We start from the raw sequence: 57671 nt of genomic DNA, 5'->3' as shown, positions 1-57671 counted from the left end.
TTTTCAAGGAAAATTCAACCTTTTAAGGCTTATTTAAGTGTGTTTTCACGCTGGGAATTAGCATAACAGTTTGGAATGACGAAAGAGAGAGCACTAGTACTAGTGCTCTCTCTTTTTTTGTTGATTAACTGGAGGTGAAATATAATGCAAACTATAGCAGAACCTAATACTGCAGCAATCAAAATAGATCCGATTAAAGTTCAAGAACTAATTCTAAATGGTGGATTAAAACGCTACAAAGTTAAGAATAGTAAATACAATTCATTGAACTTTCAGGAAGATAAAAATAAAAAGGGTGCTATTTTTGGTTTCAGAACAAAGGAAAACATGCAAGCAGCAAGAGGCATTGTATTGACTTCACTTGAAGCACTAGAAGAAAATAGAGATCAATTTACCCATTGGACTCCAAATATATTTAGTTACGGTGGATATACGGATGAGACTAGGCTCTATGTAAAAGGACATAAAGAATACAATCTAAGCCAAATCAACTGTTTTGTTGTCGATATTGATTTCAAATCAGCTTATGAGAGAGCATCAGTTAACGAAATCATTGAAAATACTTTTAAAGCAGGCTTTTACTATGTACCTACACTAGTTTTGAAAACAACAAAAGGGTATCACTTTTACTATTCACTAAAAGAACCGAGTTTTGTATCGAGTGCCAATAATTATAAATCTTTAAGAACAGCAAGAGCGATTTCTCGTAGCATTAAGTTAGCATTTGCTGAGAAAATGAACTGTGTGGACGTTGGTTGTAACAATTTCGGTATTTTTAGAACGCCGAATTCTGATAATATTGTTAGTTTTAATCCGGAGTTTCAATATTATTTTGATGACTTACAAGAATGGTCCATGTTTTATGCCAAAAATTGTGTTGAAGAGAATAATATTGCTGCAGTTGCTGATGGCAAAAATAATGTACGTATAAAAAAATACGGAAAACAAATTAATGCTGCTTGGTTTAAAGCATTGATCAATGCAAATGAAATTGATTGTGGTGCTGGCCAAGATTTGGGAAGAAACAATGCAGTATTAACAATGTCATTGGCATGTTACAGTTCGGGGTTAACATTTCAGGAGGCATTAAACATGATGGAAGAATTTAATATTAATTTAACAAGCCCCCTTGAGTACATGGAACTTGAAAGAACGGTAATAAATGCCTATAGCGGAGAATACAAAGGTGCACACAAGGATCACATTAATGCTTTAATCCATAAATGGGTCAAATCAGATCACATGAAAGAATTAAAAACTAAAACAAATGGAAAAGTGCATAGAAGTTTATGGCATAAGCATAAAAAAGCACGGACAGAGAGACAACGAGTTCATAAATACGAATGGCAGAAGGACCTTTTTGAGTGGATTAACAAACAAGTTACTCCGGATAAAATGGTTATCGAAACCACCTATGCTGCGATTCAAGAAGGAATTGGAATTCCGAAATCAACACTGAAGGAATTACTAAAGGACCTGGAACAACGTGGGGAACTATTTACAGAAACCACACGTGGGCGAGCAAGTCGAACATACTTGACTACCAGGGCTATGCTGATTCAATCAATCTACCACAATAAAAAAGAAAGAGCAGAAAAATTAGTTTTAGCGCTTTGTGAGTTAATTCCAAAATGCCGTAGCGTTGTGGCTAATTTCCTAAAAGATGCGTCAGAACAGCCTGTGAGAACGATGCAGATGGAATTATCAGAACTAGATACAAGTTAAATTAAAAGAGCCAGTCTGCCAATTACTTAATATATCTTATATACGCACTTCTCTCTAACCAAGCATTAGGGATCTATTTAGAGATATACTTTAAGAGTATGAGTTTATTTTATTGTTTGCGTTGTTTATGATTTATGTTAGAGTTTAAATAGAGCTTGCGATAATTATATCGCAAAGTGTTTGTAATTCTAAGATAGAGAGGTAGGCAAGGGAATGGGAAAAGATTTTATTTTGGGTAAACATCCGGTGTTAATTTTTTTAAAAGAAGAGTTGAAAATGAATTTATCAGAGTTTTGTTTAGCAACAGGAATCCCGCAATCAACGATTTCCACTTGGTTTAAGCGTGAGTGGGGGATAGAGAAGTATCCAATTTATTTTTTTGTAGGGATTGCTGCATTAGGTGATTTTACAATTGACGAGGTTTATAATAAGCTGATTCGTTTAGAATCAGAATACCTGGTTAATCAAGTTGGAAATAAGACGTTTCTAGCTGAAGAGGGGATACAATTGACTGAGAAGGTTGCTAGGGAAGCTGAGAGTGTTAAAGCTGACGTTGCAGGTAGCGAGATAGAGATTCGTTTTTTAGATTTTGTACGTCGATTAAAAAAAGCTAGTGAAAAAAGTAAAAAAGATGAGTTTTTGAAGGTTATGATTGAGTTGTATGTAACGATGGGGAGAACATTACCTGGATGGGTAACAGGGATTTTAAGTGATGAAGATACGTTTGTGGAGGTTTCTGTAGTTTTTGTAGAAGTTTTATCTCGAAAATAAACGAAAGCAGCAACCAATATAAATGAAATTTATTGGTTGCTAGCTGTAATGTATTATTTGATTTTTCTTGGTGGAAGGCTATTTAAATACAATTTAACTTCACTGTCCTGTTGAGTAGGTTTATCGAATATGAGACTCGGATCACCTGGAGAAATAATGTCTTTATTTTCTTTAACTTGTTCTAGGTCATGATACATGATCTTACTTTGCTTTGTATCACCGAGAGATTCGACAAGTTCAGCAAAGTTATAAGCCTTAAGGTACGCTTCTATTTCTTTTTTGTGGTTGTCGTGTGCTTTGTATAATTGGCAATACAGAAGTTGTTCAAGGAATAGGAACTGTATTTTTGACGAATATTCAATTTCTCTATTCTCAAATTTAAGTGCTTGCTTTAAATATTTAAAACCCTGAGTGTAATTTTTAACATATACAGCTTGGCAAATCATATTATTATAAGCTAAAAAGACAGTGGAGATAAATTCCTGACTTCTTATTTCTTTCTGATTGACTGGAAATAGTTTTTTTTCTAAAAATTTAATTTGTTGAAGACCGTATATATTTATACATGTCAAGCGAAAGGTAAAATGTCCTAAACCTTAAGCTCACATTAATGCAAGCTTTTCCTTCGTAAAAACTTGCATTAATGTGACCGTATTTGGTAAAATGAGTGTTAAGCTGCTCGTTCAGCTTCGTATTCTTCGAGTGTTTTTCCGATGCTGCGAAGATATCTTTTGAAAGACTCTAGTTTCCACGGGTGAGATTGTGGGGGAATATACTGGCGTCTTTCTTTTTTTTGCTCTGGAATCGGGTCAAACTCTGTTGAATAGTCGTCATGTTCTTTCAGTCTCCTTGTTGTGTATATTTTTTCAGCGATATTTACATAGATTTCGCCGTTAAAGGATTCGATAACGAGGGCTTTTGATCCGCGTGTAAAGTACTGATCTTCGCTACCCTCCGTCGGTAAATAGTAGTTATTTTGATACCGAATGTGATGCCCACTATCGATTTTTCTATTTGCGACTCGTGCTAATAATAAATTCATCTCTGATTTCGTAGGTGCCTTCTCATAGATTGATTCCTTCGTCTTATTACCAAACTTCCTGTTAAATGATTGAATCCATTTTGTTAAAAAATGATTGGCTTCCACAATAGATTGGATCCCTGCTAATTCTAAATCTACAGGAAGTCGTGATTGAACCGTGCCGTTTAATCGTTCTACACGGCCTTTCGCTTGTGGAATAGAGGAGGTACGAATGTCAATACCGAGTTGATGGCAGGCAAAACCAAATTGCGTGAAGGTATCTTCCTCAACGACTTTCTTGGTTTTGGATTGATAGTCAAAAACGGTTCGTTTATCGGTTAAAAAAGCTAAAGGAATCCCTCGGTTACGGAGGATCTGATGGAGCACATGATAATAGCCATTGAGCGTTTCTTGCGTGTCGAAATACCCACCAACGATATCCCCAGAAGCGTCATCAATCGCTAAGTGAAGATGGGTGACGTCGTTCCCGAACCAATTGTATGAACTGGCATCCATTTGAATCAGCTCTCCTTGGTATTTTTTCCTAGAGCGGCTAGGATGGATTTTTTCGGGTGAAGCCAGTTGATCTTCGGCTCTTGGAAGCAGTGGATTATCAAGCTTTGTCTTTGCTTTCATTGATTGTGCTTTGATTCGAGCTTTTATTTTTTTTCGTGTCTTTCTTTGTGTTTTAGGTGAGATAATATTCGCTAGGTATAAAATATTTCGAATCGTTGTATCGGTGTAACAGATCGCATAATCCTCCTTTAATATTTCAGTAAAGTGCTTCACATTCGGTTTTATATTAAACTGTTGATAAAGCCCAATGATTTGTTTTTTTACATCCTCCGGTACGGCATGCATCTGTTTTTTTCCTCTATTGCCGTGTGAAAAAACAGCCTTTCCTCCTTCTTGATATTTTTGGATTAATCGATTGACTTGTCTGATCGAGAGATCTAGTTCAACACAAGCTCTCTTCTTATCTTTTCTTTTTTCTGTGACAGCTTTTATTACGTTATATTTCTTATCTTCATTCATTGTTAGTATTATCCTTTTCATGGTTTGATTTTATCACGAAGGGACATTTTGTGCTTCGATTACATTAAGACATTATCATGTTCGAACGATAGGTGTTCCATACCCCATAATATAAGGGCTATTTTTTTCATAACTTAGTTTAGCAATCTTATCTCCTGAATTTCCTTCAATTGTATAAACAACTTCATTTTCTACTTTCTCCACGATTCCTACATGGTCGCTAACAGAATCACCATCCCAATCAAAAAAGATGATATTGCCATTTTTAGGCAAATTTCCTTTCCCCTGCCATTGGTTTTTAGCTTTAAAATTTTCAATACCTGTTGGGCAATAAGCAAACCGTTCCATTTTAACGCCAGCTTTTTCAGCATTATAAGAAACAAAAATGGCACACCATTCAACACGTCCGTTGAAGTAGTACCATTGCCAATACTTCATCCCTCCCTCATGTGTTCCTTCATCTAATTCTTTAAGTGCTGATTTTACAATAGCTGAATTTTCTTGGCTATTATTGCTGGAAGTAGAAGTGATGTACTGTTTAACAATTTGAGCGTAAAACATATTGCCATACGTATAACGATAATCATAGCCTAAGTTGACAGCTATAGGATTAGTATAAGTGACTGTTTTTCCACCTGCTTGATTTTTTGAAAATTGAATCGCACGATCCAGAGAGTAGCTCTTACCTGAACGACTTAGAAAGCCACCTCCAAAATTATATGCTTGTACAATATTTAAAACATCGTATTCTCGGTGTCCTTTCCACATATCAGCAAAATATTTTATGCCAACTTCAATGGATTCATTTGGATCTTGAATTGAATTTGGTGGCTTTCCTTGGCTTTCAGAACATTGCATAACATCAGGATATTTTTCTGAATTTCCCCCTGATTCTGCCATAATGATTCCTAATAAATAAGGAACTGCTTCGGGAATTTCATTTTTAGTAGCTTCTTTTGTGACTTTGTCTTTCCAACGAAGCACTGCTTCTGGAAGGTTTTGTCCTTCTTCTGAACCAGAATGTGTAGTTGAAGAGTCACTTCCAGCAATAAGCATGAAAAATATAAAAAAGGAACCTGCTAGTAATAAAAGAGATAAATTACGTGCTTTCATAGAGCTGTTCCTCTTCTAATTCTGGAGTGCTATAGGTTTCCTGTCTTAAATGACTAATTTCTTTTTCAAGTTGTTTTGCTTCATGTTGTGTTACTGGAGTAGGTGATGAAGGAGTTTCTTCGAGAGAAACATGTTCTATAGTCTTCGTTATCTCTGTATTTTCAATAATTTGTTCCACAGGAGCTTTAATTTCTTCCTCTAAAGGGCTTGGAGCAACTAACGTATCATCAACTTCTTCCGTTGGTAATACAGTTTCTGTTATAAACGGTTCTGTACTTGTTTCAAAGACTGATACATTTTCAACAGGGTAGTTGGGTGATTCTTCTGAATCTTTTGCATGAAAAGTATCTATAGGGAGCGTTTCTTCATTGGATTCCATTGGGTGTTCATCAAAAGGTGTTACTGTTTCATCAAGAGAAGTTTTTTCCTCACCAGCTTGCACTAATAAATTATCCTGTAGTTCATTTTGACGATAAGCGTGATCCAATTCTACTCCTGAACGAAGGTAATCATTTTCTGCGGCTTGTGTTTTATAGGTTTGTTCAGCATAGCGATTTTGCTGATCTTCTTTTTGTGCTCGTTGCTGTTGTCTTTCTTGAAGGGCTTGTTTTGGATTGAAAGAAAAGTCTCTTAACTCTGCTTTTCCTTTGGTAAGTGAGCGAACGATTTGTCCTTTATTTTTCCAAATGAATAGACCTAACAAAACTTTTACAAACAGTCCAACAATCATTGTGACAATGTTTGTTACAACAAAAAAGGAATCTAGCAAATTTAGAATAGAGAACAGGAGACCAAAGCCGAATCCAATCCCTATTTTTGAAGCAAACAGTGTTCCTAATAACATGAAGCCATTTTTTAATAGATGGTGCATGTTTGGAATCAAAGCTAAAAATAGTAGTGAGGGAAAGAGAAACAGAATGCCGTAAATTAATAGCTGGATTAAAATGTTTGCAACCCCAATGATTAGTACAGCTGTTCCAATCACAATCAGCATAATAAATGTATTTAATAAAACAGAAACTTTTTCTGTCATACGATCTGAGGTAAGATAAGAATTTTTTTCGGAGTCTTTTTTTATTTTATCTGCAATTTCGTCTGTCTTTTTTTGATCAAATGTCTCGCTGCTTTTAACAAGATAGGATTCAAATTGATCTTTTGATAAGTCAGTTTTCCCAAAATTAAGTAACGCATAAGGCTTAATGACAAATTCATCAAAAATGAGATTTCGGATATTGCTGGTTCCATCTAATTGTTGATTTGATCCAAGTAAATTTTCTGAGATATTGCCATTTCCTTTTATTAGACTACCACTTGTTAAATCAACTAACTGTCCTTGAACATTTTGAGATAGTGTATTCACTTCTTGGATTTTGTTGGCACCATCCGAAAAGAAGGTCATACTTCCAACATAAATTAAAGTAAAAATACCAAACCGAATGAACGCTTTGCTAATTCCTTTTTCAAAAAAGTCTTTCACTGAAATAACAATCACAAACGTAAAAAGGAGAATTCCTACAACACTGAATAATTTATTGTAGATAGCACCAGTAGTGGAGAATAAATCAGGTAACACCCCTTCTAATAAATTTAAACTAAAGAGTTTATCTATCACATAATCTAACGCCAGAACAAGGTATTTGATTAATCCAAAGGCAATATTGAGCATTGCATTTAGAACACTTTGTAAATTTTCATTGATGCTAAACCAACCGCCTTTTTCAAAAAAAGATTGGAAGCTATCAATATCAAACAAATCTTTTAGTAACATAGCAGCTCCTTTCTAAGCGCTAAAGGTCGTTTCCACATCTGCACTTGTATTTTTTTTGACCGTTTGCAGCATTTGATGAATTTCTTCATAAGGGCAGTAGACAAGCATTTTCCCAACACGACCACGTAAATCTAAATAAAGACAATGGTATTTGGGTAAGTTTTTTAACCAGTCTATATTTTCACTGGTTATTTCTAATCCTAAATGGCGAAGAATTTCTTCACGTTCATCTTTGTCATCATAAGCAAAGATTCGTCCAAAGTTTCCTGTGTCATCTTCTTCTGCTGTATCTTTAACAGATTGAGTAACGATGATAAGAGTATTATTGAAACTTCGACCAACTCTGCGCATGGATTTGATAATCGCACGTCCATTTTTAGAAGAATTAAAAATCCAACTTTCATCGAATAGAACAACAGTGCTTTCTTCTCGATCACGCAAACCAAAAAGTTCACAGAATTTTCCTATAGACATCATCAACATGACAGACTTTCTCTGTGTAGCACTGTAGTCACTGCTAAGTGTTTCTGCACGAGGCATTTCTAAACCTAAGACTTCTAGGACAGTGACTTTATTGGTGAGATTCAGCCCTTTGTTTTCACCATAACTAAAGGCTAATTCTAAAATAGAACCCTGTACTGATTTTTTTATTAAGCTGGCTGTATCTCGAACCTCTTCATGTGTACTCTCCAGCATGAAGTCGACCACATGAAGTAATCCTATTCGTTCGCCTTGATCTCTTCTTTTTAATACAGTTTCTATTCCTTCTAACATTGCCAATCTTGATTTTTTCTCTCTAGCACTAGTAAAGTCATAAAGCTCTTCAAATAAATCTTGAGCCATATCTTTTGCGGCTACTCGATTAGGAATAAAGCAGAAGGGATCAAGAACACCCTTGTTACTGGTTTTATTTGGATCAAGTCGTACTTGATGGAAGTGCTGTTGAATGAAAGCGCAAGTATCAGGATATTTTTCTTGATAAAGTGGATGATTGATAACCTCCATAATCCAATCAAAGAACTCAGATTTAGGGTCAACATACAAACCTTTTCCATTCATTAAAACTGAAAGGAAGAAAATAAACTTTGCCAAGTAGGATTTTCCATTTCCAGTGGGTCCAGTGATGGCAATGTGCGGACTATTGGCCTTTTTATCGGCGATATCATTTTGGTTCCCAATAGCTGGATTAAAGAAAACAGGTTTTCGGCTAGTTTTTGCAACCTCTTTTGGAGTTAGGTTTCTAGTATTTTTCAATTCCGAGACCATACCAATAGGAATTCCTACATTATCACCAATCCGATTTTCAACACCTAATAACATTTCACTGATACCTTCAACTGTAGTATAGTGAAGCCAATTTTTTTCTTGTCCTAGTTTGTTACCAGCTAAAAATTGATGGAAGAGAAAAACTTGATCGGCTAATCCTTTTACAATTTCTACATTTCGAGATTGGCATAAAGAAATGACAGTACGAATCCGACTGCGACATTCTTCTGGTGTTTGTCCAAAGATACCAAAAAGTCCCAGCCATTTAATGACAGGGACTCTTAAATCTATTTTATTGTTTAGGTCGGTTAAAGCATAACGATTAAAACGGCTGGATTTCATTTCGGCATCACCCATAGAGACTGTTTCTTTTGCGCTATTTTTTAACCTTTTGGCGGCACGAGAAGACTTTCCTTTTAATCCTCTACCACCTTTTAAGGGTTCAAAATGCCCTTTGAGTCGAAACTCCACTGGAAAGGGGAGGCTTTGCACCACTTCTGCTACATGATTGAATGCCAAATTAGGGGCAAATTTATGAATAGGAAGCAGTGCAATGTAGCTAGTTCCTTCCGAGCTTCTTAGCTTTAATAAGCCTTGTTCTTCTGTAGGATCAAGAATGGTATCTGTTAATGAATAGCTGCTATTTCCCACAAAATCAAGATCAAAAGAAGTCTTCATTCCACGTACATAAGGATAACGGCAAGCTTGTAGCACCTCTTGTTCAGTAAGCCTACGTCCATTAACCGTTCCAACGAGTTGAAAGATTTCTGATTCAATTGAACGGTATCGTTTTAAAAAATCTTCATCAACAGTTAGGTGATAGTGGTTAAGGGATAATAGTTTTCCAGCATAATAGTCAACCACTTCCATAGCTTTTCCTTTTACAGATGTTGCAGAAGATAAACTAGAAAGCTTAACCCCAATATAAAATTTTTCTGTTGTGAGGACTCGAAGCTGACTTTCTAATTCGGAAAGTGTTCGATCAACTAAACTATCTCCCATTAATTCTGCTTGTTCATCAAAATTTTCGGAGAAAGCAGCTAGCCGCTCACTAAGATTATAGGAATGCGGATTTAGAAATAGTTCAAAGTCTTCAAAGCGGCGTAAGCTTTGTAAAAATTGATTCCATTTTTGTTTGTGCTTTTCTTGAATTTCTTTATTTTGACCAAAAATATAATCGCTAGGGCAAGTAAAATATGCCCAGACTTCATTCGCTGTAGTAAGCAATAAATTATGATAAACCTTATGGAATGGTTGCTTAAACTTCATTTTTTTCCACCTTTCTATAACAATCTAGTGATTCGTTTACGAATGGATTGCTTGATTAATGACTGATATTGTTCTATTAATTTAGGAACTTCTGACATTGGAATAACCTCATCTGTAAATTGTCGAAAGAGTGTCTTTTTCATTAATAATACTTCATCATCTGTTTCAAATAGCTCATAGAAACCCTCTTCTTTAGCTTTTAGTGATTCAAATTCATGGATTAGTTCTGGAACAATACTATCTTTTATTTCTTGCTTCAATTGGTCAACATCTAATGTATTCATTTTTGCTTCTCCTTCTTTTTTTATGGAAAGCTGTTCAATAGTGCAGCGATCATAAATTACTTTTTCTTGTTTAAATGAGTGAAGTTGTTCATGATAGAGCGATTTATGCCCAAATACAAAGGTAAGAAGATAGAGAAAATAATCTTTCAAAAAAATATCTGCTCGCTTTCCGTCTGGCTCAACTCGGTTAAATAGCTGCACTAAACCATAAGGAATAGCCAGAGAAATCATAACTACCAATTGATTCATCCCAAAAAGTATCAAGAGAGCACTAAACACAATCGCAAAACTGACTGTTGCGACTGTGAAATCCTGTGCATAAACGACAAAAGGCAAGTGAACGTTTTTGGCAATTTCTCGAATCATATAAGGCGCATTGAAGGGTTCCCTATAATCTAATAGCTGCTTTTCTTTATTCATGACTATAACCCGAAATAGCTTTTTAGATTAGAAAGTGAATTAAGAACGCTTGTAGGGTCTTTAATAACTGCGTAAATAATACCGCCAAAAAAGAGGATCGCAAAACCTTGAATCCATTTTGAATTCATAAATTCTTTGATGACTAAATAGACAACTACTACCCCAAAAATTGGCGCAATCCAGTCATTCAAGATATAGTTACTTGCTTCTTTAGCATTTGCATCAGCATAGGCTACTGGAGACAAAGAGAAAAAGAATAAGAGGCTGCTCAATACTGTTGTCAATTTGACAGTTAATAGTTGTCTTTGCTGAGGAGATTGTGTGATCTTCTTTTGTTTCATTTAAATTCCTCCTAAATAATGATGGATTGTTTCAATAAAGTAAGTGCTTTCTCGTTGTTTCAACAATAAAGTCATAGTTTCTTTGTGTCCTATTTTTGTTTCACCATCAATAACATCAAATGTAACAAAGGCAAAAAGTTGTTTGTCTTTGAAAAAGGGTTCAATTTGGCTGTTGCTTATCTGATAATTACCTGTTAGTATTTCTGGTTCTTTCATCATAAATGCCATATCTTCCAATGAAGCAGATACATATTTATCGAGAAATGACTGAATGAAGCTGATAACGGTTTTTTCTTCTTTGTTATCGACTTGTTGGTATTGAGAAATATCTAGCATTTGTGATTGCCCATTTTGTGAAGTTAGTGAAGGTTCAATAGTAAAATAAGGATAAGCAGTCACTTTAAAGGATTGATTTTTTAATTGTGTAAAATGAATATTTAACAATGCCTGATTTTCAATTTTCTCGTAATCAATATATTTTTCTTTGATAACTACTTCTTTATCACCTTCCTTTTTCTTTACATCTCGTTCTTTTGTAACTGGAGCAGTGATTTCATAGGAAATACGGTACTGAGCCACCAATTGTCCATTTTCGTTGACTAGATCATAAAAATCAGAAGAGAGCAATTTTCGTTCAGTGCCTGTATTTTTTTCTTCTTCGAGTGTTATCGTGAAATAGGTCTCTTGGAGTGAAGTAAAGCGTTTTTCAAATGCTTGCTGTTCGGCAGGAATATTAATGTAAGCTGTGATGAAAGGTTGTAGAAACTGTTTATACAATTCTGATGTAACAGGTGTATTTATATTTTTTTCTAATTCTTTCTGAATGGTTTTTGTTAGTATCATTTGTTCTTTGCGAATCAATCCTTGCATTTGTGTTGATTTGATAAAGCCAATGGGACCACTTATGATTAGAAAAAGTGTCACTAGTAGAAAGAAGAGTCGAGTTGTTCTAATAGTTGCTACTTTCTCTTCTTTAGGCAAAGTAGGTGTAGGCGTCTTTTTTTCTTTGATAAACTTCATTGATTTACTCCTTTTCGATTCTTAAAAAAGAGAATCCCTTTAATTGATAAAGGAGTTCTCTTGCTGAAAGCTGTGTGCCATAAATTTTTAAACGTCTAGGTTGTGAGTTGAAGAGATAAGTAGCTTTATAAAAGTTATAGGTATAGCCGAGATAAACACCAGAATCACTATAGCGTTCTAACCCTTCAATATAGAGACTTGTATACTTAGATAGCATTCGTTCAAAACAGACTTCTTTTTTAGGAATAAAAACCAGATTTTCTCGTTGAGTTAGTTTTTTTACAGTGAGAAATTGCCGAGCTTGTCTTTCAGGAATTTGCCCTTCTAAATAGAAAAAGCCATATTTTTTGAGTTCTTTTCTGAGATATTCCTGACTCATGATAATACCTCAATAATGGTACTATCATTTGCTTGATAGAGACGACCATCTTGGCGTAGGTCCTCACCAATTCCGACATAGTCAATATTCCACTTGATTAAGTCAGGTACACCAGATAGATAGCCAAGATCATCCACCAGTTGTTCGGCATACTCTTTGTAAGAGTAACAATCAGAATAGACTTGAATATCATCAATACTTTCAAATGCCTCTAGTAAGTCATTATAAAAACCATAATCGATTAATTCTTCTAAATACTTGATGGCTTCATGTCCTGCATGTTCATTCATTTGCTCAGCAACTTCATTCATGTATTCAAAATCTTCAAAATTGAATAATTTGATGGGTGATGAATAATCATTTACTTCATACTCTTGCTCATCTTCTAATTCTAACTTTTCTTGTACAATGTCCCATAGGATAGGGAGTTCAAACCAACGTCCATTGTGGGATTTAGGATTTTTAATATACAGGTCAATCATAAATTTTCACCTCTCAATTAAATAAAAATTGTGCTAATAGTTGCTCGACTTCTTCTTGTGTGACAGTGACAGAAGGGGACGTGTTTTCTTGGGGGGCTTCTTGTACTAATAGCTCTTTGATGGTCGTTGTTAATTTTGCTAGTTCTTCTTGATCTTTCTCTTTTAACTCTGCTTTCTGGATTCGAGACATTAATTCATTTGTGCCAAATGTTTGATCCATGATCCAAATTTTTTTTAATGTTGGAGCTAGATAATTTGAAAGCCATCGAAGAGCTTTTTCATAATTGGGTTTTTCACCTTTCATGGTTAAACGCAGTTCTTGCATACTTTCAATGACCATACGCCAGTTTTGACTATAGTGAGTACGTGAGCCATTACGGTCACAGTCATAAACCTTGATGGCAGTGTCAATTAATTCTTTAGCTATCCACTCAAATGTTTCACCAGTAGAAAGAAAATATTCAACAAATAAATAAGCTTTTTCATCAGCTAAACGGATTTCATAGCGGTTTTTAATCCCATATTTTTGCCGAGCCATTTCAACAGATATCGCTTCTTTTTTTGCTAATTCGTAATCCTTTTGATAGAAATTTAAATAGAAAGGGGATTGTCTGGAACCAAAATAAAGAGAGAGTCCTTTATTAATTAGTTGCCCATTTTTAACCACAATGCCTCCAGTAAAATCAAAATTACGAAAGGTAGTATCAACTAAGCCTTGTTCGAGTTTTTCTTTCAGTTCAAATAAATCGTAATTGGGATAGAGAAGAGAAAGGTGTTCATCCAAAGCTAAATCAATTCGAGTAATCTTAGTATCAATCACTAAGCCCTCGCCAAAAACATCCGATTGATACAATCGCCAAAAGAATGTGGTCCACGTCTCTTCCTGTTCCTCAAGGATTAATTCAAATTCTCGACAACCTTGACCACGAAGTTCAATCATCACGCCCATATCTAGATTTTCTGGATTAGTGAAAACAAAAATATCACTAAAACAGTACGTTTCAGTGTAATGATTGAAGCCATAGTTTTTATAAATAAAGGCATCTGAATTCATTCGAAGTATTTTTTCTATCACTTTAAAGGGAGAATTGATTTTAAAGCGAATCCGAAGAAAATCAATTTTGGCTTCCATTGGTAAAACGCCACCTTCCAAATAAAATGTTTTTCGTATCCTTGTGATACATTCTTTTGTGACTGTACGTTTTCCCGTTTCAATCATAGAAAGATAAGATTTACTCCAATCAAGCTTTTCTGCAAATTGTTGTTGTGTTAAATGTAGTCGCTTTCGTAAAATTTTTATTTCCTGATTGTTCATGGATCACCTGCCTTATGTTCACAAAATCAATGAAAACTGTTTACAGCTTTAATCTTAAAGAAAAGCTTTTCTTTAAGGGATTTTGATCACCGTTTTGTCTTTCTTGTAAAAAGTTACCCCCATGTTATTAATTGGGGGTAACAGGTCAGAGCGAGCAATGCTCGCCCTGACCACGCACAGTCATAGTCAGGAAACCTGCCTACTCCTTATCGTTCTACCGCCACACACCAAAGTGTGCGGCTTTCACAAGGAAACCTTGTTCATAACGAAGCGGTTAGTATCAGCTTCTTCCATCCGCTGAGGCAACGAAAGATAACACTTTTCCTTTCCCTTTTTTCATTGATATAGTGGGATTTATCTCACTCTAATTTTTTCTGTGAAAGTTCAAAAGCCGAATGTGCTTCATTAATTTCCTCAGAAGTCATTTCCTGTAAAAGTTCTTTTATATTTAAAGTTTGCATAGAACCAATTTGTTGGAGAGCTGCTAGGAAGTCATATTTTCTAGGAACAAGAGGGGCATAGAATTCACGAGGAACTCCTGAACCACTATCACAGTAGCCTCTGCCTTTAATTCGTTTATTGATGAAAGTTTTTCCTTTTTGATCTGATCCAAAAGTCATATAGTAACCTTGTTCTGATAACTTTCCTAAGCTAACACGAAATAAAAGATTATCACGTACACCACCACCAAAGTTATCTGCATCGGGACGTTGGGTTGCTAATATTAGAAAAACACCTGCTTGTCGTGCTTTTAGAACAAGCTCTTTTACATAACGCAGAATTTCATTCTGTTCTTTATAGGTTAAGGTACCAAAAAAGGCTGCCCACTCATCAACAATAATAAAGTAAGGAGGAATACCATAATATGAAAAGTTTTTCCCAGTTGTATAGTTAGGGAGAGCCTTCATATAAACATACCGTCGATTCATTTCTTCTACAGCGTTCTTTAAACATTTAGTAATCCAACTGGTTCCGTAGAACACATGATTTTTAAATAAATGCAGACTTTCTAAATCCTTTAAATCTGCTTCTTTTGGATCACAAACATCTACCGTTCCAACTTGGATAAGTGCATGAATTAAGGTAAGGAGAAAGTAAGATTTTCCGCCGCCAGTGCCGCCAGTTACTAACATGTGAGGCACTTCGGAATAGTTCCATACAACGCCATCCATGAGTTTGACTTGTCCATTTGTTACTAAGCAATCTTCAATTCCAATTCGCTTACTGATGACATCAATCATCAATAAATAGGTGGTGAAGCCCATTTCTTTTTGTTCCTCAATGAAGTCAGCAATGTACATTTCTTCAAAGGTCTTTGCAATTTTTTGAAAACGGTCATGCCATTTCATCCCATCTGTAGGAACTGTCAAATAAAGAATTTCCTTAGTATTATGGTAATAAACTTTCGGAAAAATTACCTTCTCAGTTGTGGGTTCTTTTGATTTCCGTTCCGTTTTCTCATACAATCCATTGCTTTTCAAGAGACGAGCTAACATTTGCCGTTGGTAGACTCGATAGAAGAAGCCACCCTTCAAAAAGGAAAATCTGCGAACCATGAATAGAAGAAACAAAGGCAAAAAGATTATCAAAAAAAGCCCTCCAATGGGAACCAAGAGGGCATACCAATCAATAATTTGTCTTTGCTGCATAATTAGGATTAATGGATAGATAAAAAGGTAGCTATAGTAACCAGCAAATAATAGAAAAGGAAACCAAGTTAGTAGAAGGTAGGTACGATAAATAGATAGATGCAGAGGACGAATTCTACGCCCACGATAATGAAAGAATGTGTTCATAGTTGTCTCCGTTCAATTAATTTTTGGAGTTTTGATCTCCTTTAGCCTGCTTTACAATAACTGGTTCTACTTTTATTAGTGATTCTGCTCGAATTTTGAAGGCTTGTTCTGACTGAATTGAATCATTATAGCCAGTATAAGAAGAAAGCCAAGCAAGTGCAGTTACTTCTCCTGTGAGTTCTACTTCATCATCATAAGAGAAAGGTGTGGTATCAACAGTTTCAGGGACAGTGATATCAATTTGGTCATTTTTAGCTTCGGAATAGACAGTGATCCGTTGTTCTCGAACAAAATCTGTTCGGTTGCCCTCTGTATCTGTTTCATAAATTTTTTGGCTATTCAAATAAAATAATTTTCCAAACGTTCTTCGTTTATCAAAATCTTTAACAATATTGTCTTCAAATTTTAAACTCATAATTTTTCTCCTTTTCTAGTTCAGTGTCAGCAGTTGTTTAGCAAAAATTTGTAATTCAAGTGAGCGGCTTGCTGTTCCAATATTATTTCGTTTGGCACTAGGAACAAGTGTAACTTCACGCAGCTCTATTTCTTTGCGACCTTCAAAACGTAGTGAGTTTCGTAAATTAGGAACGATGATTTCAAAGTCAGGATGAAGAGCAGAAGAAGCTGTAAAAATGCGACAAGGCATCCGTTTTCCTTCTACATAAATTTCTCGTTCTTCTTTAACCGTTGCTTTGATTTTACTTCCTAACTGGTTGTCCTTTAAGACAATGTTTGTGACACGATTGGACATCTTTATTCCTTCTTTCTTTTTTATTAAAAAAGGAGACATAGAAATGCCTCCATTTTTCTAGTTATTTTTGTTATGCTGTTTCTTCCTGTTGTAGAAGTAATAACCAGCAACACTGACTAATAGTGCACTACCTAAAATGACCCCAGCGATAGATATGACTTCGCCAGTTTGTGGCAAGCTTCCTGTTACAGAGGTTTCTTTTTTACTTGGAATCATCTCGTTCGTCATGGTACATTTGACAAACTCAGCATCTTCTAGGATTTCAAACTTAATCGGTGTTTCGTCTATTTGATAGCCAGTAGGGGCTTCAAATTCTTGGAAATAATAGACTCCTCGTGGTAAGTTTTCAAAACTAAAATGACCTTGACTATCTGTTTTTCCTTCAATGATGATTTTTTTATCCTTATCAAGAATACGAACGCCTGTATCTGGCAGCTCTTTTCCATTTGACACGTCCGTTTTTGTTAGTTCAGCAATCCCTTTGACTAAATGATTTTTAATCTCCAGCAGTAGAGGTGATTCTCGATCGGTTTGTGGTTCCTCAGCTGCGGTAGTTTCATTAGCTAATTGCTTATTTGTATTTTCTTCTAGCTTCTCTTCATTAAAGTTTTCACCAAGTAATGTTCCTTTACTGTCATAGGCTTGAATACCTTTTAGGGTAGAGACGATTTGATAGGTCTCAGGAGATAGAACATACTGTTCAGAAGCTGGTTGCTTTTCTTTCAGATAAAACGTTCCTACTGGAATATTGGTAAAGGTAGCAAGAGATTGTTCATCTACAGTGACTGTTTGAATCACTTCTTTTTCCTCAGTTTCTAAAGTGAAAATAGCGCCTTTTCCATTCCCTGTAAAAGCAAATTCATAGCCAATTTTCTCTTTCAAAGTGGCTTCTTCATTCACTTTTTTTAGTGAAAATTGATTGAAGTGAAGCCTATTTAAAAGTGGTGCAGATTCATCTTCTGAGTTTTCTTTAGCTGCATAAATGTCGATCACTTTTTCTGATTCGTGGTCAGCTGCTGTAAACTCGAATTCATGATGGCTAGTATCAATATCATGATCTTCACCAGCATCTAATTCCTGGACATAATATTTTCCTTCCATTAATTGTTGAGTAGGGAACGTAAGCCCACCATCTTTTACTGTGCCAAATCCTAGTAGAGAATCAGCGGACAGCATTGTTTTATCCGTCATTGTAAACTCTTGATTGGTGAACAGACCGAATATTTTGCCGTTGGCTTGGATCTCTTCGATAACTGGTTTATTTTCTTTCCATTCTTGAATTTGTTCTTCGTTTTTATGGAGAGTAATCTTGAGTTGTTGGAAATCATTTTTTGCTTCAACAGATTGAGACACGAGTTCAACGTTTTGTCCTTCATAGGTGAATTCAAAAGGCAGCGGGGTGGTATTCATCAAGTAGCCAGCAGGTGCAGCTGTTTCAATGGCTTCATATTTTCCTAGATATAGTTTTGGCATATTCATTAGTTCACCATTTTTATCTGTTTGAACAGTTGCAACCGTACTTCCTTTTTTTGCATGAACATGGTTGCCTACTTTAATATCCTCACGTGCTTTAATTATAAAAGTGACATCCGACAGAGGAACATAATCGAAAGTGATTTCATGTAGCTTTCCATAGTCTGAGTCGGTAGTTGTTGTACTAGAAGCTTTTTGACCTGTTTTCTTTAGATGAAGCAATCCTTGTTGAGCTTTGTTTCCAAACACTACTTCAACTGTTTTATTAGGTTCAATCGTGATTTCTTTAGATTCGCCTTTATTTACAAAACCATTGTTGGCAGTCACTTCGATGATTTTTACTTTAGTCCCAGCTTTTAAGTCATTAATTTGAGCAAAGCCGTTAGTATCAGTGATAATTTCTTTCGTTTGTCCATTATACTCAAATTTCATTTTTGTATTAGGAACAGGTTGTCCAGTATCTTCATCTACTTTTTTCAATTTGACATTGCCGTTTAAATTGACTTTGATATTTAGTTGGAAGGAGCCTGCATTAGATAATTTGAATGTAGCTACTTTTTGTTCATTGGGTTTGTTGAAAACAAAGCTTGTCCCAACTTCATTTGCATTTGCGATATTGTACTGTAATTTTCCTGTTTCTTTCGATGAACTGGTTACGGTTAACTTCAATTGGTTTCCAGATTTATTCAGTTGAAGATTAGCAGAATTGCTAGCTAGATTGCCATACTTACTTAAAACACCGTTTGTATCATTAAGTGTGATTGTATCGCCAACATTTAATGTAATCGTCTGATTATTGAATGAAGGCTTTGTATTGTGTGCATTCACTTTTGCTAGAATTTCATTTTTCCGATTTTGATAGTTGGGAAGGGTGGTAGACAGTAGCTGATCACCAAATGATTCCCAAATTAGATTTTGAGTAATTCCATAGTTTTCACTTGTAGGATTCGTTTTATAGCCATAATAAGCGATCAGAGATAAACGGTCTTTTTCAGCAATTGTGAGTTCAGATGGATCAAAACCAGAACCACCGTTCAAAATGGTACCGTGTTCAATACAGAAGGCAGATTCACCCTCTGCTTTAATCATGTGAACACCATCATCTGTCCAGTGAAGACCAGCAGGATTTGCTAAATACCAAGTAGAAACGTAATCAGCAATTCTTGTGTAGTTGACGGTAGCAGCAAGAGTAGTGATAGGAGTTACAAAAAAACTAGCCATAATAACTATCAATCCCAGATAGTTGGCTAGTTTATGCTTTTTATATTTAGTTGTCATTGTTTCTTTTCCTCCTTGAGTTATTTTTGTTTTTTAGGTTAAGAGAAGGGTTTCTGATTGGTGGGGACAAGGGTTTTGATTCAACTCCTTCAATGATAAATGTAAGTTAGAGGATCATCTGTTTAGTGTGAGAAATAAAAAAGTAATCGCAACAGTTAAGGGTGCGATTACTAAATAAAAGGATACTAAATTTTTCTTGTTTATTCTATATTTCAACAGATATCGTAGTGTATTTTTTAGGTAGTTCTTTTTCGGCAGTAATTATGAGATCTAATATTCTTCGAAGTTCCTCTATTAAATCTTGGCGTTCCGTATTATGAAGAACTAAGTTGAGCATTTTTTTAAAGCCACTTACATTTTCAAATGAACGATTACTATCATATCTCATTGTGCCTGTGTGCTTTTCAGAAAAATACATCCTGTTGGTTTTGAGAAAATTAGGTAAATCAAGGTCTTTTGAAAGTTGATTAAAGAAGTCGGGATAAAACTTTTCGATTTCTGAAAATAATAGAAATGATTCATCCCAATTTATTGGTTCAATTAATAAGAATATTTCAGATAGCTTTTCTTTGTTCTGGTTTAATATACGCATTCCGAGATCTTTTTGCTTTTTTCCACAAAATTTAATGGTTTCAGCACCGTCATCCCAAAAAGAACGATCATTTTCAAAAAGTCTTACTTCTGTATTTTTTTTAAGAAGTTCTTCAGTTAAATCCACATTGAGACAAACGTATGGAGGTCTCAGGAATTTTATTTCATTTTTATGTCTATATAGTAGGTCAGCAATTTCTTTGGGTCTTGCGTATGCTAGTGAGCTTACAATATAAAAATCATCTGGTTGAGTGCTCCAAAGTCCATCAAGTTGATCTTCGATATAATCTAAATTGATTTCTAAAATTATCTTTTTTACAAGTTTTTTGTCAACTCTGTTCAAATCGTATAAGAGTAGTTCTAAATTTCTCCAATCTCTGGGTTTACTATTATTGAATGCTGAAACAATATCTTTATAGTCAATTCCTTTTGTTAATTCTAGTAAGTTTTCTTTGGTTCTTTTTGTAAGTTTGCTTTTTACGAAAAGTTGTCTTCCAAAGAAGAGACAGAACATATCATAAGGATCAATTTGTTCAAGAGTTTTTGTTACAGAATAATGAAAAGAATTAAGCAATTTATCAAGCATGAGTGGGAAAAACTCATTAGCTAATTCTGAATTAATCATTGCAATAGAAGTGCAAATATCTTCCACTAACCAGAATTGGTCAACATTAGCCGAACTGATGATATCCATTAGGTTTTGTTTTGGTAATGAATTACTGAAATTCTTTACCCATGTTTTCTTCATACCGATTGCAACCCTATTCATGAAGTGACCTAATCCTAATGAATTAGTAATCTCTATAGATCCTACTAATTTGAAAAAAATATCAAAATTTAATTCTAAAACAAAGTTTTCTTTTTCTTTACTGCTGAAATTGTATAAATTATTTAATAAGTTACTAGCAGCATAAAGTGAATCGGAGTTTATATTCTCAATCAGGAATTTCAAGTTATTTCTTTCAACATTTAATAAATAGCTATAACCGTAAACTTTGTTATATCTGTCAATTTTATCTAAAAGAAACAATGAATTCTTCTTACTGTCTAGAGAGGGTTCGTTAAAACAACGCTGAATCAACTCTACACATAATTTATCAGAGTATAGGAGATTGCTTATTTCGTATTGCCCACTAGAAGTGAAATTAGATAACCAAACTAATCCAAGTAAGTCAGGCTTCGATTTCAAAATATCATTTTGGACAAACTCAACTAGTTGTTTCAACTCTGCTCCATTAACTGTCTTGCAATATAAAAGGACGATTTCAGATGCCAATTGTACATGCAGAACTCTTATTCCTTCTTCATTTTGGATTATACATTCCTCTAATTTTAAGAAATCAAGAGCATCATCTAGAGAAGTTGTTATATCTGGAAATGAAGAAATAGAATTTCTCAACCAACCATATTCTATAGCTTTATCCAATTGAAGAATTTGCTTAATTGCTATTAGGACAAGAAGAAGATCACTTCGATTGTGTTCTTGAATTAACGAAAACTTTTCTTGTAGTCTTTTCCATCCTTCAGATAGATTGTAGTTGAAAAGCCAAGGGGTTTCTTCTTTTGATGCAAATTCAATTAATCTCTCAAGAGGAGTATCCATATACAAATTGCCAATTGTAATAGTGTAGTAATTGTTTAAAATTGGAATTAGAATTTCTGAATTTTTTAGGTAATGTTCTTTAATTGCATCAATAGAATCTTTTTTTGCAATAGTAACAGTTTCCCTAGAGAAATTATCTCGAGTTTTTGTTCGAGTAATAATCACTTTACGATGACTATTTACCGAATTTATACATCTTTCGATAAATGATAATGAAAATTGCTGGGCATCATCTATTATAAATAGTGATTGATAGCGATTGGGTTTAAATATTTGAAGAGGAATTTCTTCCTCCCTAAGAGAATTATCTAGTTTGAAAATCTCCCAATTTTCATATTTATAATCATAACCGAGTTGATAAGCTGTAATTGATTTACCACATCCTGGTTCTGCTTCGATTAGTACATAATTGGTCTGTTTCAATTTTGAATGAGCCGAGTTAATTTGAGGTAGTCTGGCACTTGATTCAACGTCTGAGGGAAGAAGTCGATAACCCAATAATGCTCTCTCCATCCCATTCTGATTTGAATAATCTATTTGTTGCCAGATATCTTTAGTATTATCAACCAAGTTTTCTACCAGGATGCGAGTGGAATCCATTGCATCCAAGTCTATCTGATTACCAGGAGAAATTCTGAAAAATAAATTTTGATTTTCTTTTGGATCAATTAATTCTTCAACAATTGTTTCATCATTTTCAGAATATCCCAAAATTAAAAAAGTGTAGATATTATCATGCAATAGTTCACTAATAATCTTCTTGTGTTCAATACTCAAATAGCCTGGTTCGTTCGGAAATGTCCATTTTTCATCTAAATTTCTTACGTCACCATGAGGTTTTATTAATTGTAGCTTTTCTCCATTAATTTCAGTTCCATAAAGATTTGTCCAAGAAACTTCAAGAAGATCATCCCAGTTTAAAGAAATAACTAATTTGATAACACCTTCATGAATCAATTTACAAATATTGTTGTGGACATCTGAAGAAGTCTGATTGTGAATATCTGTAGTAGCGTTAAAATATTTTTTAAAGCTATCAATTGCAGATGGATATTTAATAACATATTGGAACGCTTCCATAAGTTTATCAGTTTTATTACCAATAATATCTCGAGCCCTGATACCTTTGTTTTCTCCAAATTCTTCTTTAATTACTGGATTTTCATCTATAACTCTCCACATTATCATAGGAAATTGTGCATATAGAGGCATTCCAGCTTTTAGTGATGCTCCAGCGCCCATAATCAGAACACCATTATGAACTCTTAATGATCCGATTAAATCGTTCATTTCAGGGGTTATCATGTTTCCACTCCTTTAAAAACTAGTAATAACTAAATTATATCAGCCTGTAGAGTTATATACAATGAACGTTACTATTAGCAAGAACTGCATGTAAGAGATGGTTGGAAAACAGAAAGTTATCACTGCTTATAACGCATAATTGAGCTTCCAGAAAATTTTCGAAATATCAGATAATATTTATTGAATATGCAGATTTGTTTGAATCGTATTGGAGAGAATATATAAGTATTCATAACGAATAAATACTTAACTAATTGGCTATTACATAAACTTATATGTTAACATAAACTATATAAAAATTAATTGATGAAAGGATAAAAGTATGAAGTCGATAATCAACATTAATAACATTCAAGACTATATTTCTAATATAGAAGTTTTAGATGGTAATTATTATTATAGAGGAGAATCGAGTACTCAGTTTACAGAAATAACGGCTTCTGCTTTTAGAGAGTATAATGTTCCTTTTTCTGAAATGAGACAAAGAATCGATTATAGAAAAACGCTAAAAGAATATTATAGTGAAGTTGGACATCAATTAAATGAAATTGAAAGAGAAAATTTTCTTCAATATTCAAAACATCATGGATTACCAACTTCGTTAATAGATATTACATCTAGCCCACTAGTGGCACTCTATTTTGCATGCTCTTCTAATTATCAGGAAAACACATGTAAAGTTCATGTTTTTAACAAAGAAAGATTCATTGATATGTCTGATTTTGAGAATAAAGAAGATATGACTTTAAATTCTTTCTTTTTAGATAATGAATTTACATATCAAATTTTAGTGAAAATAAAAAATCAATCCATTGAAACTAAACATGAGCTATTATTTAAATGTATTGAAAATTTAGAAGCAATTATGTTAAAGGATAGTGTTTTGTATCAAAGAAAATATATTGGAATTGAAGTTGATTCAACTTTTGCCCAAATATTACGAGAGTTTAAGTCACAAGAATACGAAAATCTAGAGTCATATGCCCAAAATTTTGAGGAAATTTTTTTGAAATATTTCGAAATAGATTTTAAGCATAATAAAGATCGTAACAAATTTAGGACTGCAATTTCAATAATAGGAAAAGATCCTATATTTGAAGTCCATTATAAACAATATTTGTCAGATAGACTTGCAGTGATTATCTTATTAGCTATTAATCAGCAAAGCAGAAATATGGTAGATAGTTTTTTAAATCAATTTGCTATACCCTATGAAGTTGGATCACATGTTGTTTTTCCATTAATTTCAATTCAACCGTCAGTGAAATTTGAGCGTATGAAATCACAAGAGGGAACATTTCTTTACCAACTGCCTCATTATAGAGGAGCAGCAAATGAGACTAGTGATTATATAGGCTTTTCAAAAGTTGATAGTGATGTAGAGTTTATTATAACGGATAAAGAAAAGATATTTAGAAGTTTGAATAGATTAGGTATTAATCAAAAAACTATTTTCCCAGATCATGACAATATTGCTGAGTATTTAAAGATAAAGGAATTAATGAAATAATTAGAAATATATTCTTTGAAATTCGTTAGATATTTTTGAGGGAGTATAATGGCAACAAAATACTCAAGATATCTCAGCAAGATTATCTTGAGTACAAGTTAATTCAGAATTTTTTTTGAGTATCTAACCTAGCTCGCAACTTCATACTAAAATTTTCAAAATATCCCAATTTTTCTAGTTAAAACAGTTTGAAACTAAATCAAAACTAACTACAATTGACCAAAATTACTAGAATTTCGCAGTATTCACTGAAAAAGTAGAACGCTGTTATAGCAACGATTAGAGCTTGTCAGAAGCTCTGGAAAAAGCTAACCTTTTGCTGGAAAAATTTCATTGATAATGAACGAGTAAAAAAAATAAAAAGGGAACGATTTTTAGTATTTAATGATTAGTGAAATTAGATATAGCGATGTAAAGAGCAAAGGCAAGGAAGTCATTCTTGTTTTTGTTCTTTTTTATTTAGAAAATGAAAGTGGGTAAAAAATAAATGGAAGTTATTCTATCAATTAAATCTGAATTTGTAGAAAAAATAATTTCAGGTGAAAAAAAATATGAGTTTAGAAAAAAAATATTTAAACGCGGAGATATATCTACAGTAGTCATTTATGAAACTAAACCAGTTGGAAAAATAATTGGTGAGTTCAAGGTCGAAAAGATTATTGAAGAGTCGCCATTAAATTTGTGGGAGGCAACTAAGGATTTTGCTGGGATTAGTAAGAAAAAATATTTAACTTATTTCCAAGAAGCAAGCAAAGCCTATGCACTCAAGATAAGTGAATTTAAGGAATATAATACACCACTTGAAATTAATGAATTTGATTCAACACTTTCTTTTGCACCTCAATCTTTTTGTTATTCAAGTCCAGAAAATCAAAATCAAAAGAAGTTTAAAGAGGGGGATCATTGAAGTGAACCAAGTAAAACAAAAAACGTATCATTACGTAGAAAAATTTTATTATGACATCGATTTTGAAATAGTGGTTGATTTTTCACTTAATTTAACAGTATTTGATGAGTCAGCAGCAACTAAGACCAATGTAGGAATCAAACTAGCAAAACAGGCAGCGTATAATAAAAAGAAAGTTAAATTTGATTGCATGCTAGGTAAATTTATTATCCAGTACCAAGATAATAAAACAACAAAACCTATGAACTTGAAAATAATTTCCTATAAAGTATTAGAAAGAAATAAGGTGGCTTCAAAAGATTATGGTGGAATGTTGCTTAATGATTGTTTTACAAAAAAGGAATATCAAACGGTTACGGAGGTTAATTTTATTCAAGAAATTACTTCCTATTGCAAAGAAAACAAAATGAATGCAGTTTATTTTTCTTCTGGTGGATATAAAATTGAGAGTTAAATTGAAAAAATCGGATATAAAAAAGTGGGTCGGCCATTCAACTCACTTTTTATATACATACATAGATAGTTTACACCGCCACTATTTGTTTTTCACCGCCATTTAGTGTAAAATGGCAGAGAAAAGAGGTGAGTGGCGGTGAAAAAATTTGAATATAACCATTTAGAAAACTTAACCCTTACGCACGATTTATTGAAAACAAGCTCAAAAATACATGAATATAAAGGAAAGCAAGAATTATATATTGAAACTAAACCAGATATTTTGAACAAGTTAACGGATTTAGCATTGATTCAAAGTACTGAAGCATCAAATAAAATTGAAGGTATCTCAACTACAGACGGACGTTTAAAACAAATTGTAGAAGAAAAAGTGAAACCACGTAACCGTGATGAAGAAGAAATTGCAGGGTATAGGGATGTTTTAAAACTTATTCATGATAGTTATGAGTATATTGAAATTGTTCCGAATAATGTGTTAACACTTCATAAAAATCTATATAATTATTCGGCAAAGAGCTACAAAGGTAAATACAAAATCAGTGATAATGTGATCACGGAAAAAGATTTTGATGGAACTGAACGGGTTAGATTTGTTCCGGCACCAGCTTATTTAACTAAAAATTTGATGAAAGAATTGTGTGAACAATACACTCAAGCAATTGAAAAATCAGAAATTGATCCTTTACTTTTAATTCCATGTTTTGTATTAGATTTTCTTTCTATCCATCCATTTAGTGATGGTAATGGTCGGATGTCACGCTTGTTAACTTTGTTATTGCTATATCGATCAGGATATTTGGTTGGTAAGTATATTAGTATAGAAATGTTAATTGAGAAATCGAAACAAACTTATTATGAGACATTGCAAGCAAGTTCGGTAGGTTGGATAGAAAATAAACAAGATTACACACCGTTTGTTCGTTATCTGTTAGGAATCATTTTAAAAGCCTATGAAGACTTTTCAGAAAGATTTGAAGTCATTATCAATAAAGAAATGACAACAGCTGAGAGAGTGTTAGAAGAGCTTAATAAATCGTTTGAACCATTAAGTCGTTCTGATTTACAAACGTTGTTACCTGATATCAGTCAGCGAACTATTGAAAGGGCGTTAGCTGAATTGCAAGATAAATTAAAAATTGAAAAAGTGGGGCAAGGACGATCTACAAAATATAAATCTAGTGAGCAATAGAGAAGCTTAGGTATGAAAAAGAACTACGTCTTTCACAATAGTCAGGTGAAAGTCATAGTTCTTTTTTTAATTAATTCAATTCAATTTCTTCTTCCAGTTCTTCTTCCTCTTCTTTTTCTTCTTCAACAATTTCCGCGACTATCTCATCAAGTACTTCATCCTCGTCTAGATAAACCTCTTCCAATACAGAGAACCCTTGAGAAATTTCTTGTTTAACGGTATCAACAAGATCAGATGTAAGGTTAGAACTTTTTTGGATTTCATCCATAATTTCTTTTGCAAGTGGGGTGGAAAGAGCCTCTAAGCTTTTTGACAATTTATCCAATTCATTTTGGTTGCTATTTGCTAATGCAGCTACCAAATTTGATGGAATGTTTGGCGAATGAAATGAATCAAGAATGTCTTGACGGATTTCTAGTTGCTCCTCAAGAGTTAATCCAAGTTCTTCAAGATAAATATCCCTTTTGAATTTATACATTAGATAATCCGACTCCTCAGTATCAGGAAGAATTCCCTGGGCTGTTTCAGCTAATTCATATCCAATGATATTAGTTTCAAGTTTTTTATACTCCTCTAAATTATCCTCATATGAATTAGATTGGATTTCTTTGAGTAAATCTGCTTTTATCAAATCAGGATCCTCTTTTTCAGAAGACGATCTTTTTTTTAATTCTTCTTTGACCTGTGCTTTTTCTGCAATCATGCGTACATTGTTATAAAACATTAAAAGTAAATTGTCGATTATTTCGTTGACTTCTTGAGAATTGTTCATTTGATTTCCTCATTTCCATGTTAATTTTTTTTAAACCTATTTGGTTTTTTTTCATTAACATAGTCAGAGAATGTTTTTAAAAGTTCTTCGGTTTCTTCAATCGAAAGTTCATATGCCTCGAAATACTTTTCAAGTAATGCTCCTTTTTCAATCAGTCTCCTAGCGCGTATACGTCGTTCTTTTTCCCTTTCACGGGTGAATTGAGACTTAAGTCTCTCTTGTTTTTGTTGAGCCTTACGCAACGCTTTATAGGCCTTTAAAAACTCCTTGTCGCTTTCACTTAATTCTTTTGACATTGAATACTCACAACTTTTCTAAAAGAAATATGCTCTTGCTTTGAAAAATATTAGTTAGAAGATTGAGTTTCTTCTTTGTTTCGAGCGTACTTGGCACGTTCAAGATCATCGTAATGACTCATTTTAGAATTTGCCTTATCTGTTAAGTCCTTAATCGTTTGAGTTAACGATGCGGGATACTCGGGCATCTTCCAATTAGTGAAAACCTCTTTGCCGATTTCAGTAAAAATTTTCGTTTCTAGTTGCTGCCTAAGCTTTTCAGCCTCTTTTAATTGCTGCTCAATTTGAGCGAGCTTGTTTAAATCTGTTTTGCTTACGTTTGCCATTAATAAAACCCCTTTATTATTTCAAATTGTTTTGAAAGCTAAAGTTTTTTTATTCTAGTTCTAATCATCTTGAATTATAAGGTAAACTTTAGTCGAAATCAAGTTTAAATTGATAAATGGAGTAAAAATCTGTATAATGGTCACTAGGACGTCAGGACGTAGTGCTCATTTATACGCACATCTTCGATGTTCGTGTCATTCGTGCGACAGCACCTCCTTGTGGATGTACGTCTTTTCCCGCAGGGGCTTCTTATAAAAATCAGAAAAGAGGGTTAGAACATGGCTACAGCGTCAACAGGTGAAGGGTATTTTATGTTTCGTGTAGAAATCAAAAATAGAAGAGATCATTCAGCTATTGCTGGTGCTGCTTACGTGTCTGATCAAAAGTTGTTTAGCGAAAGGGATGGTCGTACTCGTTCGTATAGACCTCATTCGGTTGCTCCAGTTTCCTATATCATGACGCCGAAAAATGCTCCAGATTGGGCTAGTGATAGAGAACGATTATGGAATGAAGTTGAAAAAGTAGAGGTTCATGAAAAAGCCCAAATGCAAAGATTGTTTTTAATTGCCTTGCCTGTAGAATTATCTGAAGAGAAGCAGCAAGAACTATTAACTAAATACGTACAAGAAAATTTTGTAAATAAAGGTATGGTTGCGGATGTAAATATACATAGAGATCACTCTCATAATCCACACGCTCACATTTACTGTACGATGAGACCTTTTGATGACCAAGGCAATTGGGCGCCTAAGAGTGTACGTAAAAAGGTTAAAGATCAAGATGGAAATATTGTGTTAAAAGAAAATGGCAAGCCAAAAACAATGTCCGTAAAAACAAGTGATTGGGACAATCGATCAAATGTATTGATGTGGCGAAAGAATTGGGCTAACGAATTAAACCTTATGATGGAAAATGAAAATATTAATTTGAAATTTAGCTCTAGCAGTTTTGAAGATCAAGGGAAAGAGATTGTTGCGGAAAGAAGAATGAGCCGTGAGAATTTTTATCTTGAGTTTAAAGCAGCTGAAGCAGCAAAGACTGAAGGGAAAGAATACAAACCATTTACGGACATAGGAAAGTTAAATCAAAAAATTAAAGAATACAATCAATTGACGGCCGAAACGAATAAAAAAGAAGAAACTGTTAGTAAAATGATGGATGATTTAAATTATCGTAAGCTAGGACAGCCATTAACGAAAGAGTTCTTACAAAACTGTGATCGAGTGAATCCACTCACAGATGAGGAAAGAGAAGCCTATAGAGCCATTAAAAAACGAGCTAAGACGACAGTTGATCTTGGTGTAGCAAAACTTGCCTATAACGAATTGAAATATGGGCCGTGGCATGATCGTATTGTGAAAATGACACTAAATAAAGAAGCTGAAGGGTATTACATGAATCGTCTTCTACGTGGAGAATTTGAACATGATAAAGGGAAAGGGTTCGCTAATGCAGTTGGTATGAGACCGGATGAATACAATTCTTATGTAAAACAAAAGATTCAAGAGTACAATTCTAGCAAAACAAAATTAGAAGGTGAAGTTGGATCTAGACTTAAATTAGTTGGCCAAGCGGAACTAGTATTAGACAGAGAATCAAAAAAATACGATGCTACCTTTAAACAAATTTATGGATCCAATCCAGAAATGCTTGCAAACTTTGAGAGTCCGGAGTCTAAATTTGTAGCCGTTGAAGAATTCATTAAGTACGGACAGAAAATAAATCCGGCCAAAGATTACAGCGAACAAGTATCAATAGCCAAACAAGTTTCTTTACTGGAAGAAGACCGATCAGTTTATGATGATGTAAAACAATTTAACAGCTTAATGAATAAAGAACTTGGAAATTATCGTTACTTTAACAAAAATATTAGCTTGCTGCTTGATGAAAAACAGGAGGCTGGAATTGCAGACCGAGTTCAGGGAAGTTTGCGAGATCAAGTTGAACAACGTGAGTATGCTCGTGAAAAAGTGTATCTATGTAAAGAGATAGTAGAAGCTCTCATTGATGAGATTGAGTCGGAAGACGGGATTGAGGATAACTTAAGCTTAATCGAAAACGTCCAAATTTATGCAGGTGTATCTATGGACAAGCTAGTTAAAAATGAAAATCTTTATGGTCCTAATGAAAAAGTATTTACTAAAGAAAAAGACTCGTTAGCAGATAAATTCAGGTTCAAAGTAAAAGAAAAAGAAGAAATCGAATTTAATAATGAACAAAAGGAAACTACTACTCAAGGTGGCCAAGCTTTAGGATCCTTGTTAGACCAAATTGGACGAGGTGCAGATGAGAAAAAATATTATAAGACAAAGAAAAAGAGACGAAAAGGACATGGTGGGAAAGAAGAAGAGTTTGAAATTTAAAAAAATTATATTTATGAATGAAAGGTGTAGATAGGTTTGGTAAAGTTGAACATAAAAGTTAAATGGAACTGGATACGAAATAAAATGAGTTTTTTTAAAAGAATACCTATGTTTATACAAATCACACTTTTAATTGTATTAATTATTTTAGGCATATATTGGTGTATTACATGGAATTTTGATTTTGTCAGAATTCAGGATGTTAAATCTAAAGATTTGAATAGACTTAAAAGTATTCAAATTATAGAGACCCTTAAATTGGTATTGTTAATCACTACCCCCATTTTAACGATGATTTTATTTTTAAATACAATTAATGTACAGAAATTGAATAGTGAAAATTTAGGAAAGGACTCGATGAGTAAAGATTTTTATAACTTATTAGGTTTGTTTAAACAAGAGCAGGAAAAATCTAAAGCTAGTTTGCAAACTCTTGGGAGAAGTGTAAAATCAAAATTAGACACTGTTGTATATCAATTACAAGTAATTGATATAAATAAAAGTTATCCAGATGAAAGGCTCTTGGAAAATGAGTATTATTCAAAACAATGTCCAAATTATTTAAGAATAACAAATGAAACAGATATAAAACAATGTGAAAAAAATATTAAAAAGTATAAAATAGCTATTGGTCACACTTTTGATGATATAAGAGATGAGTACAAGAATTCGTATTCCGAAGTAGGAACTTATTTTCGTATTCTACACAGATTAATTAAAGTAATAAATGATAGATTTGAAAACGGAATTATTAATGAAGATGAAAGAATGTTGTATATAGGTATACTTAGGGCACAATTGAGTTTAGATGAGTTGTTAGTTGTATTAGTAAATTCACTTGAAATAAAAAAAGGAATTGGATTAGGAGTTGAATTAATGGGAAGTTCCTTTTTTGGTGATTCAGTTGATATTGATGACGGCCAACATTTCGATTGTCCAGATATATACAGAGACAACTTGAAAAAATATTTTGTGCGTTCAATTGATTCAGAGAAGAAAAGAAAAATTTTTCGAGAGAATTTTATTGTATACAGAGGGAATGAAGAGATTAATAATTTTCAAAGCTTATTAGATAAAATTGATTCAAAAAAAACTAATGTGCGTTAGCATATTAGTTTTTTTGTATTTAAAAGATGGTAAGGAATTGTCGTAAGGTTTACTTCAATTCCTGATGCTAAACAGCTGCTCAATAGACAGTTGGTATTCTTGTAGAGTCTGCGACTACGAATACCGGCCTTTTTCGCTTTGCTCTATTGACACCTGATGTGTTATGCAAAGCATAACTACACGCCTCTTTATTAAAACCATTTGAATAAAGTTGTCATCCGACAACTTTATGCCGCTAGAAATTCATTGGAATTTCTTCTGCCACTAATGTGCCAGTCGCGGTAAACAAAGAAGCTGCTACCCTGGTAGCAAGCTTCTAAAAGACGGTAGTCGTTCCGACTACTTTTAATCTTTTTCGCTTTGTCTACACACCCTACCATCTTCAGACTCAACACACATTAAAAAGACAATGTGGTTTCGTATAACTATCACAAGAGAAGAATTAATTAGACCAGGGAAGAGATTCTGATCTAATTATTTTAAGAGACGCTAAGGAAAATCCTTAAGCGTCTCTAACTCTTGTTCAGTTCTAACTTTGCTGGAAATTGGTCTTCAACAAATCAAAAAAATAAAGATTGAAAAGAAGTCTACAACGGGCCAAAATCAACTTATTTTTAATAATTATGTAGGAGGGAATCTCATGGGGTTTAACAATTATCAATCAGCGGAGGTAATTAAATACAAGGAAGTAGAAGAATTAAATGGGTATACAACGATTGAAGAATTAATTAGATACTGTGATAACTCAATTTTTTTCTATGGAGAGTCTGAGTTAGAAACCGAAAATGAGTTAAAAAAACTTGCTGATGATGGGTTTAAAGAGCAAGCAGAAAGTTACAACAAATACCAGTTTAATAATTGGTTCGTTGCGTTACACGGATAAAATATGATTGGAGTGGATAGAATGATTACACCAAAGCAATTAAAAAGAAAAACACTTGAAAATGGAATTAAAGATGATTTGAGTAAGGCGCTAATGGAATTTGAAAAAGAGGTTTTACAAGCTGTTAACAATGGAAAAATCAAGATAGTTGTACCAGCGCCGACTATTGGAAAAATATTTTATCACGATGAAAAGCAAGACGCGTTTGCCGAAGAATTAATAAAGCTTGGGTTCAAATGTAAAAAAGAATCTATCAATTGTGGCGGTGTTATACAGAGCCCTTCTTGGTACGTATATTTTATCTAAATATTGGAAATTAAAAGGAGTAATAATGATGGATATTACACAAGAATTAAATAAAGAAAATGAAATATTTTGGTACGAGTTATTACAAAGAGGGTACTCAATTGGTACTCAGCCAAAAGGTCAAATTGATTGGGAAATAAACAGAGTTAATAGTAAAGGAAGAAATTACGGTGCAGTGGCTTATGAGAGCCCTTTGAGTGATGAAGACATTTCTTACTACGACTTAAGGGCAATAGACCCGATAAGGTAATGAATAATCGTAAATTGAAAGAGTGAAATGGAAGGTATAAAGTCGAACTACTTTAATAAAAACTAAACCGTTGGAGGGATTGGAAATGAGTAAATATTTGGAGATTGACATAGTAAAAGGTAGCGCAACAGTTAAGATTCCTAAAGAAGAAAAAGAAAGAAGTTGCTCACGTATAGAGGTATCAGATTCATTTCAAGCGAGGGGAGAAGACATTTACTATGCTGGTAGAGACTGGCGAAATCCTTATATTGTATCACACTCATCTTATTCAACGGTAAAATCCCTTCAAAAATATTTAGAAACGATGAAACTGGTGATGTTAGAAGTTAAAAATGCAAAAAAAAGGAAAATTGTTGTAACGAATGAAAAAGAGGTGAAAAAAGAAATCTCAAGAGCAAAAAAAGAATTAAAAATTTTAATTTCCAAAGGAGAGAGAGAAGAACTAAAAAAAATTGCTAAGAGCAAGATTGTTGAAATGACGGATGTGGAACTAAAGGAATTTACAAAAGAATCAAATAAAAGAGAAACAACAATAAAACTGGAAAAAAAAAGTGAAAGTGAAATGACGGTAGAAAAAAAGTATACGTATTTAAACGAGTATCCACTTAAAACAAATTATTACTTTGGTGATGAGATACAACACACTAGTCAAGATAAGCTGGATTTAGCTTTAGAAGGTGTAGGGTATATCTTGATTACTGGAAAGAATATGAAAATTGAAACTGGAAGTATGGTAGATGAAAATGGTCAAAAAGTGGATGATACAAGTTTTTACATCTTAGACACATATGATGATGACAAAGACATTGGTGCCTATACATTTCAAGGGAACAAAATTTTAGAAACAATTGAAAACATTGTAAATATGGGGATTTTAAACTTGGATTATTCCGAAAAATATGCAGAAATTAAAGTTGACGGTAAGGTGATAACATACGATGAAATTATAAGGGAGTCCAATTATGAAAACTATACAAAAGATTTTAACGTAATTAATCAGTTGTTATCAGTTCAAGATGAAAATAAGAGCGTGAAGGAAGAACTTGAAAAAATAAAAAAACAGATTAAAAATTAGAGGAGGAAATAAGATGATTGTAAATCCAGTGGTGTTAGAAAAAGAAATTGGTGGTTTGTGCACGAAAGTAGCTTTTGAAAGGGTGTTTGTTGAAAGCTGGCTAGCAGACAATTCTGATATGAAATTAGAACTAACAGATTTTTTATTAGAATATACAAGTGATTGGGTAGAATCACTTGAAGACGAATGGAGACGAAAAAATTCTTTATTTCTATCAGATTCAGTTGTTGAGGTATTATGGGATAATATGTCAAATGTGCCATTTGATGAGGCTGAGGATGGGGAAATGAAGCTTGCGAGTAGTTATCATATTTTTGCCGAAGGTACGGCTAGAACGGAAATATGGCATTGGTTTGACACGAATTATTCCAAAGGGATTATGGAACTCTTATACGGTGATTCAAATAAGCGGGTGAAGCTATGAAAAAAATGGTTATTTTTGAAGTAGATGAAGAAAAAATTAAACAGGTGGAGTCAACATTTGAAGATGAGCTAGGTTGGTTAGTTGAAAGTGGGATAACAGTCATTCAGATAATAGAAAATGAGTTTTGAAAATGAAAGAAGGCGAAAGCCTTCTTTTTTTTTCAAAACAAAAAGTTCTATGGATAGTAGTTGTCACAACAAAGTTGGACAACTACTGAAGCTAGCCCAGCTGTTCAATAGACAAGTCGCCTTAGTCATAGAATCTTCGATTCCTGCGTCTCCTTTTATAGCTACGCTCTATTGACAGCTGCTTTGTTAGGCAATGCCTAACGCGCTTCACTATTAAAACATTTGAATGAAGTTGTCATCGTGACAACTTCAAACCGCTAGAAATTCAAAAGAATTCCTACTAGCGCCAGTGCGCTAGTCGCGGAAAAGCAGCTCTCGGTAAAACGAGTCGTTTCACTCCTTACCGATTCGCAATTTTAGATCTAAACCTATTTTCTTTCTTTTTTGATTTGTTTAGCTACACTACCATCGTCGTAAGTAACTAGCATTCATAAACGAATGCTGTTCCTTAAAATAGTCGAAAGACTCGCAATTATTTTGAAAGTAAAGAGACACTTTAAAAATAATTTAAAAAACGCTAAGAATTAGAATTCTAGCGTTTCTAAGTCTTGCTCGATTTTTACTCGATGGATTATTTGCGTCAACAAAACAAAAAAAATAAAAGATTGAAAAGAAGTTTATAGGAGGTTTTTACGTGGTAATTCATACCGTCGCTGACATGATAAGTGAGTTAGAAAAAGTTGCGAATAAAGAAAAACCAATCTTTGCTTATGAAAACTCAATTGATATTCAGCCATTTTGCAAGGTTGATGAATTGAACGATAGAGTTGATTTAAATTTAAAAAATATCGATTAAAAAGGGAGAGAATTACACATGATTAAAACAGAAACGCAAATTAAAAGACTAGAAGAAATTGGTACAGAAACAATGAGTTTAATAAGAAAAGCCAAAAACAGAATGCAAGTTCAACTTGAAGAAACACCTTCTGAATATTGTGACAATTTTTCTCGAACTCATCCACTTACTTTGGCTATTGATAAATTTTTAACTGTTTTCAATTTCTTGGATGCTCTTATATGTGAAGTAGATGTACCTGATTATCGTTTTTACCAAGAAAATTCTGGTGATACTGAACAAAAAATGAATGGTTCCAAACCAATGAGCACCGAACAAAATGTTTATCTGGTAACAATTGAGTTTCTAGATGAAGGAGTATCTGAAGGTTTAGAAACACAAGAAGCAATGATTTTTAAAGATAAAATCAATGCAGTAACTTTCTGTCTAAACCGACTCACTCAAGAGTTATTTAAAGCTTTTGAAAATGGAGAAGAATACGAGTTCCACAATGACGATGATGAGTTTTTTATAACGATTGCTGAAAGATACCAAACTCACTATATTATTGAAAATAAAACTCTTATGAACTGATTGAATTAGAAGATTATCACAAAAAAATATAAACTGGAAAGTAGGAATTTAAATGTTTAATAAAGATTTTTATCCAAGCCCAAAAAAAGTAGTGGAGTTATTGACCGAAAAATTACACTCAGTGGGTGTAGTTCTAGAACCAAGTGCCGGAAAAGGAGATTTAGCAGATGGCATAAAAGAAAAGTTCTTAAATCGAGGTAGAAACGAGTACACGCTTGATGTAATTGAAAAGGACCCCGAACTTTGTAGCATATTACAAGGGAAAAATTACAATTTAGTGGATGATGATTTTCTAAATTTTGAGACAAATACAGAATACGATGCAATTATAATGAATCCCCCTTTTTCAGGGGGAGAATATCACTTATTAAAAGCGATAAAATTAGCTGAAAAGCAAACGTATCTAACCTGTGATATAAGAGCGCTAATTAATGCGGAGACAATTCTAAACCCATATTCTAAAGAGAGACAGCATTTAGTTGCACTACTTGACAGATACGGTGCAAGTATCGTTTATTATGATGATTTATTTTTAGAAGCTGAAAAACAAACTAAAGTAAAATGTGCCTTAATAAAACTAACTGTTAATACGGTATTGAAAAAGGTAAAGTACACGTTTGATAAAATTTATAAGACTGATTTAGAAAAAGTTCATGGGAGTTCATTTGAAAACTTATTATCGACAAAACTTAATGAAAACGAAATAGAAAAAAGGGTAAAAGATATTGAAGTATTAATTAAGCAGTACGAGCTTCATGTTGCATTAGTAAAAGAAAAATACAGAGTAAGTGCATCACTTAAATACTTGGAATCATTAGTATCTGAATCTAGGGTGAACAGAATGGGTTTGTTTTCTGGTGGGTATACTAAGAATGATATTAATGAGGATATACGGAATTTAAGAAATAGCTACTGGACTGAAATTTTACAGACGGAAGAGTTTAGAAAAAAACTCACCAATCATGGAGCGAGTCAAATAGCCAAATATATTACAAATGTAGCTTCACTGGAAATCAACAGAAAAAACATTCACTTTATGTTAATGGCATTGATTCAAAATCAAGAAAATATTATCCTTGATAGTTGTGTGGATATATTTGACAATATTACCCGATACCATAATAATGAGTATAGTAAAAATATTCACTATTACAATGGTTGGTCTGGTAATAGCGCATTTAAAATAAATAACAAAGTGGTTTATCCAATGACATACAATGGATTTAATATTTACACGTATGATAAAAATGAAGATACTCATTTTGATTCGATTGACTACCAAGTGCGGAGTTTCATTACAGATTTAATGAAAATGTTTAAGTTTTTAAATCCTCATTTTGATGAAGAATTTCAAACAAATGCAACTGGTGATTACGAAAACGAAATTCTCAGATTTAAAATGTTCAAAAAAGGAACGATTCACTTATGGTTTAAAGATTTAGACTTGTTAGCTCAATTTAATGTGTATTGCGGACAACAAAAAAATTGGATCCCGACAGATGAAGAAATCAAGAAAAATAAAGAAGCAGACCAATTTATGAGTGAAGAGTTTCCAGAATACAAACAAATGCAATTAACGAATTAGAAATGAGGGATTGAGTGGAAAAGGTTCATTTAAATGAATTAGATAACGAAGGCTTGGCTCACTATTTTAACAAAAATAGTGAGGTCCAAGAAAAAATTAAAGAGCTGATGGAAAAAAGAAATAAAGAAAACGAAACTAATTACATGATTATCAACTATGATACAATGCTCCTTTATTTCTTTGAAGAAGTAAAAAATGGATATTACAAAGAGAAATAATCAGTAAAGAAAAAGGGTAGATGAAAATCTACTCTTTTTCTTTACTCTAATGACAAAAAAATTGTTCAGCTTGCGGATGGATTCTTTTGTCGCTGAACAATTTTTAGCCGAGCCCACCAAATGATGTGGGCTCTTTTATTTTATTTGGCTGGTAAAAGAATCCAGCCAAATAAGTTCTAATGGAAAGTAGTTGGCTATAAATAGCCAACTACTAAAGCTAAACTGTAGTCAATAGTCGATCGTGGCCTTGTTGAGTCTGCGACTGCGGCCACTTTTCTTTCCGCTTCGCTCTATTGACAACAGACCCTTTTGGCAAAGCACAAAAGCGCGCTTTTTATTAAAGCATAAGAATGAAGTTGTCCGGACGACAACTTCAAACCGCTAGAAATTCTGAAGAATTTCTCCTACCACCAATGTGCTAGGCGCGGATGAAAAGAGAAGCTCATATACATTCGCTTCTCACTTACAGTCGTTCCGACTGCTTTTCTCTCTTTTTTGATTTGTTTTAGCTACATTACCATTCTCATAAGGAACTAAAATTCATAAATGAATTAAGTCCCTTAAAGGGTGCAAACCACTGGCAATTTTTTTACCAAGTAAAAAGACACTTGGAAAAATAATTTAAAAAGCGGTAAGAATATTAAATTCTAACCGCTTCTAAGTGTTGTTTCCCTTTTATTCGATGGATAATTTGCGTCAACAAAACAAAAAAATAAAAAGATTGAAAAGAAGTCTACAACGTCCGGAATGGATGTGAAAACTTGCTGATGAATCTATTTATTGTAGGAGGTAAAAAATGACAAATTATCATGACGAATTTTCAAGATTTCCTTTGGATAAAATGGCACAGGAAATTGAGAATATGACGTATTTATTTGAGGAAACAAGAGTTCCAAAAAAGCACTACAAAAGCCTACTAGCAAAGCAAATAACTGAACTAATTGAAGATAGTGTGGAGGTTGCGTTATTGGATCCATACATTAAAACAATTAAGTCTTTAATTAGCGAAAATGAAAAATTATTTTTCAAGGCATTGGTTGCTGTAGACACTGGCTTAACTGTTTCAAAAATTAAGCCAATTGAACACACTGCTTTAGATTTCACTTGGAAAGAATTTGATACGAACAAAAAGACTTATGGGACTTATCTTTCAAAAGAACTCATTTCAATTTATTCGGACGTAAAAGAATTCGGTGTAAATGGTTTTATTGAAAAGCTACGAGTAGAAGGAAATCAAACGGATGAAAAACTTTAATTAAGAGAAACTATCTTTAAAAAAATCTAATTATAAAAAAGAGGAGATAAAAAAATGACACTATCCATTGAAAAAGTTCAAGAAATAAAGGAAAAATATCCAGTAGGTACTAGAATACTCGTCCAAAAATTGGAGGATAAAATGGTTGACTTGACGGAAGAGAAGGGCACCGTTTCTAAAGTTGATGATATAGGCGGAATTCACGTTAAATGGGATAACGGAAAGCAGTTAGCACTTTATGAAGGGGTAGATAAATTTAAAATCATAGAAAATTATGGAATTGTTTTTACAGCTCAAAATGGGATGGTAAGACAAGAAACAATGAAATTACCTTCTGAAATCACTTTAGATTTTTGTTACAAATTATTGAATGTTAGTTTAATTGACATTATACGCTTAGAGCACTCAATAGATATCATTGTGGATGATGAAGGATTACTGAAATGGTCTAATTATGTTTCTACTATCACAATTTGTGGTGAAAACAAAAAAATTGCGGGGAATTTTTTAATGGTCGGAAGCAATAGCGATGGGGAGTTTATCCCATTAAATCAAAAACAGTTGAATTGGATTGAAGAAAATATTACTTACAGTCGTTTTTGTTATAAGTATTAATTTTTTAAGACAGTGAAAAAAGGCGATGCAAGGATTCGTATTTATAACGAATCCTTACATTCTTTTGTAAAATAAAAAGTTTTTTCACCTTAAAATGTGAAAAACACAATGGAAAGTATGTAACTAAAATAAATTCAGTTACATACTAAAGCTAAACTGTAATCAATAGACGTTCTTTCCCTTGTTGAGTCTTCGACTTCGGTCATTCTCTTAACGCTTCACTCTATTGACTACAGACGCTATTGGCAACTGCCAAAAGCGCGCTTTTTCATTAAAACAGTTGAATGAAGTTGTGCATTTGATATCTGCAACAAAACAAAAAAATAAAAAGATTGAAAAGAAGTCTACAAAAGGCCTTACGTAAATAAGGTTGAGGAACTGGAGAAAACTATGTTTTGTTACTTTTTGATAAACGAATAAAGCCGTAAGGCAAATGAGGAGGATATTTATGAATACATGTAAATATTGTGGATCAGAATTGGATCCATCGAATTTTTGTACTTTTTGTCAAATCCAATTTACCAGTGAAGACGTGCAGCATGATGGAAAAAGACAAAGTAACTTAATTGAAGAAATTCCTTTTGAAACCAATGAGATTTTAAAAATGACAACGCAGCAACTATTAAAAGAAAAGACATTATACCTGGTTTACGCACTTAGAGTGGCTAGAAGGGCCAGAAATGAACAGTACCAGCATAAAGTAAACACTCCTACTGAAGCTTTTATTAAAGCAAAAAAATTATGTACTGTAATTGAGTCAATTCTATTTGAGCGCATGGGATCTATTCCTAAACGTGTAGATAATAAGTACATTAGAACAATGATTGAAGATTTAGTTGCTAGTGAATCCTCTACCCGAATGATCATGAATTAATTTACTACTACTTTTTAATAGAAGAAACGGATATAAAAAAAGAAATCAGAATTATTTATCTGACTCCTTGTTTTTTGGTGTGAAAACTCTTTTATTTTTTCCATATTCAATTAAATCAGGGACATAATATAATCTGATTTTACCTGAAGTATACTCAGAATCAGCTTCAAAAAATGGTGTGATCATACCTGTTCTAACAGATTGACTAAACGCGCTTTTACTTTGGTTCGTATATTTTAATGCTTCATTTTTCCCAACTAAATTCTTCTTCATCCAGTCTAAAACTTCTGATTTATCCATGCTGCTCACCTCTATTTAAATATAGCATAAAATAAATTGCATATCAAGATTGCTATGATGTTTACATATCTATCTTAGTATGGTAAGATGGATATACAAAGAAAGAAAAGCACTAAGAGTAAAGGGCTCTTAGCGCTAAAACAAACAACAATCGTAAAAACGATTTTGTTAATTATACCATTTTTTTGCACAAACAAACAATAATAGGAGGAATGATTTTATGAACAACGGAGCAATGTTTGGGATTGTACTTTTCATATTACCTTTAGTAAGTTCATTAATTGTCAGTTTTTTGATTGAAAGTGGAATGAAAAAAGCCAAAATGGTATTTACTAAAAAGGTTCAGGTTCATCCAAAAAATGAAACTACACAGACTAAAAGAATTATTAAAACGAATAAATATTACTCGATGCAAAATACAACACTCAAATAGATATAGATATCTAACTAAGGAGGAATTAACATGACTATTACTGAAATTATTGAAGTGATCAATTTAGCAAAAGCGGTTAGAAAAGATTTGAAGAATGAAGAAAGTGATATTTAACACCAAAGGAGGAGTGTTAAATGGTGACAATAGCAGGTTTAATCAGGATTCCAAAGTACATGCAAACTTTAATTGAAGCAAATCTAATTATCAACGAAGAAAGACCTAATGAATATTACGTATTAAATGGAAAGATGAAAAAATCATTGCCAAGTAAACTAAATAAAATTAGAGCATTTGTCGAAGCGCATGGAGGTAGTTACGAACTAGTAAATCCTTCAGTCTTTATTCCAATTGATAGTGAAGAGTTGATATCAGGCGCTTGTATTAAGATATATGGAAATGTTTCATGTTTATTTGAAACTATATTATACAAAAAGGAAGAGGAGGAAATAAATTGAAAAACAAATTATTTTTTGTTGGGATCTGTTTACTGTTTTTAACGGGATGTGCGGATTTAGAGCTAAGCCAGAATGAAATAAACGTAATTGATGTTGCTAAAAGTGATACCAGCAATCAAGAGGTAAATACAAGTCAGTTTACTGGAAGTAATTTTTCAGTGTTACCAAAAAGTAAAAGGATTCGGGTTGACTATAGTAAGAAAATAGATGGAGATACTGCACGATTTGAATTGAATGGTCATGAATTCAAATCTCGATTCTTACTAATTGATACTCCTGAAACTGTAAAAAGAGGTGTGGATCCACAACCATTTGGAAAAGAGGCCAGTGAATTAACGGATAAGCTCTTAAGCAAAGCAACGACAATAGAAATTGAGTTTGATAAAGGCGACAAAACTGATAGATATGATCGAGCCTTGTGTTATGTATACGTTGATAACGTACTGATTCAAAATATACTTGTTTCTGAAGGACTTGCACGTGTCGCATATATTAGTAGTCCTAATGATACCAAACTAGCTGAAATCAAAGGATATGAGCAGATTGCTAAGGATGAAAATGTTGGAATTTGGTCCATTGAAGGGTACGTAACTAACCAGAGTTTTAATCCTTAAAATAATTGGGAGGAATGTGAAAAAATGAAAAATAAATATTCTAAAATAGTAAAAAAAGTTAAAGGATTACTAGCAATTGCAAACGATCAAAAAAATGATGAAGAATGCCAGTCAGCATTCGTGTTAGCGCAAAAACTAATGATTGAGTATGGAATAAACAAGAGTGATGTTGAAGATACTTTAATATCTGAAGAGATAAACGAAGAAAGTGTAACTATTTTTAAAAAGATGTTTTGGTGGGAAAGGCAGCTATCTTCCATTATTGGTGAAAATTTTAGAGTGAAAGTTTTTTGGAGAAATAAAACGTTAGATGGGGAGCATAAAAGAAAATCTAAAATAGTCTTTTACGGGTTAGAGAAAGACTTGGAATTAGCTAAAGAAATGTATTTATTAGCGTTTGAAGCCCTTGTTTATCATAGTAAAACCTATATTTCTTACTACTATGAAGAGACAGGAGAAGCTAGAGAAAGGTATATAACAGAGTCCGTTAAATCCAGCTATATAAGTGGATTTTTGGAGGGTTTAGAAAACAGATTTGCAGAACAAGTGGCTATTTTACAAGAAGAATATTCTTTGTTGGTAATGATGCCTGAAGTTGTAGAAAAAAGTTATGAAGAAATGTCAAAAGGGTTTGGATCATATTCTATAAATACTCCTCCACCTGTTATTGGTGAAGCTTATAAAGAAGGTTTGAAAAAGGGGAATGGAATAGACTTTACAAAAAGTACAATTGACACTACGGATTATTCGAGTGTTTACAACAAGATTATCACCTATTCTCAAGGTGCCACAAGAGATCTATTAGCTAAAATAATTAAAATTGAAAATGAAACAATGATTTTACTAAACTGCTATGACATGCAAAATGAAGATTTACCAACATTTTATAAATGGGAGCTAGCATTCGATTACCCTTTTGAATTTGCAAAGGAAAAAGATATTGTTAGATTCGATAAAAATTTAGTTAGTTTTAAAAAAAATTATTCTCAATCTTTTGATGAATTAGAAGTGGAACTTGGTGTTCAGTTAAACTGTCATCAAAACTAAAAAATAGAATGGAGTGGTGATATGAACGTAGGAACAATGATTAAAGATGCTAGGAGAGCAAAAGGGTTAAATCAACAAGAATTATGTGAGGGAATTTGTACACAAGCTACTATAAGTAATTTAGAGAGTAATCGAACTTTGCCAAACGCTCGAACACTGAAATTAATTGCAGACAGGTTGATGATTGATTTTAATGAACTGATGGACCTCTTCCCAAATAAAAATGGAAAAAATGAGATACTACAGTCGGCAAAAGTATCATTAAGAATGAAGGACTATGAGAAAGTAAGAAAAATTTTGCTTAAAAATTCTAATTTAAAGAAATTATCAAATAATGAAGTGAAGGAGTATCATTATTATCTTGGCATGGCAGAATTACTAGGAAATAATAATGTTCCGGATGCAATGTATCATTTTAATTTAGGGTTACAAGTGGTGGATAATAGAATGGATCTGATTGGAATTTCAACTTTAAATGGGATAGGCTATGCCTATTTTATGAATAAGGAAAGTGAGAAAGCTAAATTTTATTTTGAAAAGTCATTAACACAATTAAAAGAAATGAGAAGTGGTGATGATAAATTCTTAGACTTAGTAGAATTCAGTAAAATATATTATCATTCGGCAAAATATTATTCATACGTGAAGGAATATGATAAATCAAATGATTTACTTTCTAAGGCAATAGACTTGCAGAAAAAAGAAGGCGAATTACCAGGGCTAGAAATACTTTATTTTGAAAAAGGTGTAAATTTTGCACTATCTAATGAATTAACAGCTGGTAAAAAAATGATTTTTATCGCTTTAGCATTATGCGAAATCAACTTGAATGAGATCCTTATCACACGAATATTAAAAGAAGCAAAAGAATTGGGAATGAATTCAATTGCATACGAAAAATAAATAAAAGAAAGAAGTATTAATCTGTTATTTTATTAAATTGAAATCACAAAGATGCTTACTAGAAATTAATAAAAAAAAGGGCTCGAATTAGAGTTCTTTTTTTTGCTATTTATTGGTGTTGTTCGCTTTACAACGCGAACTTCTGTTCGCATAATAAGGAAAATGAAATGAAAGGATGACAAGTATGGAAGTTGAAATGGATTATTCAAATGAGCCTCATGATGATATTTTATGTGTCGACGTAAAATCTTTTTACGCCTCGGTTGAGTGCGTTGAGAGGAAGTTAAATCCTTTAACAACGATGCTTGTTGTCATGTCCAATGCAGAAAATGCTGGTGGTTTAGTGCTAGCAGCTTCACCAGCTGCAAAGAAGCGGTTAGGTATTTCAAACGTGTCCCGAAAATATGACTTGCCAGATCATAAAGATTTACTCGTAGTACCGCCACGAATGTCCCTTTATATAGAGAAAAACAAAGAGATACTTAATATATTCAGGAAGTACGCTATAGAGGACGATATTTTAGTCTACTCTATCGATGAAGCCTTTATAAGAGTGTCACCAGTCAAAAAATTATTTCACTCTAGCGCTTACGAAATCGCTCGTAAAATCCAAAAAGATATATACCATAGTCTTGGTTTATATGTGACGGTTGGGATAGGGGACAATTTACTTTTAGCAAAACTAGCCCTGGATAATGAAGCAAAAAACGCCAAAGATTTTAAAGCTGAATGGCGTTATGAAGACGTTCAAGAAAAGGTTTGGAGTATTGATCCGCTCACCAATTTTTGGGGGATTGGTTCTAAAACAGCAAATAAGCTAAAATTGATGGGAATACGCTCTATAAGAGATTTAGCCAATGCTGATGTAATGAGGCTAAAGAACAAATTCGGCGTACTTGGAGAACAATTATATGCACATAGCTGGGGCTTAGACAGAAGCGACATTACAAAAAAGCACATGACGCTTGAAAAGTCATACGGAAACTCACAAGTCCTTACAAAGGATTATTATATAAAAGAAGAAATAGAAGTCGTAATAAAGGAAATAGCCGAACAGGTCGCAAGTAGATTAAGGAAGCACGATTGCCAAAGTGGTTGTGTGTCATTGATGGTCGGTTATTCAATTAACCAAACTGAAAAAGGCTTTAACAGACAAATGAAAATTCCATTTACTAACAATACGAAGGAGATAGCAAAGCATTGCTTATATATTTTCAACAAGTATTACCTAGGGGCACCAGTGCGCCATTTAGGGGTTTCGTGTTCAAAATTAAAAGTTGATTTAGCTGTACAATTAGATCTGTTTAAAGAGCCTGAAAGCCAGTTAAATGAGCTTGTAATTGATGATATTGTTGATAGAGTAAGAAGAAAATACGGTTTTTCTTCAATTGTACACGCAAGTAGTTTAATAGAAGGAGCAACAGCAATTAAGCGGAGTTCATTAGTCGGTGGTCATGCTAGTGGACATATTAAAGCTATTGCAGGCATAGATAAAAATGAATGATATTCTAGCGTATGAATCGGGGGAAATGACGTTAAACGACTTACAAGAATCCTTGCAGGGATTAGGAGAATATGAGTATTTGGAAATAGGAAGCAATCGGTTAACTTTTTATCTTCAGTTAATAACTGAAGGCGTAATATTCGATTACTCGACTCCAATTTTTGCAGAATGGGAAAATTCCTTGAACTTTTAAAAAAACATAAGAAAAGGTGCAATGAGTAATTTTAAATACTCATTGCACCTTTTTTGTGTTTAAAAGTGCTAATTACATAAAAAAATAATAATAGGTTCAAAGGTCAAAAGGCAAATGAAGAAGTTCAAATAATTAGATCAAAAGAAAAAAGATTAAAAAATCCAGGGCGAGTGCTTAAAGCTTTCAGCTTTTAAAATAACTAAAAAAATGAATTTTCTAGGAAGTCTAACGAACCCTGGAACGATTAAAAAGGAGTAGTTACGTATTAGTAAAACTCAGTTTGTGAAAATATAGATAGAGTAAAATAGATAATTGACATATACGCATGATGCGTAGTATAATAAAAGAGGAAGAGGTACGCATGGTGCGTAGTTCAGTTGTTTTTTAGTATTTTGAAAGGGATAGGTAAGGATATGGAACAAATTAATATCAATTTTTCTACTCACTTTAAAAAAATGTGGTTTAACTGTGGGCTAGATGAAATGGATTTAGCAGATTTAGAAAAGAACATTATTGAATTTGAACATTGGCGAGAGAGTAAAGATCAAGTATTAGGTGATCTAATTGCTGGAACAGGTGGAGCTATTAAATTAAGATTTACTAGTAGCAAATCAAAAAAAGGTAAGAGTGGCAGTGAGCGAGCGATATATTGCGCTTTTGACGTCAATGGTAATATCAGAGAATACAACTTTATTTTATGCTATGCTAAAAATAGTAAAGAGACTTTAACAAGTAAAGAAAAAAAAGCTTTAAAAAATGTAGTAAAAGAATTAAAGAAAAATCGACCTAATTAATTAAAAAAACTAACCTAAATAAAATACTAAAAAAAAAACTAACTCAAATAAAATACCAATAAAAAACTAACCTAAATAAAATACTAAAAAAAAAACTAACTCAAATAAAATACCAATAAAAAACTAACCTAAATAAAATACTAAAAAAAAAACTAACTCAAATAAAATACCAATAAAAAACTAACCTAAATAAAATACTAAAAAAAAACTAACTCAAATAAAATACCAATAAAAAACTAACCTAAATAAAATACTAAAAAAAAAACTAACTCAAATAAAATACCAATAAAAAACTAACCTAAATAAAATACTAAAAAAAAAAACTAACTCAAATAAACTATAATAATACAAAAAAAGGGTGGCAATTAAAATGACTAAAAAAATAATACAAGAAGTAACAGAAGAAATGTTTTTAGCGGATTTAGAAGCGTCTTTTGCTGACTTTTTAACTGATAAGGAGGGTGTTAAATCAGTAGATAGAAGGATATACAAAATAAAAAAAGCTCCTGTCTATTCAGCACAAGATATTAAAAGAATTAGAAATAAATACAATTATTCTCAAAAAACATTAGCTAGTATTTTAAATGTGTCTGTAAGGACTGTAGAAAATTGGGAAATATCTAAATCGCAACCAAGCGGAAGTACCTTCCGACTTTTAGAACTACTAGAAAAGATGAATTTTACTGAAGAAATTGAAGAAAGAATAATTGTGAACGCGAATTAAAGTGGTTCTGTCGCAAAGTTGAATATGGCATTATTTTGTTATTGCCAATTGATAGAAGAAAGTGAGTTCATATAATGGAGTTATTTAAATATTTTTTTAAAAGAGTAGCAGATAAAACAAGTGAACCAAATAGTTCAGATAGTTCAGATAGTTCAGATGTAGAAACTTTCATCTCAAATAATTTAAAATCGATATTTCCAACTTTGGTACAAAATGCTGCCTCAAATATTTTAAATTTAAAATATGTAAATGTTTATGAGTGGCATGTAAATGTAGGTGTTCGATCTAATTCTGGAAAAACAACTTGGGAATTTGATTTATATTTTGATGATGGTAATGATAATTTTACTGAAAATTGCACAAGAGGAATTTCTGGATACACAAATGCTTCAGCACCAATAGAATTAGCAAGAGCGATTATTAATGAGGTTCGTTCATATGAAAATTTAAATAGATAAAAAAATTTTCATATCACAATAAAAAAGTGCAATCATCAATTTTTAAGTTGGTGACTGCACTTTTTTATTGTGACTCATTTAAATAATATCATATACTTATTTTCTTTTTTAATCCACACTATTTCAAAATTATTTAAGTTTTTTTGACAAGATATAAATACGAAAGTATTTAGAAATCCTTACAAACCTTATTGACTTGTTAAACATCTACATGATAGCATACAGAGAAGGTAAAAAAAATTATAAAGGACGTTAAAAATGACTGATAATTTACCAAATGAAGAAGTTGCACTTGAACCAATAAAAATTATAGAAACGGCAATCACAGCCTATGAAGACGATTCAATTATTAAAACTGATACGGCTAAATTTAAATTAGATTCTACTAAAAGATTTGTTGAGAATAGCTCGAAACCACATGTACTTAGTGATGGAAAAAAGTATTCTCCTTTGCTAAAAAAGTGGGAAATCATTTGTGTTAATTTTAGTGGTATTGGATCAGAATTAGATAATACTCATTACGCTATTATTCTTAATTGTAATATACTTAGTGACGCAATAACCATACTCCCTCTAACAAGCTTTAAACCTAAAGTGACAGTAGAAGACCACACGAGATTTTCTATTGGTAAACTCAAAAATCAAGGTAGAAAAAGTGTTGTACTTTTTAATCAAATTACTACTATCAGTAGAAAAAGAATCATTTCTAATTTAAAATCTAACAATAAAAATATCAGTCTAACTGACTATCAAATTAGGTTAGTTCTTTCTGGACTGAGAGTAAATGTAATGAAAGAAAAACATCTTTTCGAAGAATTAATTAGCAATAATTCATATATACCCGAATTTGAAGATCCTGACAAACAATATTTTCATTTAAGATCTGCGTACAAAAAAAATATTGAAGAATCTACTCCGATTAAACTAGTTTATTCAATTCCTGATATTAACAATAGTGAGAAATTTACTGTTAATTTAAATAAATATGAAAATTTTACTAGAGCTGACAGAAAAAACCTTTTAACAAAATGGTATAGAGCAGTACCAAAGTTGAATAATAATGGCGAAATAGAGATTTCTAGACAAGATGTCATCAATCAATATTATGAAGAATTACAATCAAAAAAGAAAGTAGTTGAAAAAGATGAGATATAATGTTAGAATTATCTTATAGTAATAACTGGCCTAATTGCAGGCATTATTTTTTTATAGATTAAGGTCCAATTGCGGACATGTCTAATTCCTGAGAGAGAAGAGTGTTTTTTATCTTCTCTGCTCTTTTTTTTTACCTTATTTTATGAATTATAAAAGTGAAATAGCAGATAAGGTTTACGTCACTTTAAAAGGGTAGTCAACAACTTATAAGTTGGTGACTACTTTTCATGTTATTGATTTTAATAGAACCTGGAGTGATCAAATACTATGTTTTTAAATATAGAGAATAATATTAAAAAAGAGACGCTAGAATTTTCTAGTTGATCTTATTTTTTAAATGAATAATGAATTTCATTTTATGATTTACGGGATAGGCAAAAACATTTGTTTATGCCGTTTTCAAAATTAGCCTTAAAAAGGCTGTTTTTTTACTTAAAACTGTACCAAAACTTGTGGCAAAATCAAATTGTAATTAACTACTGTTTTTGGCAAAAAGTATAAAATAGAATGAAATTAGCTAAATTGACTCAAATATACATGGTTTACCCGTTGTTTTTCTGAAATTGTGTATCTTTCAAGTACACAGTAAGTGGGTAATCATTTTAAGACTTAACTTTGAATGATAACAATTTCATTTTCATTTATGGGTTCTTCAAACCCTGAATAAAATCGTTTAAGGATATCCTCAGTAATTGGAAAAGCTGAATTAGCAGTTTGAGTTTGATTTCGAATTTCCAAGCGTTTTTTAAGTATGGCGTAATCGGCTTTGAGGTAAACTACTTGAATTTCTACTTCATAATCTTCTAGTAATTTACGATAACTATCTCGATGGCTCTTTGACCAAAAACTGGAATCTACGATAACATTTTTTCCTTTCTGCACATACTTAATAGTTAGTTCTTTCATCTTCGTGGATGATAAGGCCGACACTTTTTCATATTCTTCAGATTTGTAATCGACACCATATACGCCATAATCTTCCCAGATAAGTTCATCTATAGATAGCCTTATGTATCCATCCTTTTCTTTTTCTTTTGAAAAAGTTGTCTTTCCTGCGCCGCTAACTCCACACATTAAAATGACTTTATTCATAAATTTTCTTCCTTTCTATATTATGAAATAGTATATCAATAGAGGAAAAGGAATTTAAATTTTAATTTTAAAATACAATGTTTAAAAAAAGATGATTGTTTTCCAAAGATCGCTGTTTTTTGATAATCATAGATTTTATTGTGTATCGTGTTAAACATATTTGTAAGCGAGGTCCCAAGCGCCTAAAGGGAATTTGTATCGATAAGACTTGCAGCAAAATCTAATTGGCACTAGCTGATATTTTACATTTTAACAAATGACAATAGGGTATACTTTATTGTCATTTATTTTTAATCCCATTTTTAGAACTTTCTAGAGTGTAGTATGGGTGGTCATTAGAAATATTTATTTAGGGAATTAAAATCAACCATTAGGGTGTAATCTATTGATTGATTTAACCTAAGTAGTTTATGTAGGTTTGCGTGCCACCATTAAAGTGCGTCATACTAAAATTACTAGTCACAATAAAAAAAGGGTAGTCAATAACTTATAAGTTCTTGACTACTCTTTTTTCGTTTTTTAAAAGCTGCATGTAAAAGTTGTCTCATCTATTAAATATTATCTAATCGTACGATTAATAATAAATGAAATAAAAGTTGCAATTTCATCATTTTATTTATATAATAGACACGAACGTATGTTCTATGTTAGAAGAACAAGGGTGACGATCCTTGTAGAAATACTTTGACTTAATAAAAAAATGATATAGGAGGAATGTAACATGGTAGATCAAATGGTATTATCAACACAAAAATGGTTAAATAAAACGTATAAGAATGTTCAGGGATTTGGCAGTGTACCTGAAAATGGAAAGACAGGATGGCCGACTATTTACGGTCTAATTAGAGGGTTCCAACATGAATGTGGGATTACTGAGTTATCGGATAATTTTGGTCCAACAACACAAAAAAAAGCTGATGATTTATTGCCTAAATTAAAAATAGGTTATACTGGGAATCTTGTTTATTTAATTCAAGGTGCTTTTTGGTGCAAAGGGATGTCTCCGGAGGCCTTTGATGGGAAATATACTACAAAAACCGAAGAAGCTATTAGTACATTGCAAAAAAATGCAGGTGTGGCTAGTAACGGAAAATTAACGGTAGCTTTATTAAAAGCATTATTTGATATGAGTGCCTTTGTATTAGTCCCAGGAGGGGATTCAAAAATTAGAACAATGCAACAAAACTTAAATGCATCTTATCAACCGTACTTTGGTATTTTACCCTGTGATGGTATTTATCAAAGAGAAACGAATACAGCTTTAATTTATGCTTTACAAGCAGAAATTGGAATGAGCCCTTCGGAAGCCAATGGAATCTATGGACCTGGTACTACTAGTAGAACACCTGTCGTCAATATCGGTGCTACTGGTAATGTTGTTAAAATTATTCAATGGGGATTATATGTGAATGGGTTTTATAAATCCGGAGACTTTAATGGCGTCTTTTCGAGTAGTCTGGGAGATGAAGTTATTTCATTTAGAAAATTCATGAAATTGCCTTCGTATTCAGCTACTGCTGATATGACTGTTATTAAAGGATTATTGTCCAGTGCAGGAAATACAAGTAGAGATTCAATTGCTTGTGATACCTCAACACAATTATCACTAGAACAAATAAAGTATTTAAAGTCTATTGATTTTAGTGTAGTGGGAAGATATTTAACTGGATCCGTTGGAACTGGAGCAAATAAACGAAACAAGTATTTAACCAGTGAAGAAATTGAAAATTTGGTTAACGAGGGTTTTAGCATTTTCCCTATCTATCAAGATGGAGGTTGGGAAGAAAATTACTTTACTAGTTCACAAGGTAAAACAGATGCTATTTTAGCTAGTAATGCAGCAATGGAATTAGGATTTCCAACAGGTGCAACTATTTACTTTGCTGTCGATGTAGACGTTTTGGACGGAAATATTGACTCTACAGTATTACCTTATATCAAAGCAGTTCATGATGCACTTTCAACTATTTCTTTATACAAAACAGGTATTTACGGTACTCGAAACGTTTGTCAAAGAGCCGTTGATGCTGGAGCAGTAACCAATTGTTTTGTATCAGATATGTCCACAGGGTTTAGTGGGAATTTAGGGTTTAAAATGCCTAAAGAGTGGGCATTCGACCAATTTATTGAAATGACCGTGGGTAGAGGAGACATGTTGTTTCCAATTGATCAAGTTGCTTCTTCTGGACGAGATGCGGGAGTGAAAAATTTTGATATTGATTCTAGTCAGAAAGTGAATACTATCAGTCATAATATATTGAATGGATTGAATTTGCAGGACTTTTTCAAAGAAGTTATTATTGTGCCCAATAAGATATATGAACAACATTTAGGTGCAATTGATCTTTATTTAACAGCAAGGAACACTTGGTCTTCTGATTCAAAAGAAGGAACGGCTAAAATTGTGGTAACAAATGGTATTGCAGACATGAAAGTATACCTTAATCCAATACAAGAAACACTTGATAAGTACAATACTATTTTTAAAGACGTAAAAAGTAATAGTATTGAAAGTGCAATTAATCGATTAGGACCTACAGTAAAAAATGGGATAATTGAAACTGGTTTAGCTGCACGAAATAGGAAAATAGGAACGAAAATCATTGTGAAAAGTGAGTATAAAATAAAACGAAATGGGAAAACATTAACAGAAAGATTAGAATTGATTATTGAAATCTATGTAAATCAAAGTAATGTTACTCCGGTTCCTGTTGCAGACTATGAACTGGTAACGAAGTCAGTTGAAAATAATAGTATGCCGGAAATTTTTGAGACAGTAGGTGGAATAGCTGTTATAGCGGGAATTATATATCTGCTCCCTGTAGAAGTAATAGGAATTGGTTCAGTAGCTATTGCGTCTGTTTTTATATCTGTAATCACGTGGGGAAAAGAACTAATTTCTTGATAAGCAAAACAATTACAGAATTCCTTACCAGTGGTGCCAGTCAACTGTTTAAGGAGTTGAATTTCAGGAGAATTATAAGTTAGGTGTTTTAAATAGTTAAAAGCAATTAGATTGGTTATAATAGTTCCAATCTAATTGCTTCTTATTTAATACACTATATTTAAATATTCTGTAATAATTGATACTATGAAAAAAATTTCAGTAAGTAAAAAGCTAATATATCCTACTTTTTTATAAATTACAATGTTTGAAGGAAAAACTACAAATTTTTTTTCTTCTGAAGGATTAGAAATAGACCATTTATTTATAGCGGACTTTGTTTTTTTTAAAAATCGGAAATAATTAGCAACTAAGATAAAAGAGGTGAAGGTGGCTAGTACTTGAAAAATTATTCCAAGTTTAACAAGATTATTATTGCTACCTGAATTTGAAAAAATCAAGAATAATCCACCCGTGGCTAATATAATCCAAAGAATGTAAAGAATCCAAATAAATACATATATTTTTTTTTCAAAAGGATAAATTAAATAGAGCGGGTGATCTTTCAACTTGATTTTACGATAAGAGTTTTTTTTATAAAACATTTTGACTTTAATTTTATATAAAATAAGTGAAATGTAGCATAATAGAATAAAAAAACAAGTAAGACTAAGAAAAGGGTAGTTTGCTATCATGATGATACCTCCAATATTTGCTAGTATTTAGGGATCTGTTACAAAGTTTTAGTAAAATCAAATTAGACAAACAATTATTGGGAATAAAATTGAATAGAGTCGATTTAAAAGTATTTCCGATTGTAAAGTCTATTAATTTTTATCAAAACTAAACTTTGAAATAGAATTGTATTTTCGTCGATGTGTTTCATCAGGATTATAGCGTATATCGAAGTAAAAATAAAGTATATAGTAAAATCAAATCATAATAAATTGTTAATTATTCTCGAATATGTTAATTTTGTATTAGCGAACGGATTTTAACAGAAATTTAAAGGAGTGTATAAATTTAAGGTTAAAATGAAAAAGAATGTACTCACTTGTTGTTAAATATGAGTGGTACACAAAAAAATCGTTTGAAATGACAGGTGTCTAATCTTTTTTAGTCAACCCTTCCTTAATTTAACGTGTTTTAACATTTCGCAGGAAGTTTATTTTGATTTAGATCGATTTTATTATGAGAAAATTTTTAATTTAAAGGTTAAAATGCGTTAGGGAATTTGTATGGATAATTTATCTATATAGAAATATGAGTGTTATATTGTTAACCAATAATCAATTTTATTAGTGTTTTAATTGATGATTTTAAATTTTGGAACACGATAGTTTCACTTACATTTTCAAAAATCTAAAAAACATTTGCTTTTCACCTTTACTAATATATTCATATTATGTATAATAAAATTAAAATATATTGGAGGTCGTTTTATGAAAAAAAATATTGTAAGTTTAATTTTTATGTTGTCAACATTGTCAGTAATTGTACTTCCCTCTTTTTCAGGAAATACAGTAGCACATGCAGATGAATCTAATAATTCAGATGTGGTTATTTATGATAAATTTGGTATAGAAGTTAGCCCCGAAATTAGCTCTAACCTTGTAACACGAGCAGTTGTCCCGCCAACAACAGTTAAATGGCTTAACAACTCTGCATCTTATCAGTCAGAAAATTTTTCGGGATCGGGAACTAGATATAGTGGAATTTCCTTTTCTTCTAGTACTACAAATAACTTTAGACTAACCTTTAGATTAGGTGGATTTGGTGTAAATACTATAGCTAATCCAGGAAACCCTTCTAATGTTAGTCAACGTTATAATTTACCTTTAAGCGGATCACCGTATACAATAAATACGTCAGGGTATTTCTATTTTCTTGTCGATAACCCTAGAACTGGACAGAACTACCATGTACAGGGGATTCAATAAGATGCTAAGAGAGTAGGTGTATACTATGAAAAAAACAATTAATAGAAAACTGTTTTCTTTATTTATTATTGTATCTCTGAGCTTTTTAGTTCTCATAGGGATTTATTTTACTCGAAATATTTATACATCCTATAAAATAAATCGAGATACACCAATTACAAGTACTGTTACAGATAAAAATGGGAATATTATTGATCCATTAGAGGATTAATGTCATTAGAATAGATATTTTTCTAAGAAATCTATTCTGTAATATTAACTATAAATTCTTAAAAATTATTCTTAATATAGTTACTTTGAAAAAAAGGTAGTCAAGAACTTATAAGTTATTGACTACCCCTTTTTTATTGTGACTAGTAATTTTAGTATGGCGCACTTTAATGGTGGCACGCAAACCTACATAAACTACTTAAGTTAAATCAATCAATAGATTACACCCTATTGGTTGATTTTAATTCCATAAATAAATTTTTCTAATGACCACCCATACTACACTCTAGATAGTTCTAAAAATGGGATTAAAAACAAATGACAATAAAGTATACCCTATTGTCATTTGTTAAAATGTAAAATATAAGCTAGTGCTAATTAGATTTTGCTGCAAGTCTTATCGATACAAATTCCCTTTAGGCGCTTGGGACCTCGCTTACAAATATGTTTAACACGATACACAATAAAATCTATGATTATCAAAAAACAGCGGTCTTTGGAAAACAATCATCTTTTTTTAAACATTGTATTTTAAAATTAAAATTTGAATTCCTTTTCCTCTATTGATATACTATTTCATAATATAGAAAGGAAGAAAATTTATGAATAAAGTCATTTTAATGTGTGGAGTTAGCGGCGCAGGAAAGACAACTTTTTCAAAAGAAAAAGAAAAGGATGGATACATAAGGCTATCTATAGATGAACTTATCTGGGAAGATTATGGCGTATATGGTGTCGATTACAAATCTGAAGAATATGAAAAAGTGTCGGCCTTATCATCCACGAAGATGAAAGAACTAACTATTAAGTATGTGCAGAAAGGAAAAAATGTTATCGTAGATTCCAGTTTTTGGTCAAAGAGCCATCGAGATAGTTATCGTAAATTACTAGAAGATTATGAAGTAGAAATTCAAGTAGTTTACCTCAAAGCCGATTACGCCATACTTAAAAAACGCTTGGAAATTCGAAATCAAACTCAAACTGCTAATTCAGCTTTTCCAATTACTGAGGATATCCTTAAACGATTTTATTCAGGGTTTGAAGAACCCATAAATGAAAATGAAATTGTTATCATTCAAAGTTAAGTCTTAAAATGATTACCCACTTAGGGGTCAATGGAACATCTTTACGAAAAGTTGCGGTATAAAAACGAAAGCTAGGTTGGAGTAACAACTTAGCTTTCGTTTTTTATATCTTCTATTTTTTTCAATTTCATTTTATTTATTTCTCGATAAAGCGTTCCTTGAGAAATAGTGGTAGATTCAAGAATTTCTTTAATCGAATAATCTCCACTGTCATACATTCTCATTGCTAAATTCAATTTTTCTTGAGGAATTTTTGGTCTTCCAATATTTACGCCACGTCTCCTGCTTGCAGTTATTCCTTCTTTTACACGCTCGGCTAATAAATTCCTCTCTAATTCAGCAATCACACTCATCATCTGGAGCATTGCTTTTCCGGTAGGCGTAGAAGTATCCATATTTTCTTTCAACGAAATGAATTCTACCTTTTCTTTTTCTAAGTGCTGAAGAAGAGTCAATATATCCAAAGTATTTCTACCAAGTCGAGAAATACTTTCTACAACTACTGTATCATTTGTCCGGATTATTTTTAACAGTTCTTCAATTCCTGGCCGTGACTTTTTTGTTCCAGTATATTTTTCTTTAATAATTTTTTCAACTCCATATTTTTTTAACTGATCTAATTGTCGATCTAGATGTTGCTCATCTTTTGACACTCTTGCGTATCCTATTATCATATAATTCCTCCTGATGCTCTTTTACTTTATTATCGGTAAATAACTATATTTTTGCAAGTGTTTCTTGTAAACTTATTTATAACTAGTTTTTGTAACTTAGAAAAGCTAGTTATTCAGTATCGAGTTTCAAAAAATATGAGGTTACAAAAACATTGGTTTTTGGTAACCACTCAGGGGGATTAAAATGGTAGAAATTGAACAATTGAAGGGACACCACAAAGAAGGATTTGGGAAATTTATAAATGAGCCATCTAAAGAACAACTTAATCTCTACTTTTATTTAAATGATTC

60 protein-coding genes (1 of these 60 only partly in view) are annotated in these 57671 nt (G+C 32.5%); 37 read left to right on the top strand and 23 right to left on the bottom strand.

What is annotated here, in order from left to right; translation table 11 throughout:
* Positions 1-144: 144 nt before the first annotated feature.
* Positions 145-1725, top strand: coding sequence for a primase C-terminal domain-containing protein (locus BR43_RS00875; protein WP_051933764.1), 1581 nt, complete (start codon positions 145-147; stop codon positions 1723-1725).
* A 213-nt stretch (positions 1726-1938) separates the two neighbouring features.
* Positions 1939-2496, top strand: coding sequence for a hypothetical protein (locus tag BR43_RS00870; protein WP_034558395.1), 558 nt, complete (start codon positions 1939-1941; stop codon positions 2494-2496).
* Between the two features lie 53 nt (positions 2497-2549).
* On the opposite strand, the gene BR43_RS00865 is transcribed toward BR43_RS00870, so the two are convergent.
* The 16 genes from BR43_RS00865 to BR43_RS00790 form a co-directional block, all read right to left on the bottom strand.
* Complete coding sequence (locus BR43_RS00865) at positions 2550-2942, bottom strand: hypothetical protein (protein ID WP_169741004.1); 393 nt, start codon at positions 2940-2942, stop codon at positions 2550-2552.
* Between the two features lie 224 nt (positions 2943-3166).
* Positions 3167-4552, bottom strand: coding sequence for an ISNCY family transposase (locus BR43_RS00860; protein WP_034558391.1), 1386 nt, complete (start codon positions 4550-4552; stop codon positions 3167-3169).
* A 75-nt stretch (positions 4553-4627) separates the two neighbouring features.
* Positions 4628-5665, bottom strand: a complete 1038-nt coding sequence (locus BR43_RS00855) for a lysozyme family protein (protein WP_034558389.1) — start codon at positions 5663-5665, stop codon at positions 4628-4630.
* Entirely contained in the window at positions 5652-7433 is a 1782-nt protein-coding gene (locus BR43_RS00850) for a CD3337/EF1877 family mobilome membrane protein (protein WP_034558387.1), read from the bottom strand. The genes BR43_RS00855 and BR43_RS00850 overlap by 14 nt, the downstream gene beginning before the upstream one ends.
* A gap of 12 nt (positions 7434-7445) precedes the next feature.
* Positions 7446-9968, bottom strand: coding sequence for an ATP-binding protein (locus BR43_RS00845; RefSeq protein ID WP_034558386.1), 2523 nt, complete (start codon positions 9966-9968; stop codon positions 7446-7448).
* Between the two features lie 14 nt (positions 9969-9982).
* On the bottom strand, positions 9983-10672 hold the full coding sequence (locus BR43_RS00840) for a TcpE family conjugal transfer membrane protein (RefSeq protein WP_034558384.1): 690 nt from the start codon (positions 10670-10672) through the stop codon (positions 9983-9985).
* A 2-nt stretch (positions 10673-10674) separates the two neighbouring features.
* Positions 10675-11013, bottom strand: a complete 339-nt coding sequence (locus BR43_RS00835; RefSeq protein WP_034558382.1) for a TcpD family membrane protein — start codon at positions 11011-11013, stop codon at positions 10675-10677.
* The gene (locus tag BR43_RS00830; RefSeq protein ID WP_034558380.1) at positions 11014-12033 is read right to left on the bottom strand and encodes a conjugal transfer protein; all 1020 of its coding nucleotides are present in this window, start codon (positions 12031-12033) and stop codon (positions 11014-11016) included.
* A gap of 4 nt (positions 12034-12037) precedes the next feature.
* Complete coding sequence (locus BR43_RS00825) at positions 12038-12412, bottom strand: hypothetical protein (protein ID WP_034558378.1); 375 nt, start codon at positions 12410-12412, stop codon at positions 12038-12040.
* A complete protein-coding gene (locus BR43_RS00820) occupies positions 12409-12894 on the bottom strand; it encodes an antirestriction protein ArdA (protein ID WP_034558377.1) in 486 nt (161 codons plus the stop codon). Before BR43_RS00820 ends, BR43_RS00825 begins: the two co-directional genes overlap by 4 nt.
* 13 nt (positions 12895-12907) lie before the next feature.
* The gene (locus BR43_RS00815; RefSeq protein ID WP_034558375.1) at positions 12908-14209 is read right to left on the bottom strand and encodes an XRE family transcriptional regulator; all 1302 of its coding nucleotides are present in this window, start codon (positions 14207-14209) and stop codon (positions 12908-12910) included.
* Positions 14210-14568: 359 nt separating this feature from the next.
* Positions 14569-16005 (bottom strand): FtsK/SpoIIIE domain-containing protein, encoded by a 1437-nt coding sequence (locus BR43_RS00810; protein ID WP_034558373.1) that lies wholly within the window; start codon positions 16003-16005, stop codon positions 14569-14571.
* A 16-nt stretch (positions 16006-16021) separates the two neighbouring features.
* Positions 16022-16420, bottom strand: coding sequence for a DUF961 family protein (locus BR43_RS00805; protein ID WP_034558366.1), 399 nt, complete (start codon positions 16418-16420; stop codon positions 16022-16024).
* A gap of 15 nt (positions 16421-16435) precedes the next feature.
* On the bottom strand, positions 16436-16756 hold the full coding sequence (locus BR43_RS00800) for a hypothetical protein (protein WP_034558449.1): 321 nt from the start codon (positions 16754-16756) through the stop codon (positions 16436-16438).
* Positions 16757-16813: 57 nt separating this feature from the next.
* Positions 16814-19507, bottom strand: a complete 2694-nt coding sequence (locus BR43_RS00795; RefSeq protein WP_034558364.1) for a SpaA isopeptide-forming pilin-related protein — start codon at positions 19505-19507, stop codon at positions 16814-16816.
* 205 nt (positions 19508-19712) lie between these two features.
* Positions 19713-23006 (bottom strand): nSTAND3 domain-containing NTPase, encoded by a 3294-nt coding sequence (locus BR43_RS00790; RefSeq protein WP_034558362.1) that lies wholly within the window; start codon positions 23004-23006, stop codon positions 19713-19715.
* Between the two features lie 322 nt (positions 23007-23328).
* Here BR43_RS00790 and BR43_RS18910 point away from each other — a divergent pair, with 322 nt between their 5' ends.
* The 4 genes from BR43_RS18910 (at position 23329) to BR43_RS00770 (ending at position 27068) form a co-directional block, all read left to right on the top strand.
* Positions 23329-24516 (top strand): FRG domain-containing protein, encoded by a 1188-nt coding sequence (locus BR43_RS18910; protein ID WP_051933763.1) that lies wholly within the window; start codon positions 23329-23331, stop codon positions 24514-24516.
* 487 nt (positions 24517-25003) lie between these two features.
* On the top strand, positions 25004-25423 hold the full coding sequence (locus BR43_RS00780) for an ASCH domain-containing protein (RefSeq protein ID WP_051933762.1): 420 nt from the start codon (positions 25004-25006) through the stop codon (positions 25421-25423).
* A 1-nt stretch (position 25424) separates the two neighbouring features.
* On the top strand, positions 25425-25877 hold the full coding sequence (locus BR43_RS00775; protein WP_034558360.1) for a hypothetical protein: 453 nt from the start codon (positions 25425-25427) through the stop codon (positions 25875-25877).
* Between the two features lie 132 nt (positions 25878-26009).
* Positions 26010-27068 (top strand): Fic family protein, encoded by a 1059-nt coding sequence (locus BR43_RS00770; protein WP_211252885.1) that lies wholly within the window; start codon positions 26010-26012, stop codon positions 27066-27068.
* A 70-nt stretch (positions 27069-27138) separates the two neighbouring features.
* Here BR43_RS00770 and BR43_RS00765 read toward each other — a convergent pair whose 3' ends face one another.
* From BR43_RS00765 to BR43_RS00755, 3 genes are read right to left on the bottom strand one after another with little or no spacing between them, the layout of a single operon-like run.
* A complete protein-coding gene (locus tag BR43_RS00765; protein WP_034558356.1) occupies positions 27139-27840 on the bottom strand; it encodes a hypothetical protein in 702 nt (233 codons plus the stop codon).
* Positions 27841-27860: 20 nt separating this feature from the next.
* Positions 27861-28136: a hypothetical protein gene (locus tag BR43_RS00760; RefSeq protein WP_034558354.1), complete on the bottom strand. Its 276-nt coding sequence runs from the start codon at positions 28134-28136 to the stop codon at positions 27861-27863.
* A 50-nt stretch (positions 28137-28186) separates the two neighbouring features.
* Positions 28187-28462, bottom strand: a complete 276-nt coding sequence (locus BR43_RS00755; protein ID WP_034558347.1) for a hypothetical protein — start codon at positions 28460-28462, stop codon at positions 28187-28189.
* A gap of 279 nt (positions 28463-28741) precedes the next feature.
* On the opposite strand from BR43_RS00755, the gene BR43_RS18905 reads away from it, so the two are divergent.
* From BR43_RS18905 to BR43_RS18895, 15 genes are all read left to right on the top strand, one after another.
* The gene (locus tag BR43_RS18905) at positions 28742-30826 is read left to right on the top strand and encodes a MobA/MobL family protein (protein WP_051933761.1); all 2085 of its coding nucleotides are present in this window, start codon (positions 28742-28744) and stop codon (positions 30824-30826) included.
* A gap of 108 nt (positions 30827-30934) precedes the next feature.
* Positions 30935-31933 carry a putative phage abortive infection protein gene (locus tag BR43_RS00745; RefSeq protein ID WP_169741003.1) on the top strand — a complete coding sequence of 333 codons (999 nt, stop codon included), beginning with the start codon at positions 30935-30937 and terminating at the stop codon, positions 31931-31933.
* Between the two features lie 640 nt (positions 31934-32573).
* Positions 32574-32816, top strand: coding sequence for a hypothetical protein (locus BR43_RS00740; RefSeq protein ID WP_034558343.1), 243 nt, complete (start codon positions 32574-32576; stop codon positions 32814-32816).
* 21 nt (positions 32817-32837) lie between these two features.
* Entirely contained in the window at positions 32838-33122 is a 285-nt protein-coding gene (locus BR43_RS00735; RefSeq protein ID WP_034558342.1) for a hypothetical protein, read from the top strand.
* Positions 33123-33150: 28 nt separating this feature from the next.
* Positions 33151-33372, top strand: a complete 222-nt coding sequence (locus BR43_RS00730; protein WP_034558339.1) for a defense against restriction DarA-related protein — start codon at positions 33151-33153, stop codon at positions 33370-33372.
* An 85-nt stretch (positions 33373-33457) separates the two neighbouring features.
* Positions 33458-34447 carry a hypothetical protein gene (locus tag BR43_RS00725; RefSeq protein ID WP_034558337.1) on the top strand — a complete coding sequence of 330 codons (990 nt, stop codon included), beginning with the start codon at positions 33458-33460 and terminating at the stop codon, positions 34445-34447.
* 13 nt (positions 34448-34460) lie between these two features.
* Positions 34461-34871 carry a hypothetical protein gene (locus tag BR43_RS18900; protein WP_051933760.1) on the top strand — a complete coding sequence of 137 codons (411 nt, stop codon included), beginning with the start codon at positions 34461-34463 and terminating at the stop codon, positions 34869-34871.
* Entirely contained in the window at positions 34868-34999 is a 132-nt protein-coding gene (locus tag BR43_RS20540) for a hypothetical protein (protein ID WP_281173934.1), read from the top strand. Before BR43_RS18900 ends, BR43_RS20540 begins: the two co-directional genes overlap by 4 nt.
* Positions 35000-35633: 634 nt before the next feature.
* Complete coding sequence (locus BR43_RS19775; protein WP_157463888.1) at positions 35634-35795, top strand: hypothetical protein; 162 nt, start codon at positions 35634-35636, stop codon at positions 35793-35795.
* A gap of 18 nt (positions 35796-35813) precedes the next feature.
* Positions 35814-36368: a hypothetical protein gene (locus BR43_RS00715; protein WP_034558335.1), complete on the top strand. Its 555-nt coding sequence runs from the start codon at positions 35814-35816 to the stop codon at positions 36366-36368.
* 52 nt (positions 36369-36420) lie between these two features.
* Positions 36421-37953 (top strand): DUF4942 domain-containing protein, encoded by a 1533-nt coding sequence (locus tag BR43_RS00710; RefSeq protein ID WP_034558333.1) that lies wholly within the window; start codon positions 36421-36423, stop codon positions 37951-37953.
* 14 nt (positions 37954-37967) lie between these two features.
* A complete protein-coding gene (locus BR43_RS00705) occupies positions 37968-38171 on the top strand; it encodes a hypothetical protein (RefSeq protein WP_034558331.1) in 204 nt (67 codons plus the stop codon).
* Positions 38172-38967: 796 nt separating this feature from the next.
* Positions 38968-39426 carry a hypothetical protein gene (locus BR43_RS00700; RefSeq protein ID WP_034558330.1) on the top strand — a complete coding sequence of 153 codons (459 nt, stop codon included), beginning with the start codon at positions 38968-38970 and terminating at the stop codon, positions 39424-39426.
* Positions 39427-39480: 54 nt separating this feature from the next.
* The gene (locus BR43_RS19415; RefSeq protein ID WP_084679672.1) at positions 39481-40041 is read left to right on the top strand and encodes a DUF4314 domain-containing protein; all 561 of its coding nucleotides are present in this window, start codon (positions 39481-39483) and stop codon (positions 40039-40041) included.
* A 448-nt stretch (positions 40042-40489) separates the two neighbouring features.
* Positions 40490-40915 carry a hypothetical protein gene (locus BR43_RS18895; RefSeq protein ID WP_051933759.1) on the top strand — a complete coding sequence of 142 codons (426 nt, stop codon included), beginning with the start codon at positions 40490-40492 and terminating at the stop codon, positions 40913-40915.
* A 51-nt stretch (positions 40916-40966) separates the two neighbouring features.
* Here the strand turns inward: BR43_RS18895 and BR43_RS00685 are convergent, their stop codons facing one another.
* The gene (locus BR43_RS00685; protein WP_051933758.1) at positions 40967-41215 is read right to left on the bottom strand and encodes a hypothetical protein; all 249 of its coding nucleotides are present in this window, start codon (positions 41213-41215) and stop codon (positions 40967-40969) included.
* A 220-nt stretch (positions 41216-41435) separates the two neighbouring features.
* Between BR43_RS00685 and BR43_RS00680 the strand changes: the two genes are divergently transcribed.
* From BR43_RS00680 to BR43_RS00630, 11 genes are all read left to right on the top strand, one after another.
* A complete protein-coding gene (locus BR43_RS00680; RefSeq protein WP_034558327.1) occupies positions 41436-41648 on the top strand; it encodes a hypothetical protein in 213 nt (70 codons plus the stop codon).
* Between the two features lie 134 nt (positions 41649-41782).
* Positions 41783-42103: a hypothetical protein gene (locus BR43_RS00675; RefSeq protein WP_034558325.1), complete on the top strand. Its 321-nt coding sequence runs from the start codon at positions 41783-41785 to the stop codon at positions 42101-42103.
* Positions 42100-42717, top strand: coding sequence for a thermonuclease family protein (locus BR43_RS00670; protein ID WP_034558323.1), 618 nt, complete (start codon positions 42100-42102; stop codon positions 42715-42717). Before BR43_RS00675 ends, BR43_RS00670 begins: the two co-directional genes overlap by 4 nt.
* A gap of 24 nt (positions 42718-42741) precedes the next feature.
* Positions 42742-43764: a DUF2786 domain-containing protein gene (locus tag BR43_RS00665; protein ID WP_034558321.1), complete on the top strand. Its 1023-nt coding sequence runs from the start codon at positions 42742-42744 to the stop codon at positions 43762-43764.
* Positions 43765-43785: 21 nt separating this feature from the next.
* On the top strand, positions 43786-44667 hold the full coding sequence (locus BR43_RS00660) for a helix-turn-helix domain-containing protein (protein ID WP_034558313.1): 882 nt from the start codon (positions 43786-43788) through the stop codon (positions 44665-44667).
* Positions 44668-44851: 184 nt separating this feature from the next.
* On the top strand, positions 44852-46171 hold the full coding sequence (locus BR43_RS00655; protein ID WP_034558311.1) for a Y-family DNA polymerase: 1320 nt from the start codon (positions 44852-44854) through the stop codon (positions 46169-46171).
* Positions 46164-46364 (top strand): hypothetical protein, encoded by a 201-nt coding sequence (locus BR43_RS00650; protein WP_034558310.1) that lies wholly within the window; start codon positions 46164-46166, stop codon positions 46362-46364. Before BR43_RS00655 ends, BR43_RS00650 begins: the two co-directional genes overlap by 8 nt.
* A gap of 413 nt (positions 46365-46777) precedes the next feature.
* Positions 46778-47158, top strand: a complete 381-nt coding sequence (locus BR43_RS00645) for a hypothetical protein (protein WP_051933757.1) — start codon at positions 46778-46780, stop codon at positions 47156-47158.
* Positions 47159-47528: 370 nt separating this feature from the next.
* Positions 47529-47882, top strand: coding sequence for a helix-turn-helix domain-containing protein (locus BR43_RS00640; protein ID WP_051933756.1), 354 nt, complete (start codon positions 47529-47531; stop codon positions 47880-47882).
* A gap of 74 nt (positions 47883-47956) precedes the next feature.
* Positions 47957-48340 carry a hypothetical protein gene (locus tag BR43_RS00635; protein WP_034558307.1) on the top strand — a complete coding sequence of 128 codons (384 nt, stop codon included), beginning with the start codon at positions 47957-47959 and terminating at the stop codon, positions 48338-48340.
* 258 nt (positions 48341-48598) lie between these two features.
* Positions 48599-49495 (top strand): type II toxin-antitoxin system PemK/MazF family toxin, encoded by an 897-nt coding sequence (locus BR43_RS00630; RefSeq protein WP_034558305.1) that lies wholly within the window; start codon positions 48599-48601, stop codon positions 49493-49495.
* 609 nt (positions 49496-50104) lie between these two features.
* On the opposite strand, the gene BR43_RS00625 is transcribed toward BR43_RS00630, so the two are convergent.
* Positions 50105-50587 carry a P-loop nucleotide/nucleoside kinase family protein gene (locus tag BR43_RS00625; RefSeq protein WP_034558298.1) on the bottom strand — a complete coding sequence of 161 codons (483 nt, stop codon included), beginning with the start codon at positions 50585-50587 and terminating at the stop codon, positions 50105-50107.
* A gap of 721 nt (positions 50588-51308) precedes the next feature.
* Between BR43_RS00625 and BR43_RS00620 the strand changes: the two genes are divergently transcribed.
* On the top strand, positions 51309-53492 hold the full coding sequence (locus BR43_RS00620; protein ID WP_034558303.1) for a glycoside hydrolase domain-containing protein: 2184 nt from the start codon (positions 51309-51311) through the stop codon (positions 53490-53492).
* 146 nt (positions 53493-53638) lie between these two features.
* On the opposite strand, the gene BR43_RS00615 is transcribed toward BR43_RS00620, so the two are convergent.
* Positions 53639-54166 carry a hypothetical protein gene (locus tag BR43_RS00615; protein ID WP_034558301.1) on the bottom strand — a complete coding sequence of 176 codons (528 nt, stop codon included), beginning with the start codon at positions 54164-54166 and terminating at the stop codon, positions 53639-53641.
* Between the two features lie 747 nt (positions 54167-54913).
* On the opposite strand from BR43_RS00615, the gene BR43_RS00610 reads away from it, so the two are divergent.
* From BR43_RS00610 to BR43_RS00600, 3 genes are all read left to right on the top strand, one after another.
* Positions 54914-55411 (top strand): hypothetical protein, encoded by a 498-nt coding sequence (locus BR43_RS00610; protein WP_034558300.1) that lies wholly within the window; start codon positions 54914-54916, stop codon positions 55409-55411.
* 25 nt (positions 55412-55436) lie between these two features.
* Positions 55437-55622 carry a hypothetical protein gene (locus tag BR43_RS00605; RefSeq protein ID WP_034558299.1) on the top strand — a complete coding sequence of 62 codons (186 nt, stop codon included), beginning with the start codon at positions 55437-55439 and terminating at the stop codon, positions 55620-55622.
* A 601-nt stretch (positions 55623-56223) separates the two neighbouring features.
* Positions 56224-56706 carry a P-loop nucleotide/nucleoside kinase family protein gene (locus BR43_RS00600; RefSeq protein WP_034558298.1) on the top strand — a complete coding sequence of 161 codons (483 nt, stop codon included), beginning with the start codon at positions 56224-56226 and terminating at the stop codon, positions 56704-56706.
* A gap of 89 nt (positions 56707-56795) precedes the next feature.
* On the opposite strand, the gene BR43_RS00595 is transcribed toward BR43_RS00600, so the two are convergent.
* Complete coding sequence (locus BR43_RS00595; protein WP_010051903.1) at positions 56796-57380, bottom strand: recombinase family protein; 585 nt, start codon at positions 57378-57380, stop codon at positions 56796-56798.
* A 184-nt stretch (positions 57381-57564) separates the two neighbouring features.
* Between BR43_RS00595 and BR43_RS19410 the strand changes: the two genes are divergently transcribed.
* Positions 57565-57671, top strand: partial view of a Tn3 family transposase gene (locus tag BR43_RS19410; RefSeq protein WP_084679661.1) — the beginning only. 2899 nt of this gene lie beyond the right edge of the window; the window shows 107 of its 3006 coding nt (coding positions 1-107); the start codon lies at positions 57565-57567; its stop codon lies beyond the right edge, outside the window.

The sequence above is a fragment of the Carnobacterium gallinarum DSM 4847 genome, assembly GCF_000744375.1.
In the GTDB taxonomy this organism is placed as follows: domain Bacteria; phylum Bacillota; class Bacilli; order Lactobacillales; family Carnobacteriaceae; genus Carnobacterium; species Carnobacterium gallinarum.
This window is presented reverse-complemented; position numbering and strand designations above follow the sequence as displayed.

Bases quoted from the DNA above. Each gene is read 5' to 3' on its own strand.
- BR43_RS00835 (WP_034558382.1), bottom strand. From the start codon at position 11,013: ATGAAACAAAAGAAGATCACACAATCTCCTCAGCAAAGACAACTATTA.
- BR43_RS00735 (WP_034558342.1), top strand. From the start codon at position 32,838: ATGATTACACCAAAGCAATTAAAAAGAAAAACACTTGAAAATGGAATT.
- BR43_RS00765 (WP_034558356.1), bottom strand. From the start codon at position 27,840: ATGAACAATTCTCAAGAAGTCAACGAAATAATCGACAATTTACTTTTA.
- BR43_RS19415 (WP_084679672.1), top strand. From the start codon at position 39,481: ATGACACTATCCATTGAAAAAGTTCAAGAAATAAAGGAAAAATATCCA.
- BR43_RS18895 (WP_051933759.1), top strand. From the start codon at position 40,490: ATGAATACATGTAAATATTGTGGATCAGAATTGGATCCATCGAATTTT.
- BR43_RS00620 (WP_034558303.1), top strand. From the start codon at position 51,309: ATGGTAGATCAAATGGTATTATCAACACAAAAATGGTTAAATAAAACG.
- BR43_RS00830 (WP_034558380.1), bottom strand. From the start codon at position 12,033: ATGAAGTTTATCAAAGAAAAAAAGACGCCTACACCTACTTTGCCTAAA.
- BR43_RS00850 (WP_034558387.1), bottom strand. From the start codon at position 7,433: ATGTTACTAAAAGATTTGTTTGATATTGATAGCTTCCAATCTTTTTTT.
- BR43_RS00820 (WP_034558377.1), bottom strand. From the start codon at position 12,894: ATGATTGACCTGTATATTAAAAATCCTAAATCCCACAATGGACGTTGG.
- BR43_RS00640 (WP_051933756.1), top strand. From the start codon at position 47,529: ATGACTAAAAAAATAATACAAGAAGTAACAGAAGAAATGTTTTTAGCG.
- BR43_RS00855 (WP_034558389.1), bottom strand. From the start codon at position 5,665: ATGAAAGCACGTAATTTATCTCTTTTATTACTAGCAGGTTCCTTTTTT.
- BR43_RS00860 (WP_034558391.1), bottom strand. From the start codon at position 4,552: ATGAATGAAGATAAGAAATATAACGTAATAAAAGCTGTCACAGAAAAA.
- BR43_RS00710 (WP_034558333.1), top strand. From the start codon at position 36,421: ATGTTTAATAAAGATTTTTATCCAAGCCCAAAAAAAGTAGTGGAGTTA.
- BR43_RS18900 (WP_051933760.1), top strand. From the start codon at position 34,461: ATGATTGTAAATCCAGTGGTGTTAGAAAAAGAAATTGGTGGTTTGTGC.
- BR43_RS18910 (WP_051933763.1), top strand. From the start codon at position 23,329: ATGAAGTCGATAATCAACATTAATAACATTCAAGACTATATTTCTAAT.
- BR43_RS00730 (WP_034558339.1), top strand. From the start codon at position 33,151: ATGGATATTACACAAGAATTAAATAAAGAAAATGAAATATTTTGGTAC.
- BR43_RS00635 (WP_034558307.1), top strand. From the start codon at position 47,957: ATGGAGTTATTTAAATATTTTTTTAAAAGAGTAGCAGATAAAACAAGT.
- BR43_RS00790 (WP_034558362.1), bottom strand. From the start codon at position 23,006: ATGATAACCCCTGAAATGAACGATTTAATCGGATCATTAAGAGTTCAT.
- BR43_RS00630 (WP_034558305.1), top strand. From the start codon at position 48,599: ATGACTGATAATTTACCAAATGAAGAAGTTGCACTTGAACCAATAAAA.
- BR43_RS00810 (WP_034558373.1), bottom strand. From the start codon at position 16,005: ATGAACACATTCTTTCATTATCGTGGGCGTAGAATTCGTCCTCTGCAT.
- BR43_RS00725 (WP_034558337.1), top strand. From the start codon at position 33,458: ATGAGTAAATATTTGGAGATTGACATAGTAAAAGGTAGCGCAACAGTT.
- BR43_RS00610 (WP_034558300.1), top strand. From the start codon at position 54,914: ATGAAAAAAAATATTGTAAGTTTAATTTTTATGTTGTCAACATTGTCA.
- BR43_RS00795 (WP_034558364.1), bottom strand. From the start codon at position 19,507: ATGACAACTAAATATAAAAAGCATAAACTAGCCAACTATCTGGGATTG.
- BR43_RS00680 (WP_034558327.1), top strand. From the start codon at position 41,436: ATGAACAACGGAGCAATGTTTGGGATTGTACTTTTCATATTACCTTTA.
- BR43_RS00780 (WP_051933762.1), top strand. From the start codon at position 25,004: ATGGAAGTTATTCTATCAATTAAATCTGAATTTGTAGAAAAAATAATT.
- BR43_RS00745 (WP_169741003.1), top strand. From the start codon at position 30,935: ATGTTTATACAAATCACACTTTTAATTGTATTAATTATTTTAGGCATA.
- BR43_RS00760 (WP_034558354.1), bottom strand. From the start codon at position 28,136: ATGTCAAAAGAATTAAGTGAAAGCGACAAGGAGTTTTTAAAGGCCTAT.
- BR43_RS00815 (WP_034558375.1), bottom strand. From the start codon at position 14,209: ATGAACAATCAGGAAATAAAAATTTTACGAAAGCGACTACATTTAACA.
- BR43_RS00870 (WP_034558395.1), top strand. From the start codon at position 1,939: ATGGGAAAAGATTTTATTTTGGGTAAACATCCGGTGTTAATTTTTTTA.
- BR43_RS00655 (WP_034558311.1), top strand. From the start codon at position 44,852: ATGGAAGTTGAAATGGATTATTCAAATGAGCCTCATGATGATATTTTA.
- BR43_RS00615 (WP_034558301.1), bottom strand. From the start codon at position 54,166: ATGATAGCAAACTACCCTTTTCTTAGTCTTACTTGTTTTTTTATTCTA.
- BR43_RS00875 (WP_051933764.1), top strand. From the start codon at position 145: ATGCAAACTATAGCAGAACCTAATACTGCAGCAATCAAAATAGATCCG.
- BR43_RS00755 (WP_034558347.1), bottom strand. From the start codon at position 28,462: ATGGCAAACGTAAGCAAAACAGATTTAAACAAGCTCGCTCAAATTGAG.
- BR43_RS18905 (WP_051933761.1), top strand. From the start codon at position 28,742: ATGGCTACAGCGTCAACAGGTGAAGGGTATTTTATGTTTCGTGTAGAA.
- BR43_RS00800 (WP_034558449.1), bottom strand. From the start codon at position 16,756: ATGTCCAATCGTGTCACAAACATTGTCTTAAAGGACAACCAGTTAGGA.
- BR43_RS00840 (WP_034558384.1), bottom strand. From the start codon at position 10,672: ATGAATAAAGAAAAGCAGCTATTAGATTATAGGGAACCCTTCAATGCG.
- BR43_RS00685 (WP_051933758.1), bottom strand. From the start codon at position 41,215: ATGGATAAATCAGAAGTTTTAGACTGGATGAAGAAGAATTTAGTTGGG.
- BR43_RS00660 (WP_034558313.1), top strand. From the start codon at position 43,786: ATGAACGTAGGAACAATGATTAAAGATGCTAGGAGAGCAAAAGGGTTA.
- BR43_RS00675 (WP_034558325.1), top strand. From the start codon at position 41,783: ATGGTGACAATAGCAGGTTTAATCAGGATTCCAAAGTACATGCAAACT.
- BR43_RS00665 (WP_034558321.1), top strand. From the start codon at position 42,742: ATGAAAAATAAATATTCTAAAATAGTAAAAAAAGTTAAAGGATTACTA.
- BR43_RS00650 (WP_034558310.1), top strand. From the start codon at position 46,164: ATGAATGATATTCTAGCGTATGAATCGGGGGAAATGACGTTAAACGAC.
- BR43_RS00595 (WP_010051903.1), bottom strand. From the start codon at position 57,380: ATGATAATAGGATACGCAAGAGTGTCAAAAGATGAGCAACATCTAGAT.
- BR43_RS20540 (WP_281173934.1), top strand. From the start codon at position 34,868: ATGAAAAAAATGGTTATTTTTGAAGTAGATGAAGAAAAAATTAAACAG.
- BR43_RS00825 (WP_034558378.1), bottom strand. From the start codon at position 12,412: ATGAGTCAGGAATATCTCAGAAAAGAACTCAAAAAATATGGCTTTTTC.
- BR43_RS00845 (WP_034558386.1), bottom strand. From the start codon at position 9,968: ATGAAGTTTAAGCAACCATTCCATAAGGTTTATCATAATTTATTGCTT.
- BR43_RS00740 (WP_034558343.1), top strand. From the start codon at position 32,574: ATGGGGTTTAACAATTATCAATCAGCGGAGGTAATTAAATACAAGGAA.
- BR43_RS00805 (WP_034558366.1), bottom strand. From the start codon at position 16,420: ATGAGTTTAAAATTTGAAGACAATATTGTTAAAGATTTTGATAAACGA.
- BR43_RS00700 (WP_034558330.1), top strand. From the start codon at position 38,968: ATGACAAATTATCATGACGAATTTTCAAGATTTCCTTTGGATAAAATG.
- BR43_RS00600 (WP_034558298.1), top strand. From the start codon at position 56,224: ATGAATAAAGTCATTTTAATGTGTGGAGTTAGCGGCGCAGGAAAGACA.
- BR43_RS00625 (WP_034558298.1), bottom strand. From the start codon at position 50,587: ATGAATAAAGTCATTTTAATGTGTGGAGTTAGCGGCGCAGGAAAGACA.
- BR43_RS00605 (WP_034558299.1), top strand. From the start codon at position 55,437: ATGAAAAAAACAATTAATAGAAAACTGTTTTCTTTATTTATTATTGTA.
- BR43_RS00715 (WP_034558335.1), top strand. From the start codon at position 35,814: ATGATTAAAACAGAAACGCAAATTAAAAGACTAGAAGAAATTGGTACA.
- BR43_RS00645 (WP_051933757.1), top strand. From the start codon at position 46,778: ATGGAACAAATTAATATCAATTTTTCTACTCACTTTAAAAAAATGTGG.
- BR43_RS00865 (WP_169741004.1), bottom strand. From the start codon at position 2,942: ATGATTTGCCAAGCTGTATATGTTAAAAATTACACTCAGGGTTTTAAA.